The sequence below is a fragment of the Herbaspirillum sp. SJZ106 genome, from assembly GCF_006715495.1.
Taxonomy (GTDB): domain Bacteria; phylum Pseudomonadota; class Gammaproteobacteria; order Burkholderiales; family Burkholderiaceae_D; genus Herbaspirillum.
In genome coordinates this window covers 402,850-460,520 of sequence record NZ_VFNI01000005.1, presented here as the reverse complement: position 1 = coordinate 460,520, position 57,671 = coordinate 402,850, and the positions used below count along the sequence as shown (strand labels likewise).

Below are 57,671 nucleotides of genomic sequence, written 5' to 3'. Positions count from 1 at the left end.
GATGCGCATGCGCAGCGCCTCGGCGATGCGTTCCGCGGTCGTGCCGGCGTCTTTCTGCTGATGATCCATTTATAGATAATCTATAAAAAAAGAAATTGTTAAATGAAAATGACGGAAGATAGAATCCGCCAAACGCACCATTCTACGTGATGATGTCGTCAATTTCATTTTATCTATACTTTTTGGAGGATATGATGCAATCAGAATGCACGATCCAGTGGGCGCCGCCCCAGCGCGGTTCTTCGGCTGCCGATTCCGCCTCCTCCCTTTGGAATGCGGACGCAGTCCAGGCGCTGTTCGACCTGCCTTTCCTCGACTTGCTGTATCGGGCGCAAACCGTCCATCGCGACAACTTCCCGGCCAATGAGGTGCAGTTGTCCAGCCTGCTGTCGATCAAGACCGGCGGCTGCCCCGAAGACTGCGGCTATTGCTCGCAATCGTCCCGGCACCAGTCGGCCGATATCACCGCGACCAAGCTGATGTCGACGCAGGATGTGCTGGCCGCCGCGCGCGACGCCAAGCAACAAGGCGCCAGCCGTTTCTGCATGGGCGCGGCCTGGCGCAATCCCAAGCAGCGCGACATGGACACACTCACAACCATGGTGCGCGAGGTGCGCGCATTGGGGCTGGAAACCTGCATGACGCTGGGCATGCTGGAAGAAACCCAGGCGCAGGCGCTCAAGCAGGCCGGGCTGGATTACTACAACCACAACCTCGACACCGCGCCGGATTTCTACGGCAACATCGTTTCCACCCGCAGCTACCAGGATCGGCTCGACACCATCCGCAAGGTGCAGGATGCCGGCTTGCGCGTCTGCAGCGGCGGCATTGTCGGCATGGGCGAGACGCGCCGCCAGCGCGCCATGCTGATCGCGCAGCTGGCCGCCCTGACGCCGCAGCCGGAGTCGGTGCCGATCAACCATCTGGTGCCGATCAAGGGCACGCCGCTGGAAGATGCGCCGCCGCTGGACGAGCTCGAATTCATCCGTACCGTGGCGGTAGCGCGCATCAGCTTGCCGAAGTCGATGGTCCGGCTCTCGGCCGGCCGCGAAAGCATGGGCGAAGCTACCCAGGCGCTGTGCTTCGCCGCCGGCGCCAACTCGATCTTCCTCGGGGCCAAACTACTGACTACGCCCAATGCCGCCCTCTCTTCCGACCAGGACTTGCTGGCGCGGCTTGGCATCAAGCCCATGCCTGCGGATTGCGCATCGTGATGCGGCAGGATGGCGCGCATCACGCACATGAGGCGCCCGTGGAATGGAACGAGGAATTTTGCGGCGGCGCCTGGATCATCAGGAGTTATGCCGACGTCGCCGCCGCCTTGCGCGACCCGCGGTTCTCGGTACGGCGCGCGGCCCGCTGGATCAACAGCACGCTCGCCTCGCCCGAGGGCGGCCTGCCGCATGCGCTGCCAGATCCGGGGCTGGACCAGTTCAAGCGCGTGTTCTCGCGCTCCCTGCTGTTTGTCGATGGCCGCGCCCATCGCCGGCTGCGCGGCATCGTCAACATCGGTTTCAAACCGAACGATTTGCAGTCGCTGGCGCCGGCCATTGCCGGCATTGCCGAGCAACTGATCGCCGCGCTCTGCGCAAAGGCGACAGCCGGGGAAAGCGGCGACGGACGGCGCCAGGTCGCCTTCGATTTCATCGAAAGTTTCGCCCGCCCGCTGCCGGCGCTGGTGATCGCCCGCATGCTGGGGATCACCTCCGGGCAGCCGCCCGGCTTCGTCGCCTGGGCGGCCGACCTGGCCGCGTTCATCGGCAGCCCGACGCCCACCGCCGAACAAGCCCGGCGCGCGCAGCAGGCGCTGGCCTGCATGACCGGATTCTTCCAGGATGAAATGTCGGCGCGCGCGGACACTCCAAGCGCCACTCCAAGCGCCACCCCAGGCGACGACCTGCTGGGACGCATCATGCTGGCGCACCGGCAGCATCGCCTGTCCCGCATCGAAGCCCTGGCGCAATGCTGCACCCTGCTCTTTGCGGGCTACGAAACCACCCGCAACCTGCTCGGCAACGGCTTGCTGGCGCTGCTGCGGCATCCGGAGCAATGGGCCAGGCTGAAGGCGTCGCCGCCACTGCTGCGCAACGCCATCCGGGAAATGCTGCGCCATGACAGCCCGGTGCAATACACCGGCCGCCGACTGCTGGCCGACATTGAACTGCGCGGCAAGACGCTGCGCAAAGGCCAGCTGGCGATCTTGCACATCGGCGCCGCCAACCGCGATCCGGAACGCTTCAGCGAGCCGCACCGCTTCGACATCGCCCGCGATGAAGGCAACCATCTCGCGTTCGGCCACGGCCCGCACGTCTGCATCGGCGCCGCGCTCAGTTGCATGGAGGCGGAGATCGCCTTTGGCGCACTGCTGCGGGCCATGCCCGACATGGCGCTGGGCCCCGCCGGCCTGGCCTGGCAAGACAATTGCGCCTATCGCGCGCTGGAACGGCTGCCCCTGACTTGCCATCTGCCGTCCATACCGCCCCTGCCATCCATGCATCAGGCGCGGCAAGCCACATACCACGGGAGCCCCCATTGAGCGCAAACCACTTCTCCCAATCCCTGTCCGAACTGGCCGCCCAAGGCCTGCGCCGCACCCGGCGCGTGGTCGACGGCCCGCAGGGGCCGATCCTGGAAGTCGACGGCGTGCCGTACCTGTCGTTTTGCAGCAATGACTATCTCGGCCTGGCCAGCCATCCCGGGATCATCGATGCCACGATCTCTGCGGCGCAGCGCTATGGCGTCGGCGCGGCCGCGTCGGCACTGATCTCGGGCCATGCGCGGGCGCACGAAACGCTGGAGCGGGAATTGGCCGATTTCGTCGGCATGCCGCGCGCCCTGTATTTTTCCAACGGCTACATGGCCAACATCGGCGCCATCACCGCGCTGGTGGGCGCCGGCGACGCGGTCTTCCTCGACCGGCTCAGCCATGCCTCGCTGATCGACGGCGCCCGGCTGTCGCGCGCCGACTTCAGCGTCTATCCGCATCACGATGTCGCGCGGCTGGAACATCTGCTGGCCAAATGCCGGAGCCCGCGCAAGCTGGTCGTCACCGATGCGGTCTTCAGCATGGATGGCGACCTCGCGCCGCTGGCGGAACTGACGGCGATATGCGAGCGCCACGGCGCCTGGCTGCTGGTGGACGATGCCCACGGTTTCGGCGTGCTGGGGCCGCAGGGGCGCGGCAGCCTGCAACACCTCGGCCTGCAATCCGATTGCCTGGTCTACATGGGTACGCTGGGCAAGGCCGCCGGCGTCGCCGGCGCCTTCGTGGCCGGGCCGGCCGAGCTGGTCGAGTGGCTCATGCAACGCGCCCGGACCTATATGTTCACCACCGCCAATCCGGCCATGATGGCATCGGCGGTCAGCGCCAGCCTGACCCTCATCGGCCGCGACGAATGGCGGCGCGAATGCCTGCGGGAAGGCGCCGCCTATCTCAGGCAGCGGCTGGCGCCATTGCCCTGGAAACTGCTGCCGTCATCGACGGCGATCCAGCCGCTGATCGTCGGCGACAACAAGGGCGCCCGCGACCTGATGGATTTCCTGCGCAGCCGCGGCATCTGGGCGCCGGCGATCTGTCCGCCGACCGTGCCCAAGGGAACGGCGCGCCTGCGGATCAGCCTGTCCGCCGTGCACACCGAACAACAGCTGGAACAACTGGCCGAGGCCTTGCTGCACGCCGCCTCGGCGCTTGTGGGGGAAGCTGCATGAATGATTCACGCTCCGGCGAGCTGGTCGCGCGCAGCCTGCGCAGCGTCTGGCATCCGTGCACCCAGATGCGGCACCATGAAAGCAGCCCGCCGATCGCCATTGCGCATGCCCACGGCGCCTGGCTGCACGATGCGGACGGCCGCCGCTATTTCGATGCGATCAGTTCATGGTGGGTCAACCTGTTCGGCCACACCAATGCGCGCATCAACAGCGCCCTGAAGGATCAGCTCGACCGGCTTGAGCATGCGATGCTGGCCGGTTTCACCCATGAGCCGGTGGTCGCCCTGTCGGAAAAACTGTCGGCCCTGACCGGCCACGCGCTCGGCCATTGCTTTTACGCTTCGGACGGCGCTTCGGCCGTCGAAATCGCCCTGAAGATGAGCGCGCATGCCTGGCGCAACGCGGGAGATGGCAACAAGCGCGAATTCATCTGCCTGCAAGGGGGCTATCACGGCGAAACCCTGGGCGCGCTCGGCGTCACCGACACGGCCCTGTTCCGCGCACCTTATGAAAGCCTGCTGCGGGCATCGCATGTCGCCGCCTCGCCCGACGCGCGCCTGGCGCGGTCCGGAGAAAGCGCCGCGGATGTCGCGCTGCGCGCGCTGGCGGACCTGGAACGACTGTTGCAGCAACGCCGGGGCCATATCGCCGCCGTCATCGTCGAACCGCTGGTGCAATGCGCCGGCGGAATGGCCATGCATGACGCCGGCTACCTGGCCGGCGTGCGCCGGCTGTGCGATGCCTACCGGGTGCATATGATCGCCGATGAAATCGCGGTCGGCTGCGGCCGCACCGGCAGCTTCTTCGCCTGCGAGCAGGCCGGCATCTGGCCCGATTTCCTGTGCCTGTCCAAGGGCATCAGCGGCGGCTACCTGCCGCTCTCGCTGGTGATGACGCGCGACGCCATCTATGAAGCGTTCTACGACGACGATGTGCGCAAAGGCTTCCTGCACTCCCATTCCTATACCGGCAATCCGCTGGCATGCCGGGCCGCGCTGGAGGTGCTCGCCATCTTCGAGGACGACGATGTGCTGGCGCGCAACCGCGTATTCGCCGCCGCGATGACCGAGGCGCTGCAGCCGCTGGCGCAGGACTCGCGCATCGCCCACTTCCGCCAGACCGGGATGATCTGGGCCTGCGATGCCGCCATTGACGGGCCACCCGGCTTCTCTCGCCGCTTCGCCGCCGCGGCCGCCCGCAACGAACTGCTGCTGCGGCCGATCGGCAACACCATCTACCTGATGCCGCCTTATCTCCTGGCGCTGGAAGACGCCGCCTGGCTGGCCGAACGGATACGGCGCACCTTCGATGCGGTGATGGAGGCCGCATGAATACGCATAATACAAATACGGCGGGATTTTTCATCACCGGCACCGATACCGGCGTGGGAAAGACTTTGGTATCGGCAGCGCTGATCCGCCTGTTCGCGCAGCGCGGAATCAGGGTGGCCGGCATGAAACCGGTGGCGTCGGGCGCATACCGCGATGGCGACGCTTGGCGCAACGAAGACGTCGAGATGCTGCGCGCCCAGGCCAACGTCGACCTTCCCGCGGCCATCATCAATCCTTACCAGCTGAAAGAGGCGACCGCCCCGCATATCGCGGCGCAGGCCGAGGGGATACCCATCGAGCTGGCGCATATCGAACGCTGCTACCGGGAAATCCGGCGCGCGGCGGATATGGTGATAGTCGAAGGCGCCGGCGGTTTCGTGGTGCCGCTCAATGACAACGCCAATAGCGATGATCTTGCCGCCCGGCTGGGCCTGCCGGTGATTTTGGTGGTGGGAATACGGCTGGGGTGCATCAACCATGCCCTGCTGACCCAGCGAGCCATCGCCGGCCGGGGCCTGCGCCTGGCCGGCTGGGTGGCCAATGTCATCGATCCGCAGGAACCTCGATCCGGGGCGATGGTGGCCAGCCTGCGGCAGCGCATCGACACCCCGATGCTGGGCCGCCTGCCGTGGCGCGACGGCATGGATGCGGCCATGGCGGCGGGCCTGCTCGATCCGGCGATCTTAGCCCAGGCCGCCCTCGCGGACGATGCGGCCGTGATCTAACTGATAGGCCCGGTCGCTGACCAGGCGGGCGAAGTGGAGGTTCTGCTCGCACAGCAAGACCGCCATGCCGGCCTGCTTGAGCTTGACGATCATGGCCGCCATCTGCTCCACGATCACCGGCGCCACGCCTTCCGACGGCTCGTCCAGCAACAGCAGGTGCGGGTTGCCCATCAGCGTGCGGGCGATGGTCAGCATCTGCTGCTCGCCGCCGCTCATCTGGCCGCCGGGCCGCTGCGGCATGGCGCCCAGGTTGGGGAACAGTGCAAACAGCGCATCCGGCGTCCATGCCGGGGCGCCGGGGCGCGGCGGCTGGCGTCCGGTTTCCAGGTTTTGCACGACGCTCAATTCGGTGAACACGCGGCGGTCTTCCGGCACGAAACCCAGGCCCAGGCGCGCCCGCTTGTAGGACGGCAGGCGCGCGATGTCGCAGCCGTCGAAAGCCACCCTGCCTTGCGTGCCGTCCAGCAGCCCCATCAACGCCTTCAGGGTGGTCGACTTGCCGGCGCCGTTGCGCCCCGTCAGCGCCACCACCTCGCCGCGCCCGACCTCCAGTTGCAGGTCGAACAGGATATGGGCCTGGCCATAGAAGGCGTTGAGCCCTTCCACTTTCAACAGCGGCGTGCTCATGCCATGTCCTCCTCCGGCCGGTCTTCGAAGGTGCTGCCGGAGCCGAAATAGACTTCGCGCACCTGCGCGTCGCGGCGGATGTCGGCGGCGACGCCGTCGGCGATGAGCCGGCCGCGCGCCAGTACGATGATGCGGTCGGCGAAGGCGAACACCACGTCCATGCTGTGCTCGGTAAACAGCACCGAGATGCCGCGTTCGCTGACCAGTTGCCGCGTCAGCGCCATCAGTTCGCGGCGCTCGTGCGCGGCCATGCCGGCGGTCGGCTCGTCCATCAGCAGCAGGCGCGGCTGGTTGGACAATGCCATGGCCAGCTCGACGCGCTTGATATCGCCATAGGCCAGGATGCCGCAGGCACGCTGCGCTTGCGGCGCCATGCCGACCTGCTGCAGCAAGTGCATCGCCTCGTCGCGGTAGTAGCGCGCGGCCGGGCGCCACAGCTGGCCGAGCTTGCGGTGGTGCGACAGTAAGGCGGCCTGGACGTTTTCCAGCACCGTCATCGAATGGAAGGCGGCCGACACCTGGAAAGTGCGCCCCACGCCGCGGCGCCAGATACGGCGCGGGCCGAGGCCGGCGATATCCTTTCCGTCCAGCAGCACGGCGCCGCCGTCGGGCTTGTGCTGGCCGTTGATGATGTTGAAGCAGGTAGACTTGCCGGCGCCATTGGGGCCGATCAGCGCCAGCAACTGCCCGGCCGGCAGTTGGAACGACACATCGTCGAGCGCCTGTACGCCGCCGAAGGCCTTGGAGAGATGGCTGACCTGCAGCAGGCTCATGGCGCAGCCTCCTCCGAACGGCGTTCGAAGCGGCGCAGCAGGCCGGCCACGCCGCCGGGCAAGAGCAGCACCAGCGCCAGGATGACCAGGCCCAGCAAGGCGCGCCAGTAATCGGTCTCGCGCGCCACCACATCCTGCAGCCAGGTGAACAGCGACGCCCCGAGCAGCGGGCCGAGCAGGCTTTGCAGGCCGCCCAGCATCACCATCACCAGCCCATCGACCGAGCGGTTGATGCCGACCACTTCGGGGGAAATGCTCCCCTTGGAAAAGGCGAACAGCACGCCGGCCAGCCCGCAGAACACGCCGGCCACGGCGAAGCCCAGCCACTGCACGCGCTTGACGTCGATCCCCAGCGCTTCGGCGCGCACGGTCGAATCGCGCGCGGCGCGCAGCGCCAGCCCGAACGGCGCATACACCACCCGGCGCAGCAGCCAGACGCCGGCCGCGGCACATGCCAGCGCCAGATAGTAGTAAGCGACGGGAGAGGCCAATGCTTCGATCGGCCGGATGCCGACCAGGCCGTTGCTGCCGCCGGTGACGTCGTCCCACTGGAAGATCACGGCCCAGACGATCTGGGCGAAGGCCAGCGTCAGCATGGCCAGGTAGACGCCCGACAGGCGCACGCAGAACCAGCCGAACAGCAACGCGCCCAGCAGCGCCACCACCGGCCCGGCGACGAAGGCGGCGGCCATCGGCCATTGCAGTTTCAGCGCCAGCAGCGCGGCGCCGTAAGCGCCCAAGCCGAAATACGCGGCATGCCCGAACGAGGCCATGCCGCCCGGCCCCATGATGAAGTGCAGGCTGGCGGCGAACAGCACGGCCACCAGGATTTCCACCATCAGCACCGGCAGATAGGGAAAGCTGTCGGCCAGCAGCGGCAAGGCCAGCAACAGCGCGAACAGCGCCATGCCCGCCAGGCGGGCGGCGCGGCTGGCCGGACGCAGCGGCAATTCATGCCCGGCGCCGCCACGCGCTGGCGCCAGCGGTTTGCCGAACAGGCCCCATGGCCGCACCACCAGTATCAGCGCCATCACCAAAAATTCCACCACCAGCGTCAGGCGCGACAGGGAAAACTCGATGCCCAGCAGCGAGACGTTGCCCAGCGCGATGCACAGGGCCTTGACCTCGGCGATCAGCAAGGCCGCCGCGAAAGCGCCGCCGATCGATCCCATGCCGCCGACCACCACCACCACGAAGGTGGTGCCGATGGTATCCAGGTCCAGCGCCAGGTTGGCGGGAATGCGCGGTCCTTGCAAGGCGCCGCCCAGGCCGGCCAGGAAGCAGCCCAGCGTGAACACGCCTGTAAATAGCCAGGCCTGGTTCACGCCCAGCGCGCCCAGCATGTCGCGGTCCTGGGTGGCGGCGCGGATCAGCGTACCCCAGCGGGTGCGGTTCAACAGCAGCCACAGCAGGCCGAACACCAGGGGCCCGATGAGGATCAGCAGCAAGTCGTATTGCGGCAGGCGGCGGCCCAGCAGGTGTACCGCGCCTTCCAGGCCCGGCGCGCGCGGCGCGAACAGGTCTTCCGGGCCCCAGGCCCAGAGCGCAGCGTCCTTGATCACCAGCACCAGGGCGAAGGTGGCCAGCAACTGGAACAGTTCGGGAGCGCGGTAGATGCGGCGCAGGATGAGGATTTCCACCGCCGCGCCGATGATGGCCACGGCAAACGCCGACAGCAGCACGGCGCTCCAGAAACCGCCGGCGCTGGCGCCGATGGCCTCGACCAGGGTGTAGGCGATGTACAGGCCCAGCATGTAGAAGGAGCCATGCGCGAAGTTGACGATGCGCGTGACGCCGAAGATCAGCGACAGGCCGGCCGCCACCAGGAACATGGCGGAGGCGTCGGCCAGGCCGTTGATCAGCTGGACGGTGAGGCTGGCCAGCGTCATGGGAGCCGCGCCCGCCAAAGAGGAATGCTCATGGCAGGCGCAATCAATCGGCCGGGCGCAGCTTCTTCACCTCGGCGTCCGGCAATTGCAGCGCGGCGCCGTCGATGTAGGTGAAGCTGGTCATGATTCCCTTGCCATCCTTGAGGCCGGTGCGGCCGACGAAAGCCCCCAGCGTGGACTGGTGGTCCTGCGCGCGGTAGACGATGGGCGCCACCGGGGTATCGACCTGCAGGCCGGAGAAAGCCGCGGCCAGCTTGTCGGCATCCGTGCTGCCGGCCTTCTTGATGCCGGCGGCGATCGACATCAGCGCGGCATAGCCGACCAGCGAGCCGTTGCGCGGATAGTCGTTGTATTTCTTGCGGTAGGCGTCGACGAACTTCTTGTGCTCGGGCGTGTTGATCGCATACCAGGGGTAACCGGTGACGATCCAGTTCACCGGCGCTTCGCCCTTGAGCGGGTCGAGGTATTCCGGCTCGCCGGTCAACAGCGAGACCACTTCCACGCCATCGAACAGGCCACGGGTATTGCCTTCGCGCACGAACTTGCCGAGGTCGGCGGCGAACAGCGCGTTGAAGATGGCGTCAGGCTTGGCGTCGGCCAGCGCCTGGGCGACCGCGCCGGCATCGATCTTGCCCAGCGGCGGCGCCTGTTCGGCGACGAACTCCACATCCGGCTGCGCCTGCTGCATCAGCGCCTTGAAACTGGCTGCGGCCGACTGGCCGTATTCGTAGTTGGGGTAGACGATGGCCCAGCGCTTTTTCTTCAGCTTGACCGCCTCTTTCACAACAGAAGCCACCAGCATGTAGGTGGAGGGACGCAGGCGATAGGTGTATTTGTTGCCGTTGTGCCAGACGATCTTGTCGGTCAGCGGCTCGGCGGCGAGGAAGAACACCTTGCGCTGCTTGGCGTAGTCGGTCAGCGCCAGGCCGGTGTTGGAGAGGAAGCCGCCGAACAGCAGCGCCACGCGCTCGCGCGTCATCAGTTCCTCGGCAATGCGCACCGAGTCGCCGGGATTGCCGTTGTCGTCGCGCGCGATCACTTCCAGCTTCTTGCCCAGCACGCCGCCGGCGGCATTGACCTCATCGACGGCCATTTCCCAGCCGCGGCGGTAGGGCTCGAGGAAAGCCGGCTGCGCCTTGTAGCTGTTGATCTCGCCGATCTTGATGGTGCTTTGCGCCTGCGCCAGCGGGCCTGCGGACAGGGCCAGGATGGCGGCGCCGACGGCCAGCAGGCTGCTGCATTTCAGGTATTGGAGACGTTGGAAGCGTTGGAGAAAGCCGATGCGATGTGTCACGTTGTTCCCTTCAGAGGTCATTGCCGTCTTGGCGCGGCGCGCAGGCGTAATCATAACCGTTGTCGCAGTAGCGGGCCTGGCGCGGTACTGCGGCTTATTTGATGCGCTGCTTTTCCAGCTTGCGCGCCAGGGTGCGGCGGTGCATGCCGAGCCGGCGGGCGGTTTCGGAGATGTTGAAGTCGGTTTCCACCAGCACTTCGTGGATGCGCTCCCACTCCAGAGTCTTGATCGAAGTCGCGCGCGCCGGCAATTCCAGTTCGGCCATGCCGGCCACATGGCCGAAGGCGGCTTCGATGTCATCGGTATTGGAAGGTTTGGCCAGGTATTGGCAGGCGCCCAGTTTGATCGCCTCGACCGCGGTGGTGATGCTGGCGAAGCCGGTCAGCACCACGATCAGCATGGCGGGATCGTGGGCGTGCAGCATCTGCACGCAGGCCAGGCCCGAGGCGTTGCCGGAGAGTTTGAGGTCGACCACGGCATAACCCGGATTGTGGTCCTGCAGATGAGCCGCGGCCTCTTCCTGGTTGGAGGCTTGCAGCACCGTGTAGCCGCGGCGCTCGAACGAGCGGCTCAAGGTGCGGGCGAAGGCGGCGTCATCCTCGATGATCAGGAGCAGGCGGTCAACCGTCATGTTGCAATTTCCATATTTCTTTCTACTTTCCCAACCCGCTATTGTATGGCGAGATCGGGTTTGGGCGCCTATGCCAGGCATGAAATAGGAATTGACCGGCGCCAGGCGGCAGCCGATGGGCTTGTGCGCCCGCTCAGCCAGCTTGCGTCGTGTTCTGCCGGGACGGGGATTGGACTTCCGGAGCCGGTGAATCGGGCGCCTCTTCCAGGCTGATCGCCGACAGCGGCAGCGTGAGCGTCACCGTGGCGCCCCCGGTTGCGCGGTTGCTGGCGGCAATCCGCCCGCCCAGCTTGCGGGCGACGTTGACCACGAAGAACAGGCCCAGCCCCCGGCCCGGCTTGCCTTTGGTCGACTGGTAAGGCTTGCCGAGCTGGCTGAGCATCCACTCCGGAAAACCGGCCCCGCGGTCGCTCACTTCCATCTGCAGCAGGTCCCCTTCCCGCTTCACCAGCAGCGAGATCCAGTCGGGCGATACCTCGAAGGCGTTATCCAGCACGTTGCCCAGCATCTGCTTGATGGCCGAGTCGAACACCACGGGCACGTCCTGTTCGATCAGGTTGCGGTACTCGAACTCGGCGACCGGCCGCGATTTGCGCCAGTCTTCGGCGACGCTGTCGAGGAAGGTGTTGAGGGTGGTCTTGACCGAGGATTCGCCGCGCGCTTCGCCGGCCGACAGCAGCACGCCGCTGACGATGGCCTTGCAGCGCTGCAGTTGCGCTTCCATCTCGCTGATGTCGTCCAGCAGTTCCTGGCGCTGGCTGATTTCCGGCATGCGGCGCCAGTCGCCCAGGATCACCGACAAGGTCGACAGCGGCGTGCCCAGTTCATGCGCCGCGCCGGAGGCCAACAGGCCCATGCGCACGATGTGGTCTTCTTCGGCGGCGCGCTGGCGCAGGTCGGCCAGCATGGCGTCGCCGGCGCGCAGGTTGCTGTTGATGCGGGTGATGAAGAACACCAGCAGCCCGGCATTGAGCAGGAAGCAGATCAGCGTGCCTTCCACATACAGGCTGAACAGGCCGTTGCTGTGGTCGGGCGGCAGCGCCAGCGGTTCGGAGAACAGCGCCAGTCCGGCCAGGCAACCCAGGGTGATGCCGACGATGGCCCAACTCGACCAGGGCTTGAGCAGCACCGCCGAGAGGATGATCTGCATCAGGTAGAGGAAGGCGAACGGATTGGTGATGCCGCCGGAGAGATAGAGCTGGAAAGTCAGCGCCGCTACATCCACCAGCAAGGCCAGGAACAGTTCGGCGTTGGTGACCGTGCGGCGTTCATGCCAGCGCAGGTGGCTGGCGATGTTGAAGGCGATCAGGCAGGACAGCACCTCCAGCATGTGCGGCAGCGGCAGGCGGATGTCGAACACCAGCGCCACGAAGGCGACGGTGGAGATCTGCCCCAGCACCGCCAGCCAGCGCAGCTGGATCAGCAGCAGCATGTTCTGGTGGCCGGCCGGGTTTTCCTGGCCCTGCCTCAGGCGCTGCCAGCGCTCCTTGAGCGTCCTGGGCTTGCCGGCCCCGGCGGCTCCGCCAGACTCAGTGCCGGCCGTCATCTTTCTTTTCCTGTTGGGGGCGTGCAAGGCCGGCGCGGCGGCGTTCATCGCGCACCACCCAGAAACCGGCGCCTGCGACCATCAGCGCCAGCGCATACCAGGTCAGCGCATAGACCAGGTGGCTGTTGTGGAAGGCGATCACGGTCAGCCCGCCGACCGGTTTTTCGGCATCGGGGGCGTTGCCGGCATTGGCTTGCGACGATGCGCGGTCGGCATCGACGAAGTAAGGCGCCACGCGCTCCGGCGCCAGGCCGCGCGCGGCAGCGATTGCCTGCACATCGCGCGAATACCAGCGGTTCTGCTGCGGCTCGTTGCTGCGCAGGAAACCGCCGCCCTGCTCGCTCATGCGCATCAGGCCCACCACTTCGACCGGCGGTTCGCCGGGGCCATCCTGCGCAGTGCTGGCGATCAGCTTGATCGGCGCGGCGCCGACAAAGCCGCGATTGACCAGCACCAGGTCGCCGTCGGCGGTCTGCAGCGGGGTCAGCAGCCAGGAGCCGCTGCCCAGGTCGGTGCTGGCCTGGACGGCGGTGGTCTTGCTATAGAGGAAGCGACCGCTCAGGCTGACGCGGCGGTATTCGTCGGCCTCCGACGAGACTTGCGGCCACAAGGCACGCCCGGGCGCCGGCACCGGCGCCGCATGCACGCGCGCATCGACCTTGGAGATGAGCGCCAGTTTCCATTGCAGGCGGTAGACCTGCCAGGTTCCGAGCGCGACGAAGACCATAAAGAAAAATCCCGCACAAAGCGCCAGGAAAATCAGGCTGGCTCTTGAGCGGGATGTCGGGGCGGCTTGCGCGCGCCCCGTTTCGATGCCTTGCGTCACGCGGTTGCGTGGCGTTTGGCTCATTTCGCCTGCTGCATCTCGTGCTGCATGCCGGGCATGCTTTGCTGCATCGACTGCGGCACGGTTTCATTGGGCATGTTCTGCGGCGACATGCCCGGCATCATGTTGTGGTTCAAGTGGTACATGACCCACAGCGAGCCGGCCAGCGTAATGCCCACGATGACGACGGTAAAGATCATCGCCAGCATGTTCCAGCCGCCTTCGGACTTGCCGTTCATGTGCAGGAAGTACTTGATGTGCACCACGATCTGCACGGCGGCGAAGGCCAGCAGGACCATGGCCATGCTGCTCGAGCTTTCGATCTTCTTGCCCATCACCAGCCAGAACGGGATGGCGGTCAGGATCACGGCCAGCACGAAGCCGGTGACGTAGTCCTTCATCGAACCATGCGCGCCGTGGTCGTCATGGTGGCCATGACCGTCGTGGTGGTCGTGCTGGCCCATCGGGCGGGCCGGGTGTTCTTGGTGGCCGCGGCTCATGGCAGGACTCCCATCAGGTAGACAAAGGTGAAGACGCCGATCCAGACCACGTCCAGGAAGTGCCAGAACATCGACAGGCACATCAGGCGGCGACCGTTTTCCGGGGTCAGGCCATGCTTGTTGACCTGGAACATCAGCACGACCAGCCAGATGATGCCGAAGGACACGTGCAGGCCGTGGGTGCCGACCAGCGCGAAGAACGAGGTCAGGAAACCGCTGCGGGTCGGGCCGGCGCCTTCGTGGATCAGGTGCAGGAACTCATACAGTTCGAAGTAGATGAAGCCGGCGCCCAGCAGGCCGGTGATGGCCAGCCAGACCAGCGTATTCTGCTGCTTCTTGGCCTGCATCGCCAGCATGGCGAAGCCATAGGTGATCGACGACAGCAGCAGCAGCGCGGTGTTCAGCGCCACCAGCGGCAGGTCGAACAGTTCGGCGCCGGTCGGGCCGCCCGCGTAGTTGCGGCCGAGCACGGCGTAGCACGCAAACAGGCAGGCGAAGATGAGGCAGTCGCTCATCAGGTAGATCCAGAAGCCCAGCAGGGTGCCGTTCTCCGGATGGTGATGGCGGGTCCAGAAACGCGAGCTTGGCGTCGCGTCGGCCGTGGGATTAATCGCTTCAGACATGGCTATTCAACAGGCGAGTGCGCTCTGCTTCGACCCGGACGACTTCGTCGGCCGGGATGTAGTAGTCGCGGTTGTAATTAAAGGTGTGGACGATAGTCGCTACCACCACGGCGATCAGGGCAGCCACTGCCGGCAGCCACATTTGCCAGATCATGGCGAAGCCGAACGCTGCCGACAGGGCCGCGATGATGAAGCCGGCGCCGGTGTTCTTCGGCATGTGGATCTCGACGAAGTCGCCCAGCGGACGCTTGTAGCCGTGCTTCTTCATATCGGTCCAGGCGTCGTTGTCATGCACCACCGGGGTGAACGCGAAGTTGTAGGCCGGCGGCGGCGACGCGGTCGACCATTCCAGGGTACGGCCGTCCCACGGGTCGCCGGTGACATCGGCCAGCTTCTTGCGGTCGCGGATGGACACGTAGATCTGGATGATGAACGAGGCGATGCCCAGGGCGATCAGGCCGGCGCCCAGCGCGGCGACCACGAACCAGATCTGCAGCGACGGATCGTCGAAGTGGCTCACGCGGCGGGTCACGCCCATCAGGCCCAGCACGTACAGCGGCATGAAGGCCAGGTAGAAGCCGACCAGCCAGAACCAGAACGAGCAGCGGCCCCAGAAATCGTTGAGCTTGAAGCCGAAGGCCTTCGGGAACCAGAAGTTGATGCCGGCGAACATGCCGAACACCACGCCGCCGATGATCACGTTGTGGAAGTGGGCGATCAGGAACAGGCTGTTGTGCAGCACGAAGTCGGCCGGGGGAACGGCCAGCAGCACGCCGGTCATGCCGCCGATGACGAAGGTGATCATGAAGCCGATGGTCCACAGCATGGGCACTTCAAAGCGGATGCGGCCGCGATACATGGTGAACAGCCAGTTGAAGATCTTGGCGCCGGTCGGGATCGAGATGATCATCGTGGTGATGCCGAAGAACGAGTTGACGCTGGCGCCCGAACCCATGGTGAAGAAGTGGTGCAGCCACACCAGGTACGACAGGATGGTGATCACGACGGTCGCGTACACCATGGAGGTGTAGCCGAACAGGCGCTTGCCGCTGAAGGTCGAGACGATTTCGGAGAAGATGCCGAACGCCGGCAGCACCAGGATGTAGACCTCGGGGTGGCCCCAGATCCAGATCAGGTTCACGTACATCATGGCGTTGCCGCCCATGTCGTTGGTGAAGAAGTTGGTGCCGAAGACGCGATCCAGCGAGAGCATGGCCAGCACGGCGGTCAGGACCGGGAAGGCGGCCACGATCAGCACGTTGGTGCACAGCGAGGTCCAGGTGAAGACGGGCATCTTCATCATGTTCATGCCTGGGGCGCGCATCTTGACGATGGTGACCACCAGGTTGACGCCCGACAGCAGCGTCCCTACCCCGGCCACCTGCAAGGCCCAGATGTAGTAGTCGACCCCGACGTCCGGACTGTACAGGATGCCCGACAGCGGCGGATACGCCAGCCAGCCGGTGCGCGCGAATTCGCCCACGAACAGCGAGGCCATCACCAGCAGCGCGCCGAAGGTGGTCATCCAGAAGCTGAAGTTGTTGAGGAACGGGAACGCCACGTCGCGCGCGCCGATCTGCAGGGGTACGACGTAGTTCATCAGGCCGGTCACCAGCGGCATGGCCACGAAGAAGATCATGATCACGCCGTGGGCGGTGAAGATCTGGTCATAGTGGTGCGGCGGCAGGAAACCGGGATTGTCGCCGAAGGCGATGGCCTGCTGGGCGCGCATCATGATGGCGTCGGAGAAACCGCGCAGCAGCATGACGATGGCCAGCACGATGTACATGATGCCGATGCGCTTGTGGTCGATGCTGGTGAACCAGTCGCGCCACAGCACGCCCCACAGGCGATACTTGGTCAGCAGCGCCAGCAGCACGATGCCGCCCAGGGCGACTGCGGCGAAGGTGCCGATGAGGATCGGCTCATGGTATGGAATCGCTTCCAGGCTGAGACGACCGAAGATCAGCTTTATCAGGTCAAAATTGTCAGACATCTTTACTTCCCGGGGAAAAAGGAAAATACGGTGCAGCCGGCAACTGCCGCGCCAATACAGCTACTGCGCTCGGAACGGTCATTCATTCTTCTGGCCGGGCTTCACGTTCAGGTCGGCGGCCATCATCTTGTCCATGCAGACCGTATTGGGCTCGACGCAGCGGTTGACGATCGCGTGGAACAGGCTGGGGTCGACATTGCCGAACCGGCGGGCAGGCTCACGCTCGCTGGGCTTTTCCAGTTGCAGGTAGTCGGCGCGCCCCATGGCGCCGGACTCGGCCTTGGCCTTCTTGACCCAGTCGTCAAAGCCTTGCTGGTCCAGGCCGTGGAACTTGAAGCGCATGTGCGAGAAGCCTGCGCCGCTGTAGTTGGCGGAGAAGCCCTCATACTCGCCGGCCTTGTTGATGACCGCGTGCAGCTTGGTTTCCATGCCCGGCATCGCGTAGATCTGGCCGGCCAGGGCGGGAATGAAGAAGGAGTTCATCACGTTCGACGCGGTGATCTTGAACTGGATCGGCGTATCGACCGGCGCGGCCAGCTCGTTCACGGTGGCGATGCCCTGCTCCGGATAGATGAACAGCCACTTCCAGTCCAGCGCCACCACTTCGACCGTCAGGGTCTTGGTTTCCGGCGGGATCGGACGCTCCGCGTCCAGGCGCGACAGCGGACGGTACGGATCCAGCGTGTGCGTGGTGATCCAGGTCAGCAGGCCCAGGGCGATGATGATCAGCAGCGGCGCGCCCCAGATGACCAGCTCCAGGCGGGTCGAGTGGTCCCACTCGGGTTCGTAGGGTGCGGAGGTGTTGCTCTTGCGGTAGCGCCATGCGAACAGCACGGTCAGCGCGATCACCGGGACGATGATCAGGAGCATCAGAACGGTGGAAATGACGATCAGGCGTCCCTGTTGGGAGGCGATATCGCCGGACGGATTCATCACTACGGTGTTGCATCCAGCCAACAAAATAGCGGGCAGGAGGAACAATCCGCGACGGAGTATTTGAGAAACCATGGAGGAAAAGTCCAGTCGTATGTAGCAGAGCATGCTAATGTAACGGCAATAAAGTGTGTTGGCGATTGGACGTTTTGTCCCACCCCGTCATGCAGCACCCGCCGGGATGGGAGTTCGTACTGCGACTAAACCTCTAACAGTGGGAGACAAAGCCATGGCAAGCAGCATCCACAACGGTCAAGGTTCCAGCGAGTTCCGGCCGCAATCCAACGTCGCCCCCGCAACCCATAGTCATGGGCACATCGAACCAGGTGAAATCGCCGTCGGCGTGGTGATCGGACGGGCGTCCGAATATTTCGACTTCTTCGTATATGCGCTGGCATCCGTGCTGGTGTTTCCGGCCATTTTCTTTCCTTTCGAGAACAGGCTGGAAGGCACGCTTTACGCGTTCGTGATCTTCGCGTTCGCGTTCCTTGCCCGGCCTGTGGGCACAGTGATATTCATGGCGATCCAGCGGGCATACGGAAGAGAAGTGAAACTGACGCTGGCGCTGTTCCTGCTTGGTTTTTCAACGGCGGGTATTGCCTTGCTGCCAACTTATGATCATATAGGCGCATGGGCCATCATCCTGCTGTCCCTGCTGCGGGTCGGACAGGGCGTCGCGCTGGGCGGCGCCTGGGACGGCTTGCCATCCTTGCTGGCGATAAACGCTCCTCAGAACAGGCGCGGATGGTATGCGGCCCTCGGCCAGCTTGGCGCGCCGCTCGGATTCATCATCGCCGCCAGCCTGTTTGCCTACATGCTTGCGGATCTTACCACGGAAGATTTCCTGGATTGGGGCTGGCGCTATCCTTTTTATGTGGCGTTCGCGATTAACGTTGTCGCGCTGTTCGCCCGCCTGCGCCTGGTTTCCACGCCGGAATACGCCAAGCTGCTCGACGAGCGCGAGCTGGAACCGGCCGGCGTGGTCGAACTGTCCCGTACCCAGGGCCGCAACATCATCATCGGCGCCCTCGCCGCGCTGGCCAGCTACGCGCTGTTCCACCTGGTGACGGTGTTCCCGCTGTCCTGGGCCAGGCTGTACTCGCTGCGGGCCATGGATGACTTCCTGATCACCCAGATCATCGGCGCGGTCATCATGGCCTTGGGCATTGTCGCCTCGGGCCTGATCGCCGACCGTTTCGGCCGCCGCACCGTGCTGGGTTCGATGGCGCTGCTCATCGCCATCCTCTCCGCCTTCGTGCCGACCCTGATGAATGGCGGCGAATACGGCCAGAACACCTTCATCCTGATCGGCTTCGCATTGCTGGGCCTGTCTTATGGCCAGGCTGCCGGCGCCGTGACCGCCAATTTCCAGAAGAAGTATCGCTACACCGGCGCCGCGCTGACGCAAGACCTGGCCTGGCTGGTGGGCGCCGGTTTCGCGCCGCTGGTGGCGCTGGGCCTGTCGGCGCACTTCGGCCTGGCTTACGTGAGTTTCTACCTGCTGTCGGGCGCGGTTGGCTCGTTGGCGGCACTGAGCCTGAACCGGGCACTGGAAGCCCGGGAAGACTGAGGTACTGATAGCCGGCCGTTTCGGCATCGGCAAGAACAAAACCCGGAGGTTCGCTTCCGGGTTTTGTTTTTTCCGGCTGGTGCTATATTGGATTTCCTTACCATCCGCGTCAGAGCCTGCCATGCACTATCTGCTCATCTACGATTTCGTCCCCGACTATCTCGCGCGCCGCCCCGTCCATCGCAACGAGCATCTCGCATTGTGCAAAGAGGCGGTGGCCCGCGGCGAACTGGCGGCCGGCGGCGCCGTCGGCGATCCGCCCGAAAGCGGCCTGCTGCTGTTCAACGCTGCGGCAGCCCATGCCGAAGCCTTCGCCGCCGCCGATCCCTATGTCCGGCACGGGCTGGTGACGCGCTGGCAAGTCAAGCCCTGGGCCACGGTGGTCGGCATTCCCGAACTGGTGCCCGACCCGCTCTGAACGCCTGTCGCAGGCCATCAAGGCCGACGATGCCGGCGCCGTTTCATCGCGCCCGGTTAAAAACATTCAACTGCAGGCCGCAGGGGAAAACGGGATAATACGCGCCAGACATTGTCTACCGAATACAAAACGGCCAGGCCCACCCTGCCCAAGCCGTGATCGGAACCAGGCGCCACAAGGAGACCCGCAATGCCCCAGAGCCAGCCATTCGCCCGCACCGCCCGCCATCCAGGCAAGCCCGACCCGGTACGCATCGTCAGCCTGGAAGGCGGCGCCATGCACAAGACCTTCACCCTGGAGCCGGGCCGCACGCTGCGCGACGCCATGAGCATTCCGCTGGACGAGGCCGGCATCGCCGGCGGCACCGTGCGCTTTGAAAACCTGAAGGTGACGCCGCACCATTTCCTGATGCCGGCGGTGGCGGTGGACGACCAGCATGCCGCGTTCTACAGCGCGCCTTACGCCATCGAGGAAGGCACGGTCATCGAATTCGCCTGCGCCACCTATGGCCGCAAGGACGGCGCCCCCTTCGTGCATTGCCATGCCGTCTGGCGCGGCAGCGACGGCCAGCGCCAGGGCGGCCATATGCTGATGGACCAGACCATCGTGGCCGAAGCCTGCCAGGCGCAGGCCTGGGGCGTGCATGACGCCACCATGGCCACCAGGTACGATCCGGAAACCAATTTCACGCTGTTCCACCCCACCCGCCTGGAAGAGCGGACACACGCCGCCCAAGGCAAGCGCATCGTCCTGGCCCGCATCCGCCCGGATGAAGACCTGACCATGGCCATCGAAGAAGTCTGCCGCTCGCACGGCATCGGGCATGCCATCATCCGCGGCAGCGTCGGCAGCATCATCGGCGCCGATTTCGAGGATGGCCGCGTGCTGGAAGACCGCGCCACCGAGATCCTGGTGCGCTCGGGCGAAGTCAGGAGCGGCCCGCAAGGCCTGCGCGCGCAACTGGACATCGCGCTGATCAATCCGCAAGGCAAGGTATGCGAAGGCGTGCTGGCGCGCGGCCGCAATCCGGTGCTGATCTGTTTCGAACTGGTGATCGAAGAGCAATGACAATAAAAAACGTCGCCGTCATGATGACCGGCGACGTTCCGCAAGCCGCGGCCGGCGCGGCTTGCCCCCCTTCACTACTCCCCGCGCATGCCTGCGTGCGTTAAGCGCCGACCAGCTTCTTGAAGGTCGGCAATACCGCGTCGCCCTTGAACGGCTTGACGATCCAGCCCTTGATGCCGGCCGCCTTGCCGCGCTCCTTCATGATCGGCGAGTTCTCGGTGGTCAGCATGATGATGTTGACGCTGGCATTGCCCAGTTCGCCGCGGATCTTCTCGGCCATGGTCAGGCCATCCATGTTGGGCATGTTGACGTCGGAGACCACCAGCTTGATGGACGGATCGCCCTTCAACTTGCTCAGGCCGTCGCGGCCATCCACCGCCAGCGCCACGTCCAGCCCGTTCTTCCTGAGGAAGTCGCCGACTTCGGCGCGCACCGTGCTTGAATCGTCTACGACCAGAATTTGTGCCATGTTGTTGTCTCTCTAGATAGTCAAATTGAATTGCAATGGATAGTGCGGATGGTGCGGATGTTGGCTCAGAACAGTTCCAGCTCGCCGGTGCCGGCATCGGCCTCTTCTTCCGACACGGAAAAATCCATCTCCGCATAGGCCGATACGCACAGCGTGACGTGGAAACGCGGCGCCTGCGGCATGTCCACCGCCAGATGGCGGAGATGCCCGAGATTGAGCGTCTGCAGGTAAGCCGCGCAGTTCTTGTCGATCACGTTCGGCGTCGACATGCCCAGGTGCGGGAAGAAACGCCCCAGGTCGCGGTTCAGGATGCCGCAGCACAGGTTGCCGCATTCGGCGATGGCATCCATGAAGGCCTGCTCCGACATCTCTTCCGGGGCGACCCGGTTCAGGCGCGCGAAATGCGCCTTGGTGGCGGCGTCCGGCGTGAAATAAAACATCACCATCAGGCGGAACAGATAAGACGACACCGTCAGCACCACCATCTTCTTTTCGCTGATGGCGGAGATATCGTCGATGGCCGACATCCCGGCCTCGGTATCGGCAGGCACCAGGCTGGTCCTGAGCGCTTGCCGCAACAGCGTATCGAAACCGTCCTTGGCGGATTGGCTGATCATATCTCGCACTCCATCGTCAGGCCGCCTCGGCCAGCGCTTCCCGGGTCCGCTTGTTGATCAGGTCCAGCCCGATCACGGCGCTCATGATCATCTTGCCGCCGGCTTGCAAGTCCTGGAAGGTGGTGGTGGTGATCAGGTCGTTCTGGTACAGGTTGGCGCGATAACTCTTGGACAGTTTCTCGGCGCGCTGCGCCAGGTCGCGCACTTCCGACGCCACCACCGCGAAACCGCGGCCGTGCGCGCCGGCCCGGGCCGCTTCGATGGAGGCATTGAGGGCGACGATGATGACCTGGTTGACGATCAGCGCGAACTCGTCGTTCTTGCGGTGCATCTCGCGGTTATGGGAAATGAGCACGTTCATGTCGTCGTGCCAGCGCTCGAAGGTGCGCATCAGGCCCAGCAGCTTGGAAATCGTGTCCTGCGAGGCCTCGCAGTTTTCCATCACGCGCGCCATGCTTTGCGAATTCTGCTGGCTCAGATTCGCCACCAGCGCCTCGCTTTCGCCGCGCATCTCGGCCATGCGGCGCTCGCTTTCCAGGCGCTCCGCCTCGGCGTGCTGCCGGTGCTCGGCCACCTCACGCTGCTGCGCTTCCAGCGTTTCCTGCACGCTGCGCTTCAGGGATTCCACCTGCGCCAGGTCGATCATGCGCGCCGCGCGGGCCTTCTGGCGGCGCCACAGCAGCGCCATCGGGATGCCGGCCAGCAAGGCGCCCAGCGCCAGGAAAAGTATCGGGTTCCACACCATGACATTCATTTCTCACCACCATCGCTTCACATCTGCGCCAAAGCGCGCAATCCTGCAACACCGGGCCGGACACGGCCCCTCATGCCACCCGGGGATCGCCGCCCTGCGGCAGATTCACCGCCGGCGCGGCCTGTTCCTGGCCAGCCACGGGATATGGCACGTCGATGCCATCCACTTCCACCGCCACGCTCTCGGGCAGCATCACGATGATCTGGAACGCGCGGAAAGCGGCGCCTTCATCCTGGCCGGTGAAACGGATCTCGATTCTGCCCTGCTCGCGGGTGACGAAGTCCAGCACCGCATCCATGCCCACGCCGCGGCCGGAAACATCGGTCACTTCGCTGCGGGTCGAAAATCCCGGCTGCATGATCAGGTTGGCCAGTTCAACATCGGTCATGGCCTGGTCGACGCCGATCAGGTTTTTCTCTACGCCGATCTGCCGCACCCGCTCCAGCGCCAGCCCGCGGCCGTCATCGGACAGCGCCATCTGGAACATGTTGTCCATCACGCCCATTTCCAGCCTGATCGTGCCGGCTTCCGGCTTGCCCCCGGCCACTCGCTCTTGCGCGCTTTCCAGGCCGTGGTCCATGGCATTGCGGATCAGGTGCATGAACACGTTCTGCAGCAGCGGCGAGGCGAAGCTATGCACCACATAACCGTTGTCCTCGATCTCCACCACCGGCGCCGCCTTGCCCAGGTCGGCCGCCAGCGCAGGCAACGAAGCGGTCACCGGCGCCAGCACGTCCTGCACGCTCTCGGTGCCCAACAGGCGCAGCGTGCGGCGTACTTCGTTGCGCACCGCCACCAGCTCGTGCAGGTTCGCCGTATTGACGGTTTCCAGGCGCTGCAGGCTTTCCTGGATGTACTTGCGGTCGATGGTCATGATGTGGCGCTCGTAGCCGGCGCCCGCTTCGCCCGGCTCGGCGGCCGCGCCGCGCCCCAGCGTGACGTCGTTGATGCGCCCATAACGGTCGATGATCTCGCGCACTTGCGCCAGCTGCAGCAGCAGGTGCCCCTGGTTCCAGACGGCGCCGGTCTGCGGATGGCGCAGGTCGTCGTAATGCTGCTCGGCATCGTGCACCACGTTGGCCAGGTGCAACAGGCCGTAAGTGCGGCCATTGCCCTTGATGGTATGCATGTTGCGGAACAGCTTGGCGATCGCAAAGGCGGTGGCTTCCGGGTTCTGGTGGACGATCTGTTCGTTCTCGTCCAGGAAGCGGCGCGCGCTGCCGATGAATTCGCCGAACTTGGACGGCGCCACGGCCAGGATCTCGCCGATCATTTCCAGTTCGCGCTTCTGTTCGTTGGCTTCGGCCGCCAGCTGGCGCAGCTCGGTGACGTCGCGCACGCACAGCATCAGGCGGATCACCGTATCGTTGCCGTCGGTAATGGGCGACCACGACAAATCGAGGATCTTCTTGCCGCCGCCGGCCATGGTCTTCTCGACTTCGCCCACCATCAGGTGTTCGTTGAATTCGAAGTTCATCACGTCTTCGCCGATGCAGGCGCCGCCGATGGCTTCGATCTGCGACAGCGTATCGGCGCCCAGGTTGGTGCCGGAGAACACCAGCTCCATCACGTCGCGGCCGGCAATGTCGGCGGTCTCGAACACGGTTTCCAGGAAGGCCGAATATTCGGGGTGGATCTTGTTGCCGTCGACGATGGTCAGGATGCCTTGCGGGATGTTCTGCAGCATGGCCTGCATGTCGGCGGTCTTCTGGCGCACCTGCGCGGAAGCCTCTTCGATCTTTTCCACCATGCCGTTGAAGGCGACGATGGAGTGGCCGACCTCGTCCATGCGCTGCACCGGCAGGCGGCGGGTGAAGTCCTGGCTGGCGGCGATCTCGCCCATCATGCTCGACATGCGGCTGATCGGGCCGGTGATCTGGCGATACAGCAGGAAACCGATGCCGGCCAGCAGCAGCACGGCCACCGCAGTGACGATGGAAATCGTGGCCGTGGTCGACGACAGCTTGCCGTTGAGCGAGGTGATGGCCGCGTCCTTGAAACGGTTCTTCTCGATGCGCAGGGTGTTGACGATGCCTTCCAGTTCGGTCTGGTACTGCATCACCCCGCCGAAGAACTGCGCCTGGGCGATCTCGTTCTTGCCTGCGAGCTTGAACTTGGCGGTGTTGTCGATGGCGCCGAAGTAGTTATCCAGGCTCTCGCGCGCCTGCTCGACCAGGCCGCGCTGGGCGACGCCGTCGGCATGCTGGGCCTGCATCTCCAGGGCCTTTTCCAGCGCCGCCTTTTTTTCGGCCAGCTTTTCGTTTTCCTGGGCTACCAGCTGGTTGTCGGCTTCGGTGACCATCACCATGGCCGCCAGTTGCACATCCTTCAGCTGCCCCATCAGGTCGGACGAGGCCAGCACGCTCGGCATCACCCCTTCCGTAACCGACCTGACCTCCGCCGCGCTGTCGCGAGACTGGATCATCGCGTAGCCGCCGATGCCGGCGATGGCGATGAATGTAAGTATGACGAGCAGCGTGATGCGCAGACGGATGGTCATTGAGTTCCCCTTGTGAAGGCGATCCGTGGCGCGGGTTCACGATCATCCCTGGAAAGTGAACAAAAAATCAGGCCGTAGCGGACGCGGGGCGGATTGTTGCATCGAAGTATTACGACTCAATGACAATAGAATTTCCAAGTCATGCCAAGAAATACGGCTCGTATTTTGGGGGGACAAGCCTGTTTGTTTTTGGTGTGTGGGGGGAACGCGCAGCAGGCGGCCGGCCGATCGACGGCGGCTCCCGGGGCGGGCCGCCTGGCGGACATGTCCCAGCCTGGGGGGCAAGAAATAAAGCGGCGGCCTCAGCGCGATGGCCGCTTGCCGCTCCACAGCTTGAGCGCCAGCGCCACCCACACCAGCAGGAACAGGGTATTGCATGGCAACCAGATCATCTGGGTCCAGACATAGTCGCTAACCCAGCGCGATACCGTCTCGCGGCAGCCGCAATACTGGTCGGCATACAGCAGCTCTCCCGATTCGCGCGCCGATGCGTATTGCGCCCACAAGAAAGCCAGCATGAGCGGGATCAGGACCACGCCGAAGGCGCACCACCGCCTGGTTTTGCGCTGCCGCCGGCGCCAGTCGGTGCCGCGCGGCGGTTTTTTCCCCTCCGGTTCGCGCGGAGGCATGCCTGACGCGCCCCCGCATCCGCTCATCGCATCGCTGTGCATTTTTTCCCCTTGCACGTGCATGTGTTTTACGCCCCTGGATCTCCGTACGGCCGCCTGCTAGACGCCCTCCGCCGCATGACGATCGCCTGCCGGCCGCCCTGGCGGGAAGCCGGTATTTCTTCGCATCTGGATGAACATATCGGACAGGCAGGACGCTTGCCCAGGCAAGCGTGTCCGGATGGGCTGAACCGGGGAGAAAACCCCGGCTCGCATTTCAGCGGTATCGGCCGATGGCATGGATATTCCATGCAGAGCCGCCGCCAATGTCTATTCGAGCGTCAAATCAGGCCATCCCCATGAATGGCCATCATTTGCTCTCGCAATAGGAGATTTGCCCAGAACCAATACGATACGTTTCGTCTCGGATTCTAGGTGCAAATTATCTAGCACTCAACAAAATTTACGATTGTTAGCTCGAATATTTACTCAGTCCTGTGATGACGCTGTGACGGAATGCTCAAGGGCGATCGTGCCGAGCACCAGCTTCAATTGCGCATTGACCTGGCGCTCATCGATGTCGGCACTGCCGGTAAGAAGCCGCTGCAACAAGGGGGCGTACAGCAGATCGAAAACCAGGTCCAGGTTGAGATCGTCCCTGAACTCGCCGCGTTGGGCGCCGCGGCGCAGTGCTTCCACCAGCGCCGAACGGCGCGGTTCCAGATAGTTGTCATTGAAGATGCGCATGGCATCGCCATCGAACTGCGCCAGCGCGATCATCTCCCGCACCACACGCCCGCTCTTGCCGCGAAACAACTGCGCCAGGCGGGTGACGTGATCTTCGATATCCTGGCGCGCGGAGCCGCTATCGCCAATCGACGGCATCGGCTCGACCGCGCGCAGCAGCGCTTCCATCGCCAGCGCGCTCTTGTTGGGCCACCAGCGATAAATGGTCGCCTTGCCCACGCCTGCGCGCGTGGCCACACCTTCCAGCGACAGCTTGTCAAAGCCGATCTCCTCCAGCATCACATAGGTGGCGTCGAGGATGGCGTCGTGGCTGACCGCGTTTCTGCGGCGGCCGGTGGCCGGATCGGAAATGAAGGTGAGAGAAATGATGTGCTCCAATGACAATTGCAGGTAATCCGTGTTGTATAACGGCATGCCTTGCTACAACTTGAGCATTTTTGCCGGCAAAAACAGGAAATTGTTGCAACAAACCCGGAGCAGCTTTGCCTGGCGCCGCCCAGGAACAGGCAGCGCCTCACATCATGAAATATTTAATCAAATAAAATCAAATACTTAAAAACGATAATTAAAGTGATTTATTAAATTTATTCTCACCCTGATCGCGGCTATTTCAACGGCCGAATGCCTCCTGCCGCCTCAATGTTGGGCAGTAACACCATCCAGCAGCCGCCCTGTACGACTCAGGCGCGGCAGGTAGCCGCGCTCGGCATCCAGTGAAAACGCAATGCGACGGGTGCGCCCCATCAGCTCATCGCGGCCGAAGAAGCCGTAATAGCGCGAGTCGGCGCTGTTGTCCCGATTGTCGCCCAGCATCAGGTAATGCTCGGCCGGCACCACCACCGGACCATAGCTGCTGCGCAGGCTGGGATGCGATTGCGACAAGCGCACCAGATGGGACATATCGCCCAGGCGCTCATCGCGGTAGGCGGCCTCGTCGATGCCGTCACCGGCTTGCGCCTTGACCGCGGCATGGCTGTAGCTGGCGGCCTGGCCATTGATATACAGGACGTTGTCGCGCAGTTCCACCACGTCGCCGGGCAGGCCGATCACCCGCTTCAACAGCAGTTCGCCGGCTTCCTTCGAATCGACGGTCACGATATCGCCGCGCTGGGGTTCGCCCAGGCGGGCGATGCGCAGATGCGTCAGCGGCACGCGCAGGTCGTAGGCCGTCTTGTCGACCAGGATGCGGTCGCCGACCAGCACCGTCGGCAGCATCGAACCGCTGGGCACCACGTTGTAGTCGGCGATGGCGCTACGGAATACCACCATCAGCGCCATGAACACCAGCACGCCCTTGTATTCGCCCAGCAGGCTCTTGATCGGTTTCATGGGATTTTCCTTGTCGATTGGCAATGGATTGGATATGGGAATCACAATGCGGCAGAGGACGATCCGGTTGACCGCCCTCTGCCGCATGACAGCCGTTATCGTATCGTTTTCAGCGCCACTGTGCCGGCGCCGAGCGCAATGGCGAAGCCGGCAGCTCCCAGCTCATGGGCACGCCGGCGATGGACAACGGCGTACGCAAGCGGCGCGCCGGCCCCCAGACGGTATTTTCCACGGCCGTCCCCAGATCGCCGGGCTGTTCGGCCGCGAACGCCGGTTCGGCGCCTGCCGGACGGTGCGCCGCCAGCAATTGCGCCGCCAGCAATTGCGCCGTGCGCGCCAGCGACAGGCGATACTCGCCGCCCTGCCCGGCCTGCTGCCGGCGCACCAGGCCGCGCAGCGCCGAGGCGGCCATCAGGTAGCCGGTAGCGTGGTCCAGCGCCTGCACCGGCAACGGGGTCGGCTGGTCGCGGCCCAGCAGGCGCATGCCGGCATCGGCGATCCCCGAACTCATCTGCACCAGGCTGTCGAAACCGCGCCGGCCGGCCCAGGGGCCGCTCCAGCCGTAAGCATCCAGCGCCACATCCACCAGCGCCGCATTGAGCTGGCGCCGCCGCGCCGCGCCCAGCCCCAGATGCTCCAGCGCCTGCGGACGGTAGCCATGCACCAGCACATCGGCCCGGGACAGCAGATGTTCCAATACGCGCCGGTGATCGGGCCGGCCCAGGTCGAGATGGGCGCAACGCTTGCCCAGCGTCATTTCCGGCACCACGCCCGGCTCGTCCCAGGAGGATGGATCGATGCGCAACACCTCGGCGCCGAAAGCCGCCAGGAAGCGCGTGGCAGTCGGCCCGGCCAGCACCCGCGTCAGATCCAGCACCCGCACGCCCGCCAGCGGCCGCGCCGGATCGGCGGGCGTCGTGCGTCGCCAGCCGGCGTCGAACGCCTGGCGCCCGACCAGCGATTCGGCGGCAACCGCCATCCCCTGCGGGTGGACGGCCCATTGCGACTGGCTGCGCATCTCCGCCGCGCATCCCTTGTTGCCCACGATGGCAGCCTCCAGCTCGCCCGCCTTCCAGCGCGCCACGGCTTGAGCCACCTGTTCGCGCGACGCTGGTTGCGCATCCAGCCCCAAGACCTGCAAGGCTGCCGCCCGGTGATGCGGCGCATTGGTATGCAACCGGATCCAGCCGTCGGCGCTGCGGTAGTCGCCCGCCACCGAATCCCACAAGGCCGGCGGCGTCCAGCCCTGGGCCCGCAGCGAGCCGGAAAACCACATCGAGGCCAGCCGCCGGTCGCATTCCACCGACGGCAACGGGCCGCCTGCGGCCTCGGCCAGTTCGGCGACCGCCAGTCCGGCAGCGGCCAGCGAGGCTTGCGCCAGGTCGCTGGCGGCAAACACCGAGGGCAACGCGCCGTCGCCAACCAGGCGCACGCTGGAGAGCATGGCTTGCGGGCCGTCCAGCGCGGCCCAGATTTCGGCCAGCATGGAGGCGGCCACCGGTGTGGTTGTCGTGGCGGCAGATTCTTGGGGCATGGCGAACTCCTTCTTGTGATCGTCCGGAATTGAGGATGAGGGCAGCTTAATCCCTCCGGCCGCCCTGTCAATCGCCGCCGCACAGCCAACCGTGGCGCGGCGGGTCACAAGCCGGCATCCCGGCGACGAGCGCCAGCAGCCGAAAGGTTAAAATCCCGGGATATGGAGAGCGCATGAAAATCCTGATTGTCGAAGATGAACAAAAGATGTCCGATTACCTCTGCAAGGGCCTCACCGAGCAAGGGTGCGCGGTCGACCTGGCATCCAACGGCATCGACGGCCAGCGCCTGGCGATCCAGCACGACTACGACGTGATCGTGCTGGACGTGATGCTGCCGGGGCTGGACGGTTTCTCGGTGCTGCGCTCGCTGCGCACGGTCAAGCAGACCCCGGTCATCATGCTGACCGCGCGCGACAGCGTGGAAGACCGCATCAAGGGCTTGCATGACGGCGCCGACGACTACCTGATCAAGCCCTTCTCCTTCCTCGAACTGCTGGCCCGCCTGCAGGCGCTGACGCGCCGCGGCCGCTCGCAGGAACCGGCGCAGCTGCGCATCGGCGACCTGCAGATCGACCTGATCAGCCGCAAGGCCTTCCGCGGCGCCGCTCGCATCGACCTCACTGCCAAGGAGTTCGCGCTGCTGGCGGTGATGGCGCGCCGCCAGGGCGAGATCCTGTCCAAGACGGCGATTGCCGAACTGGTGTGGGACATGAATTTCGACAGCAACACCAATGTGGTCGAAGTCGCCATCAAGCGCCTGCGCGCCAAGATCGACGCCCCGTTCGACCAGAAGCTGCTGCACACCGTGCGCGGCCTGGGCTATGTGCTGGAGCCGCGCGCCGCGGCCGACGTCGTGGCGGACTGAACGCGCCATGCAGCATTCCAGCCCAGCCCCCGAGCGGCCGCAACGCTTCCTGCCGCGGCGGCAGTCGATCACCGCGCGACTGGTATGGATGTCGGCGGCGTCGGCGCTGTTCATCTTCGCGCTCACCGGGATCGTGCTCTACACCGTGCTCAAGGAAGAGCTGCTGCGCCACGAGCGCGACGGCCTGGTCACCACCTTGAACGACATCAGCTTCCAGATCTCGCGCGCCGGCAACACCGAGCGCTGGTCGCGCGTGCAGCTGAAACTGGCCGCGCTGTCGCAGGCCGACCAGCGGGTGTCGTTCTGGATCTCCGGCGACGATGAACGTTTCCGCTATGGCGACCTCTCGCGCCTGCAACACGAGACGATCGAGCATGACAACAATGCCGTGGGCATGCTGCGCCTGGCGGGCAAGGAATACCCGCTGCACACCATGACGCGCACCCTGCCCGCGTTCGAGGAACGGCCCGAAGTGCGGGTGACCGTCGGCATCGATACCGAACCCTATTTCGCGATGCGGCGCACCTTCCTGATGGCGACCTTCATGTTCTCCCTGCTGGGCATCGTGCTGGCGGTGATTTCCAGCTACTGGATCGCCCGCGCCGGGCTGGCGCCATTGCGGCGCATGTCGGCGCACGCCCAGGGCTTCTCGCCGCGCAAGTTGTCGGCGCGCATGCCGGTCGGATCGCTGCCGGAGGAATTGTCGGTCCTGGCGCACGCCTTCAACGGCGCGCTGGAACGCATCGAGGATGCCTATACCCAGCTGGAAGCCTTCAACGCCGACGTCGCCCATGAGTTGCGCACGCCGCTGGCCAACCTGATCGGGGAAACGCAGGTGGCGCTGGCGCGCGAGCGCAGCGCCGGCGAGTTCAAGGACGTGCTGCAATCCAACCTGGAGGAGCTGGACCGCATCCGCTCCATCATCAACGACATGCTGTTCCTGGCGCGTTCCGACCAGGGCGAGGCCGCCACGTCGCTGGTGCATGCGCGGGTGGCCGACGAGGTGCAGAAGACGGTCGACTTCTTCGAGTTCGTGCTGGACGACGCCGGCATGGACATCGCCGTCAGCGGCGACATTCAATCCACGGCAATGATGGAGACGGCGCTGTTCAGGCGGGCGCTGACCAACCTGATCCAGAATGCCATCCAGCATTCGCCGGCCGGCGCCCTGATCCGCATCGACATCGCCGCGCAAGAGGACGGCGTGCGCATCGCCGTCACCAATCCCGGCCAGCCCATCGACGCGCGCCATTTGCCGCGCCTGTTCGACCGTTTCTACCGGGTCGACACCGCGCGCCAGGACATCAACGGCAGCCACGGCCATGGCCTGGGGCTGGCCATCGTCAAGGCGGTGGCGCGCATGCATGGCGGCCGCGCCTTCGCTTCCAGCGCGGATGGCTGCAACAGTATTGGATTCACTATTTCCCAGGCTTGACGCCCTAACCGCCGTCATCCCGGCGAAGGCCGGGATCCAGCGTCGTTCAGCGTTCCGGGATATGCAGCAAGCGTCTGCAGCAAGCGTCGCTGGGTCCTGACTTTCGTCAGGACGACAGTGTTACTCAATACCCGCGCCGCATATCCACATTGGCAGGTATCTCGCCGGTCTGGCGGTAATGCCGCACATTGCCGGCCACGATCGCCGAAGCCGTCTCGCGATTGGTCGGCGCCGAGCAATGCGGCAGCACCGTGACATCGGGATGGTCCCAGTGCCAGCTGTCGACCGGCAGCGGCTCGGTGGCGAACACGTCCAGCACCGCATGGCGCAACGCGCGCGCATCCAGCGCAGCGCGCAACGCCTGGTCGTCGACGATGGGCCCGCGCGCAAAATTGATCAGTTGGGCCTGCGGCGGCAACAGCGCCAGGCGCTGCGCATTCAGGAGGCCGCGGGTGTCGCCGGTAAGCGGCAGCAGGCACACCAGGATATCGCTCATGGCCAGCATCTCGGCCAGGCCCGGCTCGCCGCTGAAGGTGCGCACGCCGGCCAGCTCGCGCCGCTTGCGGCTCCAGCCGCATACCTTGAAACGCGCCTGCAGCAGCGCCTCCGCGGCCGCCTCTCCCAGCGCGCCCAGCCCCAGGATGCCAACCGTGCGCTGCTCGGGCAGCACATATTGCTCCGCCTGCCAGAGGCGCGAGCGCTGGCGCTGCGCATACAGCGGCATGTCGCGATGCAGGTAGAGCGTCCACGCCAGCACCGCTTCGGCCATGGTGGCGGCCAGCCGGGGATCGACCAGGCGGGTCAGCTGCAGGCTGCTGTCGCCGAGATCCTCGACCAGCCGTTCGACGCCGGCCCATACGCTATGCACCCACTCCAGCTGCGGCAGGCGCTTGAGTTCGGCCGGATCCGGATTGGCCACCACCGCCAGCTTGCATTGCGCCCGTTGCGCCGCGTTCAGTTCGCCCATCTCCACCACGCACTCGCCCGGCATGGCCGCGCGCAGCGCCTTGAGCCAGGCCTGCACCGCGGCGACATCGCCCTGGCTGACGAAAGGGATCGGCGCCATCGCCGGGCCAGCCGCCCCGCTCATTTGGCGTAGACCTGTTCCAGGCTGCCGAAGCCCTTGACCTCGATCGGATTGCCGAACGGGTCCAGGAAGAACATCGTGGCCTGCTCGCCCGGTTCGCCGGCGAACCGTATCTGGGGCTCCAGCACGAACTCCACCTTGCCGCTGTCGCCCAGGCGGGCAGCCAGCTGCTTCCAGTCGTCCATGGCCAGGATGATGCCCAGGTGCGGCATCGGCACCATGTGGTTGCCGACCCGGCCGGTATTGGAAACCGCAAAAGGCTCGCCCAGGTGCAGCGATAACTGGTGGCCGAAGAAATCGATGTCGACCCAGGTGTCGGTGCTGCGGCCTTCTTCGCAGCCGAGCAGGCCGCAATAGAAGCCGCGCGCCTGGTCGAGGTCGCGCACGTGATAGGCCAGGTGGAAGATCGATTTCATGGGGTTCCCTCGATAGCAAAAATGAACAGGTACGGAAAGGGCCTTAGGATAGCCGCTGCCCATCAAAAGAGATAGCATGTAATTTTTAATCGATTCGAAAGAATTTTTTATGGATAGCCGCTATCTCAAAAGCCTGATCGCCGTCATCGACAGCGGCTCCATTGCCGATGCCGCACGCGCCGAAGGCCTGACGGCGGCGGCCGTGAGCCAGCGCATCCAGGCGCTGGAACGTTCGCTCGGCTTCGCACTGCTGTCGCGCGCCGGCCATGCCGCCCGCGCCACCGAGGCCTGCCTGGCGCTGCTGCCGCGGGCGCGCCGCATCGTGCACGAAGTCGCCTTGCTGGCCGGCGACGCCGACGACGAAGGCTTGACCGGCACGCTGCGCGTCGGCGCCATTTCAACCGCGCTCACGGGCCTGCTGCCGGCCGCCCTGCGCATGCTGACGCAACAGGCGCCCGGCATGCGCCCGAGCATCGTCCCCGGCACCTCGCGCTCGCTTTACCAGGCCCTGCTGGCCGGCGAGATCGACGCCGCCATCCTGGTGGCGCCGCCGTTCGAATTGCCCAAGACCCTGCGCGCGTGCACGCTGCGCCGCGAGGAATTGATCCTGCTGGCGCGGCGCAAGCTGCGCGGCGACGCCGCCACGCTGCTGCGCACCCAGCCCTATATCCGATACGACCCGTCGGCCTGGGGCGGCCGCCCCGCCCAGCGCTACCTCGATGACCAAGGCCTGCAACCGGCGCTGCTATGCGACCTCGATGCCCTGGAAACCATCGCCATGCTGGTGGCCGATGGCGTCGGCATAAGCCTGGTGCCGCGCTGGAGCGGCCTGGAAAAACTCGCCGCCGGCTGCCGCATGGCAGCGGTCGAAGGCGAAGGCCATGCGCGCTACTCGCGCGACATCGTGCTGCTCATGCCCGCCCAGGGCGAACGTCCCAATATGCTGAAAATGTTGTCGCAGGCCATTCCGTCGGCCGAACCGGCCTGAAATTCAATAGCAATTCAATAGCAATTCAATAGCAATTCGATAGCAATTCGATAGCAAGAGGCGGAGTGCGCCGGCCCGGCAACCGGCCCACACTGGGCATTAATGCCGTTCAGTTAAGCCGAAATTTCCCTGTCGCCCTGACGAAGGTCAGGGTCCAGCGTCGCGTCATTCGTCATTCAACGGCCAATTCAACGGCCATTGAGGCGCAACGAAAGACACTGGATCCCGGCCTTCGCCGGGATGACGATTCACTGATGGAAGGCTTAACTGAACAGCATGACACACTGAGCATATTCATCGACCAGGATTTGCCATGCCCACCAACCCTACTCCCCTGTTTCCTCCCTTACCGCTGGAAGCCCCCGATGCCGGCGCGAACCTGCAGCAGCGCATCGCCGCACAAGCATGGAACGACATCGTCGCCGCGCTGCATGCCGATGGCTGCGCCTTGATTCCCGCCCTGCTGGATGCGCAGGAAGCGCTGCGGCTGGCGGCCCTCTACGACGACGACAGCCTGTTCCGCTCGCGCATCGCAATGGCGCGCCACAACTTCGGGCGGGGCGAATACAAATACTTCCGCTACCCGCTGCCGGCGCCGGTACAGGCGCTGCGCAGCGCCTTCTATCCGCACCTGGCGCCGCTGGCCAACCACTGGAACGCCCTGATGGATATCGGCGTGCGCTATCCCGCCACGCACGCCGAATTCGTGCGCCGCTGCAACGAAGCCGGGCAGGTACGCCCGACGCCATTGCTGCTGCGCTACGAGGCCGGCGACTATAACTGCCTGCATCAGGATTTGTATGGAGAACACATGTTTCCGCTGCAGGTGGCGATCCTGCTGTCGGAACCGGGGCGCGATTTCAGCGGCGGCGAATTCGTGCTGACCGAACAGCGCCCGCGCATGCAGTCGCGCCCGCAAGTCGTGCCGCTGCGCCAGGGCGACGCGGTGGTGTTCGCGGTCAGCCAGCGTCCGGTGCCAGGCGCGCGCGGGCCAGGGCATGTCTACCGGGTCAACTTGCGCCATGGCGTGTCGCGCCTGCGCAGCGGGCGGCGGCATACGCTGGGCATCATCTTCCACGACGCCGCATAGCGCTTCAATCCGGCGGGATATTCAGCGCGGCTTGGCCATCGCCTGGACGGCCGGCTCCAGGCGGGCGCGCTGCTGGATGCGCGCCTTGCGCTTGCGCACCCAGATCACCACGCCGGTCACCGACAGCATCGCCACCAGCGCGCCCATGAAGGAAATCAGGATGCGCCCCGGCAGGCCGAGAATGCGGCCGGAATGCAAGGGGAATTGCGCCTGCAGGAAGATGTCGCCGGCGCTGCCGTTGCCCGGCACGCGGCCGCCGGCGTAAGCGCCGGTATTGGAATCGAAATACAGCCAGGCATTGCCCAGGCCGCCGTCGCCATGATCGTTGCCGGCCTGGAAAAAGCCCACGCCATACACGCCGAACATCGAGGAATAGAACACGCCGCCGACCGGCTCGGCCAGGCCCTGCTTGCTTCCTTCCTGCCGGCCCAGCGCGACCGCCTGTTCACGCGAGATGCGGGGTTCGACCGCCTTTTCCGGCGCCACCGGGGTACGCGTATCGAAGGGGCCGGGCGTCAGGGTCGAGACGGTTTGCAGGATGGGACGCATGACCTGGCGCTCCAGGTTCATCGACACCGACGTCACCGCCAGCACCAGCAGCAATGCCCATACCCACACGCCGCCGGAGCGGTGCAGGTCGAAATTGAGCTTGTGGCCGCCGTCGCGCCAACGGAAGGCGAACGATTTGCGCCAGCTGCGCCAATTGGGAAAGGACAGGTAGAGCGCGATGAAGCAATCCAGCGTCCATACGATGCCGATGATCCCCATGAGCCAGACGCCGGTTTCGATGCCGCCCATGTCGGGCAGGTGCATCGTGTAGTGCAGCTTGTACAGGAACGGCAGCAGGTTCTCGCGCGACAGCGACACCGCTCCCCACATGCGGCGGCCCTGGATCTCGGCGGTAACGGGATCGACCGCGATCTGGTTATAGTCCAGCGCATAAGGCTTCCCGCTAGCGGGATCGATGCGCGGCTCGACCATCATGCCGATGGTGTGTCCGGGCTCGCCTTGGGTCAGCACATAGGTCACCCGCAGCCTGGGCTCGGCCTGCTCCACCAGGTTGGCCAGTTCCAGCCCGCCTTTGGGAGCGCCGGCGCCGGGCTGGCCGGCGCTGTTGGCCTGGAACAGGCCGGGATTGAGCCAGGCATCGAGCTCATGATCCCAGGAGATAACCGCGCCGGTGGCGCCGGAAATGAAAAGAAAGACCGCGGCGGCAAGGCCGAACCAGCGGTGGATGATGACGAACAGTGCGCGCATTGCTGTTTTACCTGGCTACTTTGGGTTTTGTCGGCTGGCTTGAATGATCTTCGGCGCTACGCCGATATCGCTTTGGAACGGCAACCTCTACAAGCACAAGCGACAGCCTTCCGGAGAGAACGGGAAGGCTGTCGATAATTGAGAACGAGAATTGCTTCTTTTTCGATATTTTACTACCTACGCACCTGCGATCAGAAAATCAGAAAATCAGAAGATCAGAAGTCCACCTTGGCGCTCACGCTGAAGGTGCGCGGATCGCCTGGCTTGATGTAGTTCTCCCACTGGTATTGCCAGTAGCGCTTGTCCAGCAGGTTGTTGACCGCGGCCCGGAACGTGGTGTCGTACTTGCCGATGCGGGTGGTGTAGCTGGCGCCAAGGTTGAACAACGCATAGCCGGGCGCCTTGAGGTCGTTGGCCGCGCGCAGCATGGTATTGCCGGTGTACTTGGCGTCGGCCATCAGTTTCAGGCCGGCCAGTTGCGGCACCAGGTAGGACAGCTGCGCGGTCGCCACCATGTCCGGCGCGCCGGCCACGCGGTTGCCGGTGTAGGCCGAGCCCTTGCTGTACTTGGAATCGAGGAACATCAGGCTGCTGCCCAGTTGCCACTGCGAACCCAGCTTCAGTGCGCCGCCCAGCTCCAGGCCCTGGTAGTCGGATTGGCCATCCTGCACCAGCGCGCCGCCGGAATCGGTGTATTCCGCCGCCCGCTCGATACGGAACAGCGCCGCCGTGGCGCTCCAGAGGCGCTGGTCGGTCTTCACGCCCACTTCATATTGCTTGCTCATGAGCGGCTTGAGTTGCTGGCCGTAGTTGGTGTTGGTCGTGGCGGGCGTGCCGCCCTGCTCCAGCGACTCCACATAGCTGCCATAGACCGTGGTGTTCGGTTCAGGCTTGAACATCAGGGCCACCGTCGGGGTCAGCGCCGACTTGTCGTAACGGGCGGTCCGGGCGCCGGTGGCGTCGAAGCTGTCCTGCTGGAACTCGTTATAGCGGGCGCCCGCCAGCAGCGACCAGCGGTCGGAGAACTTCAGGGTATCGCTGGCGAACACCGCCTGCTGGGTAATGATGCCGGCGTGGTAGGTCTGCAGGTCGGTAGAACTGTCATGCGCATTGGTGTTTTGCGTGTACAGGTTGCCGCTGCCGATCTGCTGGTAGTACTGCGCGACCGAATAATTGTTGACCTGCTTTTGCCAGGATGCGCCGAGCACCAGCTGGTGCTCCAGGAAACCGGTTTTCGCATTGCCTTCCAGCATGGCCTGCCATTGGTCGAAGACGTGGCCTTCGCGCGAATCGGAGCGCCAGTCGGCGTAATTGCCGGCGGCATCGGTCAGGCTTGCGATGCCTTCGTTGCGGAAGCGCTTGGAGGTGCTGTGGCTATAGCTGAGGTTGGCTTTCCAGTCCGGCGTGATGCGATAAGTCAGGCCGGTCTGGTACAACTGGAAATTGGTGTCGATATGCTGGCCGGGGCCTACCAGGTTGCGGTTGCCGCCGCTGATAACGGCCGGCAAACCGCCGCCGGCCAGGCCGGTTGTGACGATCGACGGCGTCTGGTCTTTCCCGTTGCTGTTCTGCCAGATCGCCTGGAAATCCCAGGTCAGGTCGCGCGTAAGCCGCGCATCCAGTGCCAGCGATACCGAATCGCGCTTGAGATGCCCCTCGTTGAAGGTCTCGCCCTGGTCATGCGTGGCATTGAGGCGATAACCGAACATCTGGTCATTGCCGAAGCGCCCGCCCAGGTCGACGTGCTCGCTCCAGAGGTTGTTGCTGGTATAGCCCACGCTGACGCTGCGTACCGGCGTGTCGGTCGGCTTCTTGCTGATGTAGTTGATCAGGCCGCCCGGCGAACCGAAGCCATACATGAAGCCGGACGAACCCTTGAGCAGGTCGATGCGCTCGAAATGGTCGTAAGGCAGCGTGATGGCGTAGCTGAGGAAAGGCTTGCCGTCGATGCGGAAGGAATTCTGCCAGTCGGCCGGCAAGCCGCGGATGGAGATGTAGGACGCCCAGGAGCTATAGCCGCCGCTGCTGTCGCTGACCGATGCATCGTTGAAAAACACGTCGCCCAGCTTGAGGATCTGCCGGTCGGCCAGTTCGTCGGCAGTGATGCTGGTGAGGGAGAACGGCGTATCCAAGATGGAACGCGAGCCCAGCGCGCCGCTGCTCGACTGGATCTGCAAGTGCTGCGTACCTTGGCCTTCGCCGCTGCCGGTGACGGTCACCGTGGGCAGGTTGGCGCCCTGGGCGTCTACGGCCTGGGAATCTGCGGCTGGCGCCTGCTGCTCAGCCGAGGCCGGTGCGGCCTGGGCCGCAGCCGGCATGCTTGCCAATGCCGGCGCCCCGGCCAGGGTCATATAAACAAGCGCCTTGCGCAGCGCGCGGATCATGACGCGCGGCCGCGTCGGAATCGGATGATGGCGGTTCAAGTTTTACCTTTTCAACAATTTAATATAAATACAAATGGTAATTGTTCGTATTTATATTAAATAAAACTAGTAAAAAAGGGAACAAGACTTACAAAGTTTGATCGTTGCCGGCGCGCTTCGATAGCGCCTTGGCAAGCTGCCGACGCCCAGGAGAGAGGCCAGTAAAGAGCCCAGGAAGGAAGAAAAAACGGCGGAACCGCCAGTGCACAGCCAGAGAAAACGCGACTGCCGCCGATCCCGCATGTGGCTCCGCTTGCGCCGGAACCACCGGAACCACCGGAATCAGCGTGACCTCAGGCGGCGGCCGCGATTTTCCTGAGGATGTCCCGTAGTTGGGCGATGTCGTAAGGCTTGGGCAGGGAGTGGGAGGCGAAGCCGACATTGCGCGCCACCGCCGCGCCGTAACCGGAGGCAAAGATGATGGACATGCCGGGAAAACGCGATAGCGCGTCCCGGGCCAGGTCGACGCCGGAGATGCCGGGCAGGTTGACGTCGGTAAACAGCACATCGAACGCCTGCTCCTCCAGCGCCTGTTGCGCTTCTTCCCCGGTGGCCACGCCGTGCGCCGCATGGCCAAGCGTTTCGAGCAATTCGCAGATCAGTTCCTGCGAATCGATGTTGTCCTCCACCACCAGCAAGCGCAGGCGCGGCGGCTGGCCGCCGTCATTCCCGGCCGGCCCATGCTGCGGCGACGCGCCGGCGGCATCCGCGGCTTTCCTGCGCTGGCGTTCGGCCACCGGCAAGACATGGATCGTGGCCGAGCCCGGCGCCTCATCCGCAATGTCGCCGCCCCGATCGCCGCGCATCGCCTGCATGCGATGTGCCCGCCTGGACAGCATGTGACGGATGCGCTGCGCCAGCTGGTTGAGGCGGTAAGGCTTGGAAAGCAGCTCGACCCCGGCATCCAGCCGCCCTTCATGCACGATGGCGTCGCGCGGATAGCCGGAAGTAAACAGGATCTCTATGCCCGGCAACAACTGGCGGGCCTGGCGCGCCAGCTCGGTGGCCGGGACGCTGCCCGGCATCACCACATCGGTAAACAGCATGTCGATCGGGACGCCGCTCCGGACGATGGCCAGCGCGCGCTCGCCATTGTCGGCCTTGAGCACGCGATACCCCAGCGAGGACAGCGTATCGGTCACGGTCAATTGCAGGCTGGGGTCGTCTTCCACCACCAGGATGGTTTCGTCGCCGCCATGCACCTCCATTTCGCGGATGTCGTCGACGGCGGCCTCCGCCTCCCGCGAACGCGGGAAACAGATGCGGATCGTGGTGCCCCGGCCCGCTTCGCTCTGGATACTGATATGGCCCTTGCTCTGCTTGACGAAACCGTAGGCCATGGACAAGCCGAGCCCGGTCCCCTCGCCTTCCTTCTTGGTGGTGAAGAACGGTTCGAAGGCGCGCTCGCGCACTTCCGGCGACATGCCGCAACCGTTGTCGGAAATCGACAGCTCCACGTAGTCGCCCGGCTCCAGATCGGCTTGCGCCAGGAAATGCGGATCGGACAAGCGCACGTTGCCCATCTGCAGCGTCAGGCGCCCGCCGTCAGGCATGGCGTCGCGCGCGTTGATGGCGGTGTTGATGATCAGATTCTCGACCTGATTGGGGTCGAGCATGGCGTTCCACAGGTCGCTTGCGACAATCGTGGAGATCTCGATGGTTTCGCCTACCGCGCGGTGCAGCAGGTCATCCATGTCATGCAGCACGCGCTTCAAGTTGATGCTGCGCGGCTGCAGCGGCTGCCGGCGCGCGAACGCCAGCAACTGCGACGACAGCTTGGCGCCGCGGTCGACCGCATCGATGGCGATCTTCACGCGTTGGCGACTCTTCTCTTCCAGCGCCGCAGCGGACTGCAGCAATTGCAGGTTGCCGCCGATGATCTGCAGCACGTTGTTGAAGTCGTGCGCCACGCCGCCGGTCAATTGGCCTACCGCTTCCATTTTCTGCATCTGGCTCAATGCGGCCTCGGCCCGGCTGCGCTCCAGGATTTCCTCGACCACGCGCTGCTCCAGCGTATCGTTGAGTTCGCGCAACGCTTCTTCTGCGCGGCGGCGCTCGGTGATGTCGGTGGATACCGCGATCATGGCCTGCGGCCGGCCTTTCGCATCGACGATGCGACTGATGTTGCTCGACACCCAGAAAGACGAACCGTCCGGGCGCACATAGCGCTTTTCCAGCGTGAAGGATTTGCCGTCCCCGATGCAGCGGTTGAACATCGACATGTTGACCGGCACATCGTCCGGATGCGTCACGTCGGCCAGCGTCATGCGCAGCAATTCCTCCTCGCTGCGGCACAACATGCGGCACAGGGCATCGTTGACCCGCAGGTAGCGTCCCTGCAGGTCGAGTTCGGAAAAGCATACCGACGCCTGGTTGAAAATCGCGGTCAGGCGGTTCTCGCTCGACAGCAGCGCCTGTATCCCGCGGCGGCGTTCGGTGAGGTCGACCAGGGTGCACAACACGCCTTCGACAGCGGCGCCGTCTGCCGCAAAAATCGGCACATAGGAAAAATCGAACCAGGCATCGACCGCGTCTTCCGGCCGCACCACGTGCTGCTCTTCCAGTGTTTGCGTGCGGCCGGCGAAGCATGCCTCGATCGCGGCCAGATGCGCTGCGCGGAGTTGCGGCCAAAACGGCGCCTCATCCAGGCGCGCGCCGAACACGCCGGGATGCTGGCTGCCGATACAGGCCGCGAAAGAATCGTTGTAGAGGATATTGCGCGCGTCGCCCCAGATCAGCAGGGCCGGCGATGGAGAATGCAGGGCGATGTTCAGGGATGCCCGCAGCGCCACCGGCCAATGCGCCGGATCGCCCAACGCATTGTCCGTCCAGTCGGACGCGGAAACGATCTTGCCGGCCTGACCGCCACCGCGCAACCAAGAAATTTCTGCCATGTCGTGAAAACGTATAAGGCCCACTATGTCGTCCGGGTATGGCGGCATCTGCGCCATGCACGGAGGCAAGGCACTTAACGGTTATATGATGACGCCAAGCGCGCAACGCATTACTGCGCCTGGCAAAGAACCTGCATGGGATCCGCCGGTCCGTTGCGGCCGGGATCGGCAATGTCCCCTTTTGCTGCCAAGAGTCCTGAGGGCATCCGCCATCAGGACATGCGCCCTCGTCAGCGTCCCTTCTTTTTTTGCGCGCGCTCTTCCCGCAAGATGCGATTGAGTTCGGCCAGTTCGTTGACCGTTTCGGGAGTCAGGATCACCGGTTCATTGGCATGGTAGGCGCGCCCGCCCAGGCGTCCGTTCATGCCGATATAGGCGCGCGCGCATTGGCGACGGTAAGCCAGGATGTCTTCTTCGCCGTGCAATGGCTGCCCGGATGAATCGCCCGGGGCGCCGGCCGGTGCGCTGCGGATCTCTTCCTCGCATTCGTCCGGCGTTTTTTGCGGATCGGCCGCGTGGCTTCCGATATGGTTCCGGTATGCATCCCAATCGCCTTGCTGGATGGAGATATTCTTGTCGGTCGGATGAGCGGAATCGGACTTGTCCATGACATTTCCCCTGTCAAATTTCCAAAGCTAGCAATCCTTGTTCCTCGCGCTTCCTAAGGCGCGTTCCGGCTTCGCATCGGCGCGCTGCAACTTGCGCCTCCTGTGGCGGGAAAAATGTGCCGGACGTTGGAAACTGCAATCGATTTTTCTTTATATTTCATCGACAACATGGTTTTCACTCCCTGATGTCCAGGTGCAAATACATGCGATGTTTCGCAAATGCCAGCCAGTTCATTTTAGCCAAACCACATGGATCCGGCAGATTTTGTTTGTGAAAAACGAGAGCTTGTATTGCCCATGAACATCATCGCCGCCATTGCCAGCACGCCATGGAAACGCCGTGCCCGGCGCGGCCCTCCTGGGCCCGGACTCCTCCTAAAAAAACAGCGGCAAAGACGCGCCGCGCAACCCTTACCGGACATGCAACACGCCTGGCGCAACCTGTTTTCATGTGCGCTTCCAGACGGGTTTGACGATCATAGGCGGTCGCCATGATGAGCCGTATCGGACGCCATCGTATTTATTTGTAGGACAAAGCGAAAGCCGCCGTATAACGGCGATACTGTCCGGATCGGCAACGTCGTCGGCGAACCTGCGCGGCTTGCTGGCACTGCCGCCTGCGCCTCGGCCGGAAGGCTCAGGCCGCCCTGGCCTGTTGCAGGTTGTCGTCGCGGCTGCAATTGCGGAAGCGGCGGATCAACGCATTGGTCGAACTGTCATGATGCAGCGGCTGGCGATGGTCCAGCAACTGGGATGCCGTACGCTTGGCCAGCGCCTTGCCCAGTTCGACACCCCACTGGTCGAAGGAGTCGATGTTCCAGATCACGCCTTGGGTAAACACGCTGTGTTCATACAACGCCACCAGCGTACCCAGGCTGTACGGCGTGAGCTGCTCGACCAGCATGCTGTTGCTGGGCCGGTTGCCGTCGAATACCCGATGCGGCACCAGTTCTTCCGGCGTGCCCTCCCCGCGCACCTGGGCAGCGCTCTTGCCGAAGGCCAGGGCCTCGGCCTGCGCAAACATGTTCGCCATCAGCAGTTCATGCCGCTCGCCGCCCTGTTCCAGCGGCTTCCAAAAGCCGATGAAGTCGCATGGCACCAGCTGTGTGCCCTGGTGCAGCATCTGGTAGAACGAGTGCTGGCCGTTGATGCCGTTGTCGCCCCAATAGATCGGCGAGGTCGGGTAATCGACAGTCTCGCCGTTGACGGTGACGTGCTTGCCGTTGCTCTCCATGGTCAGTTGCTGCAGATAGGCCGGCAGGCGCTTGAGGTATTGGCTGTATGGCAGCACCGCCTGGCTGGCGGCGTGGAAAAAGTTGGTGTACCAGACCGTGAGCATGCCCAGGATCACCGGCAGGTTCCTCTCCGGCGGCGCGCTGCGGAAATGCTCGTCCATGGCATGGAAACCGCGCAGCATCTGGCGGAAATTTTCCGGGCCGATGGCGATCATGGTCGACAGGCCGATGGCACTGGCCATCGAATAACGTCCGCCCACCCAATCCCAGAAACCGAACATGTTTTCAGGATCGATGCCGAACTGCGCGGCTTGCCCGGTGTTGGTGGTCACGCCGACGAAATGGCGCGACACGGCCCTTTCGTCGCCCAACTGGGCAACCAGCCAATCGCGCGCGGCGCGGGCGTTGGCGATGGTTTCGAGCGTGGTGAAGGTTTTCGAACAGACGATGAACAGCGTTTGCTCGGCCGGCAACGCACGCACGGTTTCCAGCAACGCGGCGCCATCCACGTCCGACAGGAAATGCATGCCGATATCGCGCTTGCCATAATAGCGCAACGCTTCATGCGCCATCATCGGGCCGAGGTCGGAACCGCCGATGCCGATGTTGACCACATGGCGGATCGGGCGGCCGGTATGCCCCAGCCATTGGCCCGAACGCACCCGGCCCGCGAAATCCTCCATGCGGCCCAGCACCTCTTGCACCTGCGCCACCACATCCTCGCCATCGACGATCAGCCGCGATCCCGGCGGCTTGCGCAAGGCCGTATGCAATGCCGGCCGTCCTTCGGTGCTGTTGATCCTCTCGCCACGGAACATGGCATCGATGCGATCTTGCAGGCCGCACTGGCGGGCCAATTGCATCAGCAGCGCCATGGTTTCGGCGGTGACCAGGTTCTTCGAGTAATCGAGGTAGATGCCGACGTCTTCGACCACCATGCTCTCGCCGCGTTTTGCATCGGCGGCGAACAGGCGTTCAAGCTGGAAGTGGCGTGCGCGGTCGCGGTAATGCTCGTCGAGCGCGGCCCAGGCGCTTTTTTCGGTCAACGGTTCACGCTGGGCATAGAGAAAGAGAGGCAACTGGATGTCGCTGGCGGGCAAAGTCGTCATGAGTCCTGCTCCTTGTTCCTGGTGTGCTGGGCGGGGGCGGGCATGGCATCGCTGCACGCCTGATAGTGCAACGCACCAACGATGGCCCAGGCAAGGCTCTTGTCTATCCGAGCCGCTTGCCCGTACATCGCCCCGATCTGGCCAAATGCTTGCTGGATAAGGATTCCAGCATGTTGGCATGGCATGCGAGACAGAGCCACAGGGTAACGGCGCAACTTATGCGCTGCGATAGGACTGCTCCGCTTTTCCCTGTAGGAAAAATGGAAATTGCCGCAATGCAGCTACGCATTGCGGCAATTCGATTGGCGCCTGATTACGGGATGAGTACGGGAATGACGAAAGGAAGGAATGAAGGAAAGGAAGGCTATGCCGCCATGCGGGCGGACTTCAGTCGACTTCTCGCTGCCGGGGACGGCGATGGTCGCCCTTGATCTTGAAGAATTCTTCCCGCCACCACAGCCGGTAGGCCAAATAGGCGCCGAACGCGCAACCGGCCACCAGGACATAGAGCGCATACCAGCTCAGTATGAGCACCCCGTACGACAAGATTTGATCCATGATCCCCATTGCGCTTCTCCCCGCTCGCTTCAGCTTGCGCCGCGCGCGCCAACCTGCCGTCAACCCGTCCTAGCAAATGCCTGCGCGCAGCCCGGGAGCAACGCATCCGGGGGCAGGTCCATCAGAAAATACCGACGACGGTCAATGACCCAATCCGCTGCGCCGCCAGACATACGCGCCGAATGCGCAACTCGCGATAAGCACATACACGGCATACCACAGCAAGGCTTGCGCACCGTAGCTCATCAAAAGGTCGATGATTTTCATATTGTCTCCACCGGATATTCTTTGCCGACGCGCCCAGCTCGCGCAGCTTATTGTTCAGTCTTATGCAGGCCCGCCTATGCCGCAGCCTTCAGAAATGCACCGGATTGTTGCACTTGGCCTGCTGCCATCCGCACCCGTTATCCACGGGCAATCCCGCGCAGTGACTGAACTTAAGTTCATCTTGCTCTTGCCATTTTACGAAGTAAAGCGGCACTTATTTCGCGCAGCAGCAATTTCCGCCTGTCATCAATAAAAAGCCATCCGGCAACGCTTGCCGGTTTGACTTTTCTCTTTCGGAAGATGGGGAGCCGACGGATTCGGCGCATGCCGATGCGTCGGCCAAATGGCATTTTGCAATGCAATACGAAAACCCCGGTGGCCGTCGCCATTTGGCGACGGCCATTCTAAAAAGCATCGCAAAAAATATAAACAATTATCGATAAAAGATGATTATCGGGAGATACGGCCGCAGAGCTTCTCCGCACCGGGACGCCGCTTCCCCCTTGAGGCCTCAGCGCGGCGAAGTCTTCCGCCACAACACCAGCGTCCCCAGCAAACCTGCCAGGATCGAACCGCCAAGCACCCCAAGCTTGAGCTTCGCTTCAAAATCAGCGCTCAACCCCTGGAAGGCCAGGCCGCCGATGAACAGGCTCATGGTGAAACCGATTCCGCACAGCATGCAAACGCCCACGAATTGGCGCGTGCTGGCGCCGGCCGGCGCGCTGGCCAGGCCGCTGCGTATCATCAGCCAGCTGGCACCGAAGACGCCGATGGTCTTGCCCAGCACCAGCCCGGCGGCAATGCCTAGCGGGACCGGATCGAGCAGGCTGTCCACGGACATCCCCCGCAGCGACACGCCGGCATTGGCGAAGGCGAACATCGGCAACACCAGGAAAGCCACCCATGGATGCAGGCCGTGCTCCAGCGCGCCGGCCAGCGGTTGCTCCTTCTTGTCCCGCATCGGGATGGCCAGCGCCGTCAATACCCCGGCCAGCGTGGCGTGAATGCCCGACTTCAGCACGCACACCCAGATCGCCAGGCCGACCACGATATAAACGTCGGCCCGCCGCACGCCTGCGCGGTTGAGCAGCAGCAGCACGATGCTGCCAACGCCGGCCGACACCAGCATGCTCAGCGACAGGCTTTCGGTATAGAACAGCGCGATGACGACGATGGCGCCGAGGTCGTCGATAATCGCCACGGCGGTCAGGAATACCTTGAGCGAGGTCGGCACGCGCGAGCCCAGCAGCATCACGATGCCGATGGCGAAAGCGATGTCGGTCGCCGCAGGAATCGCCCAGCCGCGCAATGCCGCCGCATCGCCCCAGTTGATCGCGGCATAGATCGCCGCCGGCACCGCCATGCCGCCCAGGGCCGCCACCGCAGGCAGGATGGCCTGGCGACGCGAAGCCAGCTCCCCTTCCAAGAACTCCCGCTTGATCTCAAGCCCGACCAGGAAAAAGAACACGGCCATCCACAGGTCGTTGACCCACAACAGCAGCGGCTTGGACAGTACGATCAGCCCGCCGATATCGACCGTGCCCTGGATGCGCGTGAAATTGCCATAGAGGTCGCGCCATGGCGAATTGCTGATGACCAGCGCCAGCACGGCGGCGATAGCCAGCACGATGCCGCCGGCCGCCTCATTCTCGAAAAACTTCATGAAGGCCTTGCCGCCGCTGCGGCTGTGGTGTGCATTGCTCAAATCGATACTCCTTGCCAGCTCATCATTAACCAAGGGCAGACTGTACCAACTGTGGCGCGATTTTCCAAATCGGCCGTCTTGCGCAACGGCATGGCGCTGCTTGAGCATATTAACGCCTATGTCATGCTCGAATTCATTGGGATATCGTCGCCAATCGCGGCAAGCGCTGATCGCACGCCCTCCGTTCATGCAAAAAAGGCCAGCATCGCTGCCGGCCTTTTTTGCATTGGCGCCGCCGTCAGGACGGCTTGAACGCCAGGTAACTCGTGATGAATTCCCGCAGCACCGGCTTGAGCTTGCCGGACAGCACCGCATCCAGCGCATAGGGCGCCTGCTCTTCCATGTAGCTGCGCTGCGCCAGTTCCAGCTGCACCGCGTGCACCTTGTCGGCAGGCCGGCCATAGTTGCGGGTGATGTAGCCGCCCTTGAAACGGCCGTTGAGCACCGCCGGATAATGCGGCGCCAATGCCTGCGCCTGCTTGAGCAAGGCTTCGGCCACGCCGGGAGCGCAGGACTGGCCGCTGGCCGAACCGAAGTTGAACACCGGCAGTTCGCCCTCGAACAGGTGCGGGATCACCGAGCGGATCGAATGCGCATCCCACAGCAAGGCGTAGCCGTGGATGGACTTAAGACGTTCCAGCTCGGCCTGCAGCGCATCGTGGTAAGGCTGCCAGTACAGCGGCAGGCGGCGCGCGACTTCGTCATCGTCCGGCGCCATGCCCGGCTTGTACAGCGGCACGTTGTCGAAGGTGGTCAGCGGGCACAGGCCGGTGGTGTTCTGCCCCGGATACAGGCTCTTGCCGTCGGCCGGGCGGTTCAGGTCGATGACATAGCGCGAATACAACGGACGGATTACGGATACGCCCAGTTCGCCCGCGAAGTCGTACAGGTCTTCGATATGCCAGTCGGTGTCGTCCACCTGCAGACCGACGTCGCTGAAGGCGGGCTGCAACTCCTCCGGCAGCAGCGTGCCGACGTGGGGCATGGAGATCAGCAAGGGCGATGTGCCCTGCCGCAGCTTGAATACTTCCTGGGTCATTGTTGCATCCTCAATCTTTCTCAATCGTTGAGCAAGTGCGACACGGTCGCACGGTAATCGGCGCGCGCCTGTTCTTCCAGCGCATGGCGTCCCCCGGCTACCACCTGGCGGCCGCCGACGAAGACGTCGCGCACCGGATTGCCCTGGTGTTCGCAAAACACCAGGGCCGACAGCAACTGCTCCGGGCCGCGGCCGGCCAGGTTGACGTCCTCGCCATCGAGCACCGCGAAGTCGGCGCGCTGCCCTGCGGCCAGTCCGGCCACAGCCCGCCCGGCAGCGAGCGCGCCGCCGGATACCGCCTGCGCGAACAGGCGGTCGGCCACGGCCGGCTGCGCTTGGGAGGCGAGCATGTTGCGGCGGCGATGGTGCAGGCGCTGCCCATATTCGAGCAGGCGCAGCTCCGAACGCAGGTCGATGGCGATGTTGCTGTCCGAGCCGATGCCCCAGTTGGCGCCGTCGGCCAGCAGGCGCGGCGCATCGATAATGCCGTCGCCGAGATTGGCTTCGGTGGTGGGGCACAGGCCCGCCACGGCGCCGCTCTGGGCCACGGCGCGGTACTCGTCGTCCGCCATGTGGGTGGCGTGCACCAGGCACCAGCGGGCATCGAGCTCCTGCAATGAAAGCAACAACTGTACCGGACGCTTGCCGCACCAGGCCAGGCAGTCGTCGACTTCCTTGGTCTGCTCGGCGATGTGGATGTGGATCGGCGCATCGGCCCCATGCGCCGATGCGCGCACGCCGCCGACCAGTTCGGCCAGGCCGTCGGCGGCGACCGCGCGCAGCGAATGCGGCGCCACGCCGTAGCGGCGCATGCCGTTCTCCGGCAATACGCGCTGCAGGCGTTCGCGCAGTTCCAGCATCCATTGCGGCGACGAGATGAAACGCGCCTGGTGCGGCATCGGGGCGATGCCGCCGAAGCCGCCATGCTGGTACAGCACCGGCAGTAGCGTCATGCCGATGCCGGCGTCCTGCGCCGCCTGCATCACGCGCAGCGACAGCTCGGCCGGGTCGGCATAGGCGGCGCCGCCTTCGGCGTGGTGCAGGTAATGGAATTCGCACACCGAGGTGTAGCCGGCCTTGAGCATCTCGATGTAGAGATGGCGCGCGATCGCTTCCATGTGTTGCGGCTGCAGCCGCTGGGCGAAGCGGTACATCAGCGTGCGCCAGCTCCAGAAGGAATCGGTCGGGCTGCCCATGGTCTCGGTCAGGCCGGCCATGGCGCGCTGGAAGGCATGCGAATGCAGGTTGGGCATGCCGGGAATCACCGGGCCGGCGGCCTGCGCCGCGCCGCCGCACACGCTGCCGGGCGTGGCCTGGATCAGGTTGCCGACGGCGTCCCAGCGCAGCAGCACGTCGCTGCGCCATCCCTCGGGCAGCAATGCGCGCGGGCAGAACAGCGCGCCATCGGCGGAATTGTTGTCTTGCTCGGTGTGAGTGTGCATGGACTCACCTTTCCCGTTCTTTGCATGGTTGAATGACACCGCGCGCCGGCTGGCGGCCACGGGCAGCGGATCAGGTCTTGCGGCGGATACGGATGGCCAGCGCCAGCGCGCCGGCCGCGCACAGCAAGTCGGGCAGGAGCGCGCCTTCACGCAGCCTGACGAATTCGCCCGCGCGCAGTTGCAGCAGCATCCCGGAGGCGTCGGAAAGACAGGCCGCGCCTTGCGCGACATACAGCAATACCGTATCGGCCGGAAGCCGGCGGGAATTCTGCTCGCTCAGCGCCACCACTTCGCCGCTGGCCAGATCGCGCCGCACCATCAGGTTGAAATCCAGGGTGGGCGCGCCGTGCAGGCTGACCGACACCTCCGCCTCGCCGGCAAAGGAAAACGGCGCGAAGCATTGGCGCAGGTCGTGTATTTGCGCGCCGTCGGCATGCATGGTGAAACCGCCGCCCTCCAGCAATACGATGGTGCGGTCGATGCCGGCAAAAGTCGAAAAGACGCCATCGCGCCCGACATCGGCCACGCTGGCGCGCCAGGCGAAGGAGGAGAAATCCGCCTCGGGCGGCTCCACGCACAGCTCGCGCGTCTGCCCGCCTTCGTTTTTCCAGGGCACCGCGGCAATCCGCGCGAGACTGCCGCTGGCGATGATGGCGTCGCCGGCTTGCGCCTTCGGGAAAGCCTCAGCCGCCATGGGCCGCCTCGCGCGCGAGCATGGTCTGCAGGAAGCTGCGGGTGCGCGCTTCCCTGGGCGCGGTAAAGATATCGGCCGGCGCGCCGGCCTCGACGATGCTGCCATGGTCCATCACCACCACCACATCGGCCACCTCGCGGGCGAAGCCCATCTCATGGGTGACGATCAGCATGGTCATGCCTTCGGCGGCCAGGTCCTTCATCACCTGCAGCACTTCGCCCACCAGTTCGGGGTCGAGCGCGGAGGTCGGCTCGTCGAACAGCATCACCTTGGGTTCCATCGCCAGCGCGCGGGCGATCGCCACGCGCTGCTTCTGGCCGCCGGAGAGCGTGCCGGGGTAGACCTTGGCCTTGTGCGCCAGGCCCACCTTCTCCAGCAGGCGCATGCCCTGCTCTTCGGCCTGCTTGCGCGGCGCTCCGCGCAGGCAGGTCGGCGCCAGCGTGATGTTGTCCAGCACGGTGAGATGCGGGAACAGGTTGAACGACTGGAACACCATGCCGACCTCGGCGCGCAGCTCGTCCAGCCGGGCTTCAGGCATCATGCGCCCGGCTTGCACCACCGGGTGTCCGCACACCGTGACGGTGCCGCCTTCGGCGGTTTCCAGGCCGTTCAGGCAGCGCAGGAAGGTGCTTTTTCCCGAGCCGCTGGGGCCGATCACCACCACCACCTGGCTGGGCTGCACGGCGAAGTCGATGTCCTTGAGCACCACATGGTCGCCGAAGGATTTCTTCAGGCCCTTGATGTCGACGATGGCTTGCGTCATCACACTCTCCCTTCCGAACGCAGTACTTTCTCGATCCGGCGCAGGATCAGGGTGGTCACGCTGGTGAGGATCAGGTAGATCGCGGCGATGACCAGGTAAACCTCCAGCGAGCGGTAGCTCACGCTGATGATCTTTTCGCCCTCGTGCATCAGGTCGGCGATGGTCAAGAGCGACACCAGCGCCGAGTTCTTGATCAGCGCGATGAATTCATTGCCCAGCGGCGGGATCATGCGCACGAAAGCCTGCGGCAGGATCACGCGGCGCATCGCCATCTTGTACGGCAAGCCGAGCGAGCGGGCTGCCTCCATCTGGCCGCGCTCGATGGACTGGATCGAACCTCGCACGATCTCGGAAACATAGGCGCCGCTGTAGATGCCCAGGCCGAGGATGCCGCATACATAGGCCGGCAGCAGGATGCCGAAATGCGGCAGGCCGAAGAACCAGATGAACAATTGCACCAGCAGCGGCGTGCCGCGCACCAGGGTCAGGTAGACGGTGCAGATGCCATAGATGATGCGGCGCTGCGGCGACAGGCGCCCCAGCCCGACCAGCAGGCCCAGCAGGCAGCCCAGCACCAAGGCGGCGGCAGTGATTTCCACCGTGACCGCGGTGCCGGTGGCAAGCGAATGCCAGCTTTCCCATACCGGCGAAAAGTCGAAATCCATGTGGGCTCCGGAAAATTGAAATGCGAATTGAAATGCAGAATGCACAACCGCGCCGGCTTGCCGCCGTGCAGGTCGATTGAAAAAGAAGAAAGCCGCCGCGGCCGCGCTCGCCGTCACGATGGCAATGGCGGCGCGGCGCTCAGGCCGGCATTACTCGCTCTTGCCGAACCACTTGTCGGTCAACGCGGTATAGGTGCCGTTCACGCGCAGGGTCTGCAGGGCGCGGTTCAACTGCTGCGCCAGTTCGGTATCGCTCTTGCGCATGGCGAAACCGTACAGCTCGGTGGTCAGGCCCTTGTCCAGCACGCGCACCAGCGGCTGGGTGCGGGCGTATTCCACCGCGGCCGGGCGGCCGGTGACGGCGGCATTGACGCGGCCGGTGGCCAGCAGGTCGAACATGGCCTGGTTCTTCTCGACCTCGACGCGCTCCACGCCGGGGAAGTTGTCCTTGAGGTAGGCCACCGACTTGGTGCCGACCTGCACCGATACCTTCTTGCCGCGGTTCAGGTCGTCCGGCACCTTGATGCTCTGGTCGTCGCGGCGCACCAGCACAGCCAGGCCGCCGCGATAGTACGGGTCGCTGAAGTTGACCACCTTGCGGCGCTCATCGGTCATGTAGATGGCCGATGCGGCGATGTCGAAGCGGTTGGAAATCAGGCCGGGGATCAGGCCCTTGAAGTCGATGTCCACCCATTGGATCTTCTTGCCCATGTTTTTGGCCAGCGCCTCCATCAGTTCGATGTCGAAGCCGGTGCGTTTGCCGTCCTTGACGAACTCCATCGGCGGGAAGGTCGCATCGGTGCCGACGCGGATCACGTTGTCGGCGGCCTGGGCCGCAGGGACGGCGGCGGACAAGGCGAAGACGGCCATACAGGCGCAGAGCAGCTTGGAAAATTTCATCATGTGTTCCTCAGTAAAAACGACGGATCGGACTGGTGCAGGATGATTTCCTGGCGGGATGACAACAACAAAACGCTCGGGCCGCTTCCCATGCCGTTTCAGCATGACTCCCTGTCGGCCTAGGCCCCAGGGCCTTTAACGAACAGGCCCTAACTTAAAAACGATTGCAAATGCGCTGCGCCGCTTCCACGGTCATGCGGATCAGCTCCTGCTCACGCGCCCCGACGCGCAATGCCGGCGCCATCAGCGTGATCGTGCCTTCCAGGCGGCCGTTGGACGTCATGATCGGCACCGAAACGCCCCAAACGCCGAGGTCGACCTCGCTCTCGCTGGTGGAATAGCCGCGGCGGCGAATCTCTTCAAGTTTCGCTTCCAGTGCGGCCGCTTCTTCCGGCTTGTCGCCCAACTGGTCGGCCAGCAGCTTTTGCTGCAGCTTGCGCGGCATGAACGCCAGCAGGCTTCTGGCCGATGCGCCTTTGTGCAGCTTATGCGCGCGGCCCTTGGTGAAGGAGCAGCGCAACGGCTGGGTGCTTTCTTCCATGGCGATGCAAACCATCTCGCCATTGGTATAGACCAGCAGGCCCACGCTCTCGCCGCTGCGCGCGACCAGCGCGCTGATCTCGTCCCGGCTTTGGCTGATCAGGTTGGAGTTCTGGTCGAAGCCCCAGGCCAGTTGCACGCCGGTCGGACCGGGTTCGAAGGTGCCGGAGTTCATGTGTTCCTGCAGCAGGCCCCACTTCTTGAGCGACGCCAGGTGGCGATAAACGGTGCTGACCGGCTGCTGCACCATGGCGGCAATCTGCTTGGCGCTCACAGGCTTGCCGGCGCGCGCCACGCCAGCCAGAACATGAAGTACGCGATCGACGGTGGTCGAGGTTTGAGGAGAGTCCATGGACGCAATATAAGTTTAAATTCTCAGTTTTGGATTTAATTTCCCGTGGGTAGAGAAATTTTCTTTAAAAATTTAAGAAGCTATTTCAGCTTTCTCAAATGGCGGCAAATTTTCTCACCTGCGATCCGAATTGACTCATGCTATTTTTTAACCGAATCAAGATAGAAATATTTAATTGTCGACACTTGCAAAACATTTCATGCAAAGTGCTATGATTAAATCAATAAAACAGCCAACATTGTCGACACTATGAGCGAGTTGATCACTTTGCCGGGTTCGGAACGAGATGGGGAGACACTTTCGGAACATGTCTTCCGGAAAATCCAGACCGCCATCGTCCAGGGCGCCATCGCCCCCGGCAGCAAGATTTCCGAGCCGGAACTGGCGCGCACCTACGGCATCAGCCGCGGCCCTCTGCGCGAGGCGATCCATCGCCTGGAAGGCCAGAACCTGCTGGTGCGCGTGCCGCACGTCGGCGCGCGCGTGGTGTCGCTGACCCTGGAAGGCCTGGTCGAACTGTTCCAGATCCGCGAATCGCTGGAAGGCATGGCCTGCCGGCTGGCGGCCGAACGCATGAGCCGCGCCGAACTCGACGAACTGCGCCGCGTGCTGGACATGCACGAGAAGGATGAAGCCTTCCAGGCCGGGCGCGGCTACTACCAGCAGGAAGGCGACTACGACTTCCATTACAAGATCATCCAGGCCAGCGGCAACGCAATCCTCACGCGCATCCTGTGCGGCGAGCTGTACCAGCTGGCGCGCATGTACCGCATCCAGTATTCCGCCACCCCCAACCGTCCGCGCCACGCCTTCGCCGAACACCATCGCATCCTCGACGCGCTGGCCGACGGCGACGGCGAACTGGCCGACCTGCTGATGCGCCGGCACATCGGCGCCTCGCGCCGCAATATCGAGCACCAGATCGCACAGGCCAACGCACAGCGCGATCAAGCCTGACAACGACACCCATTTACCGAGACAACCACGAGCCATCCGCCATGAACACTCAATACCGCAAGCAACTGCCCGGCACCAAGCTGGACTATTTCGACGCCCGCGCCGCCGTCAACGCCATCCAGCCGGGCGCCTGGGACGGCCTGCCCTACACTTCGCGCGTGCTGGCCGAGAACCTGGTGCGCCGCTGCGACCCGGCCACGCTGACCGACTCGCTGCGCCAACTGATCGAGCGCCGCCGCGACCTGGATTTCCCCTGGTTCCCGGCGCGCGTGGTGTGCCATGACATCCTGGGCCAGACCGCGCTGGTCGACCTGGCCGGCCTGCGCGATGCGATCGCCGACATGGGCGGCGACCCGGCCAAGGTCAACCCGGTGGTGCCGGTGCAACTGATCGTGGATCATTCGCTGGCGGTGGAATGCGGCGGCGACGACCCGCAAGCCTTCGAGAAGAACCGCGCCATCGAAGACCGCCGCAACGAAGACCGCTTCCACTTCATCGACTGGACCAAGCTGGCCTTTGAAAACGTCGACGTGATCCCGCCCGGCAACGGCATCATGCACCAGATCAACCTGGAAAAAATGTCGCCGGTGATCTACACCAAGGACGGCGTGGCCTTCCCCGACACCCTGGTCGGCACCGACAGCCACACCCCGCACGTGGATGCACTGGGCGTGATCGCCATCGGCGTGGGCGGCCTGGAAGCCGAGAACGTGATGCTGGGCCGCGCCTCGTGGATGCGCCTGCCCGACATCGTCGGCGTCGAACTGACCGGCCGCCGCCAGCCCGGCATCACCGCCACCGACATCGTGCTGTCGCTGACCGAGTTCCTGCGCAAGCAGAAGGTGGTCGGCGCCTACCTGGAGTTCTATGGCGACGGCGCTTCCAGCCTGACCCTGGGCGACCGCGCCACGATCTCCAACATGGCACCGGAATACGGCGCTACCGCCGCCATGTTCTCGATCGACCAGCAGACCATCGACTACCTGAAGCTGACCGGCCGCGAAGATGAGCAGGTCAGGCTGGTGGAAACCTATGCCAGGGAAACCGGGCTGTGGTCCGACAGCCTGAAGGATGTCGAGTACGAGCGCGTGCTGCGCTTCGACCTCTCGACCGTGGTGCGCACGCTGGCCGGGCCGAGCAATCCGCACAAGCGCCTGCCGGTATCCGAACTGGCCGCGCAAGGCATCGCCGGCAAGGTGGAAAACGAGCCGGGCAAGATGCCCGACGGCGCCGTCATCATCGCCGCCATCACCAGTTGCACCAACACCAGCAACCCGCGCAACGTGATCGCCGCCGCCCTGCTGGCGCGCAACGCCAACCGCCTGGGCCTGCAGCGCAAGCCGTGGGTGAAGAGTTCGCTGGCGCCGGGATCGAAGGCGGTCGAACTGTACCTGGACGAAGCCGGCCTGACCGGCGACCTGGAAAAACTGGGCTTCGGCATCGTCGCCTTCGCCTGCACCACCTGCAACGGCATGTCGGGCGCGCTCGATCCCAAGATCCAGCAGGAAATCATCGACCGCGACCTGTACAGCACCGCCGTGCTGTCGGGCAACCGCAACTTCGATGGCCGCATCCACCCCTACGCCAAGCAAGCCTTCCTGGCCTCGCCGCCGCTGGTGGTGGCCTATGCGATTGCCGGCACCATCCGCTTCGACATCGAGCAGGACGTGCTGGGCACCACTGCCGACGGCAAAGAAATCCGCCTCAAAGACATCTGGCCCTCCGATGAAGAAATCGACGAAGTGGTCAAGGCCGCCGTCAAGCCGCAGCAATTCCGCAACGTCTACACCCCGATGTTCGCCGCCCGCGTCGACCGCGGCGCCAAGGTCAGCCCCTTGTACGACTGGCGCCCGCAAAGCACCTACATCCGCCGCCCGCCCTACTGGGAAGGCGCGCTGGCCGGCGAGCGCACGCTGCAAGGCATGCGGCCGCTGGCGGTGCTGGGCGACAACATCACCACCGACCACCTGTCGCCGTCCAACGCCATCCTGCTCGACAGCGCGGCCGGCGAATACCTGCACAAGATGGGCTTGCCGGAGGAAGACTTCAACTCCTACGCCACCCACCGCGGCGACCACCTGACCGCGCAGCGCGCCACCTTCGCCAATCCGAAGCTGTTCAATGAAATGGTGAAGAAGGCGGACGGCAGCGTGCAGCAAGGTTCGCTGGCGCGCCTGGAGCCGGAAGGCAAGGTCATGCGCATGTGGGAAACCATCGAAGCCTACATGGAGCGCAAGCAGCCGCTGATCATCATCGCCGGCGCCGACTACGGCCAGGGCTCTTCGCGCGACTGGGCCGCCAAGGGCGTGCGCCTGGCCGGCGTGGAAGCCATCGTGGCCGAAGGTTTCGAGCGCATCCACCGCACCAACCTGATCGGCATGGGCGTGCTGCCGCTGGAGTTCAAGGCCGGCGAGAACCGTAATACCTACGCCATCGACGGCACCGAGACCTATGACGTGATCGGCCAACGCCGCCCGCGCGCCGACCTGACGCTGGTGATCCGCCGCAAGAACGGCGAACGCGTCGAAGTGCCGGTGACCTGCCGCCTGGATACCGCCGAGGAAGTATCGATTTACGAAGCCGGCGGCGTGCTGCAGCGGTTTGCGCAGGACTTTTTGGAAGCCTCGGCCAATGCCGGCAAAAACGACCACAAGTCGGTTTGATGGATCTCTGAAGCAGTGACTCCGTTCGCCCTGAGTAGCGCGCAGCGCGTATCGAAGGGCAGCTTCGGTGCGCTGGCTTCGATACGCCGCTAAAGCGGCTACTCAGCCCGAACGGGCAAAAAGAAAAGGAATGCAAGCATGAGCCAAGTCCCCCAGATCCGCATCCCCGCCACCTACCTGCGCGGCGGCACCAGCAAGGGCGTGTTCTTCAAGCTGGATGACCTGCCCGAAGCCGCGCGCGTGCCCGGCCGCGCGCGCGACAAGCTGCTGCAGCGCGTGATCGGCAGCCCCGACCCCTACGGCAAGCAGATCGACGGCATGGGCGCCGCCACTTCCAGTACCAGCAAGACGGTGATCATTTCCAAGAGCGCCCGCCCCGGCCATGACGTCGACTACCTGTTCGGCCAGGTCTCGATCGACAAGGACTTCGTCGACTGGAGCGGCAACTGCGGCAACCTGTCGGCCGCGGTCGGCCCGTTCGCCATCGCCGCCGGTCTGGTCGCGGCGGACAAGGTGCCGCAGGACGGCATCGCCGTGGTGCGCATCTGGCAGGCCAACATCGGCAAGACCATCGTCGCCCACGTCCCCATCGCCAACGGCCAGGTGCAGGAAACCGGCGACTTCGAACTGGACGGCGTGACCTTCCCGGCGGCCGAAGTACAACTGGAATTCATGGACCCGGCCGCCGACGAAGACGGCGCC

52 protein-coding genes (2 of these 52 only partly in view) are annotated in these 57,671 nt (G+C 64.3%); 15 read left to right on the top strand and 37 right to left on the bottom strand.

From position 1 onward, the window contains the following. Positions 1–69, bottom strand: the beginning of a protein-coding gene (locus FB598_RS17500) for a GntR family transcriptional regulator (protein ID WP_141916957.1). The gene continues 573 nt to the left of window position 1, outside the view; the window shows 69 of its 642 coding nt (coding positions 1–69); it begins with the start codon at positions 67–69; its stop codon lies beyond the left edge, outside the window. A gap of 125 nt (positions 70–194) precedes the next feature. Here FB598_RS17500 and bioB point away from each other — a divergent pair, with 125 nt between their 5' ends. The 5 genes from bioB to bioD are packed head-to-tail and all read left to right on the top strand — an operon-like array spanning position 195 to position 5,764. Then, positions 195–1,214 (top strand): biotin synthase BioB, encoded by a 1,020-nt coding sequence (gene bioB, locus FB598_RS17495; protein ID WP_141917096.1) that lies wholly within the window; start codon positions 195–197, stop codon positions 1,212–1,214. Positions 1,215–1,252: 38 nt separating this feature from the next. Beyond that, positions 1,253–2,536: a cytochrome P450 gene (locus FB598_RS17490; RefSeq protein WP_255515803.1), complete on the top strand. Its 1,284-nt coding sequence runs from the start codon at positions 1,253–1,255 to the stop codon at positions 2,534–2,536. Further along, positions 2,533–3,708: an 8-amino-7-oxononanoate synthase gene (gene bioF / locus FB598_RS17485; protein WP_141916955.1), complete on the top strand. Its 1,176-nt coding sequence runs from the start codon at positions 2,533–2,535 to the stop codon at positions 3,706–3,708. The genes FB598_RS17490 and bioF overlap by 4 nt, the downstream gene beginning before the upstream one ends. Then, positions 3,705–5,039, top strand: coding sequence for an adenosylmethionine--8-amino-7-oxononanoate transaminase (bioA, locus tag FB598_RS17480; RefSeq protein ID WP_141916953.1), 1,335 nt, complete (start codon positions 3,705–3,707; stop codon positions 5,037–5,039). Before bioF ends, bioA begins: the two co-directional genes overlap by 4 nt. Further along, positions 5,036–5,764, top strand: coding sequence for a dethiobiotin synthase (gene bioD, locus FB598_RS17475; RefSeq protein ID WP_141916950.1), 729 nt, complete (start codon positions 5,036–5,038; stop codon positions 5,762–5,764). The genes bioA and bioD overlap by 4 nt, the downstream gene beginning before the upstream one ends. On the opposite strand, the gene FB598_RS17470 is transcribed toward bioD, so the two are convergent. The 11 genes from FB598_RS17470 to cyoA form a co-directional block, all read right to left on the bottom strand. After that, positions 5,723–6,391: an ABC transporter ATP-binding protein gene (locus tag FB598_RS17470; RefSeq protein WP_141916948.1), complete on the bottom strand. Its 669-nt coding sequence runs from the start codon at positions 6,389–6,391 to the stop codon at positions 5,723–5,725. The two genes, bioD and FB598_RS17470, sit on opposite strands and share 42 nt — an antisense overlap. Continuing rightward, positions 6,388–7,164 (bottom strand): ABC transporter ATP-binding protein, encoded by a 777-nt coding sequence (locus FB598_RS17465; RefSeq protein ID WP_141916945.1) that lies wholly within the window; start codon positions 7,162–7,164, stop codon positions 6,388–6,390. The genes FB598_RS17470 and FB598_RS17465 overlap by 4 nt, the downstream gene beginning before the upstream one ends. Further along, positions 7,161–9,053, bottom strand: coding sequence for an ABC transporter permease (locus tag FB598_RS17460; protein ID WP_141916943.1), 1,893 nt, complete (start codon positions 9,051–9,053; stop codon positions 7,161–7,163). Before FB598_RS17460 ends, FB598_RS17465 begins: the two co-directional genes overlap by 4 nt. A 43-nt stretch (positions 9,054–9,096) precedes the next feature. Further along, entirely contained in the window at positions 9,097–10,347 is a 1,251-nt protein-coding gene (locus tag FB598_RS17455; RefSeq protein WP_370454633.1) for an ABC transporter substrate-binding protein, read from the bottom strand. A gap of 94 nt (positions 10,348–10,441) precedes the next feature. Continuing rightward, complete coding sequence (locus FB598_RS17450) at positions 10,442–10,978, bottom strand: response regulator transcription factor (RefSeq protein ID WP_141916941.1); 537 nt, start codon at positions 10,976–10,978, stop codon at positions 10,442–10,444. 133 nt (positions 10,979–11,111) lie between these two features. Further along, the gene (locus FB598_RS17445; RefSeq protein WP_141916939.1) at positions 11,112–12,524 is read right to left on the bottom strand and encodes an ATP-binding protein; all 1,413 of its coding nucleotides are present in this window, start codon (positions 12,522–12,524) and stop codon (positions 11,112–11,114) included. Next, positions 12,508–13,374: an SURF1 family protein gene (locus FB598_RS17440; RefSeq protein WP_141916937.1), complete on the bottom strand. Its 867-nt coding sequence runs from the start codon at positions 13,372–13,374 to the stop codon at positions 12,508–12,510. Before FB598_RS17440 ends, FB598_RS17445 begins: the two co-directional genes overlap by 17 nt. Further along, positions 13,371–13,850, bottom strand: coding sequence for a cytochrome o ubiquinol oxidase subunit IV (gene cyoD, locus FB598_RS17435; RefSeq protein WP_141916935.1), 480 nt, complete (start codon positions 13,848–13,850; stop codon positions 13,371–13,373). Before cyoD ends, FB598_RS17440 begins: the two co-directional genes overlap by 4 nt. After that, positions 13,847–14,473: a cytochrome o ubiquinol oxidase subunit III gene (cyoC, locus tag FB598_RS17430; protein WP_141916933.1), complete on the bottom strand. Its 627-nt coding sequence runs from the start codon at positions 14,471–14,473 to the stop codon at positions 13,847–13,849. The genes cyoD and cyoC overlap by 4 nt, the downstream gene beginning before the upstream one ends. Beyond that, complete coding sequence (cyoB, locus tag FB598_RS17425) at positions 14,466–16,469, bottom strand: cytochrome o ubiquinol oxidase subunit I (RefSeq protein ID WP_141916932.1); 2,004 nt, start codon at positions 16,467–16,469, stop codon at positions 14,466–14,468. The genes cyoC and cyoB overlap by 8 nt, the downstream gene beginning before the upstream one ends. Before the next feature lie 78 nt (positions 16,470–16,547). Further along, complete coding sequence (cyoA, locus tag FB598_RS17420) at positions 16,548–17,477, bottom strand: ubiquinol oxidase subunit II (RefSeq protein ID WP_141916929.1); 930 nt, start codon at positions 17,475–17,477, stop codon at positions 16,548–16,550. 154 nt (positions 17,478–17,631) lie between these two features. On the opposite strand from cyoA, the gene FB598_RS17415 reads away from it, so the two are divergent. The 3 genes from FB598_RS17415 to FB598_RS17405 all read left to right on the top strand — a co-directional run bounded on the left by FB598_RS17415 (position 17,632) and on the right by FB598_RS17405 (position 20,458). Next, entirely contained in the window at positions 17,632–18,972 is a 1,341-nt protein-coding gene (locus tag FB598_RS17415) for an MFS transporter (RefSeq protein ID WP_141916927.1), read from the top strand. A gap of 121 nt (positions 18,973–19,093) precedes the next feature. Further along, entirely contained in the window at positions 19,094–19,390 is a 297-nt protein-coding gene (locus FB598_RS17410; RefSeq protein WP_141916924.1) for a YciI-like protein, read from the top strand. Positions 19,391–19,579: 189 nt separating this feature from the next. Beyond that, positions 19,580–20,458 (top strand): PCC domain-containing protein, encoded by an 879-nt coding sequence (locus FB598_RS17405; RefSeq protein WP_141916922.1) that lies wholly within the window; start codon positions 19,580–19,582, stop codon positions 20,456–20,458. A 100-nt stretch (positions 20,459–20,558) separates the two neighbouring features. Here FB598_RS17405 and FB598_RS17400 read toward each other — a convergent pair whose 3' ends face one another. The 8 genes from FB598_RS17400 to FB598_RS17365 all read right to left on the bottom strand — a co-directional run bounded on the left by FB598_RS17400 (position 20,559) and on the right by FB598_RS17365 (position 29,016). Beyond that, complete coding sequence (locus FB598_RS17400; protein WP_141916919.1) at positions 20,559–20,927, bottom strand: response regulator; 369 nt, start codon at positions 20,925–20,927, stop codon at positions 20,559–20,561. Between the two features lie 65 nt (positions 20,928–20,992). Continuing rightward, complete coding sequence (locus tag FB598_RS17395) at positions 20,993–21,544, bottom strand: hypothetical protein (RefSeq protein WP_141916917.1); 552 nt, start codon at positions 21,542–21,544, stop codon at positions 20,993–20,995. Between the two features lie 16 nt (positions 21,545–21,560). Next, a complete protein-coding gene (locus tag FB598_RS20970; protein WP_141917089.1) occupies positions 21,561–22,289 on the bottom strand; it encodes a methyl-accepting chemotaxis protein in 729 nt (242 codons plus the stop codon). A 79-nt stretch (positions 22,290–22,368) separates the two neighbouring features. Then, a complete protein-coding gene (locus FB598_RS17385; RefSeq protein ID WP_141916915.1) occupies positions 22,369–24,798 on the bottom strand; it encodes an ATP-binding protein in 2,430 nt (809 codons plus the stop codon). Positions 24,799–25,100: 302 nt separating this feature from the next. Beyond that, positions 25,101–25,427, bottom strand: coding sequence for a hypothetical protein (locus FB598_RS17380; RefSeq protein ID WP_255464054.1), 327 nt, complete (start codon positions 25,425–25,427; stop codon positions 25,101–25,103). Between the two features lie 468 nt (positions 25,428–25,895). Continuing rightward, positions 25,896–26,567 carry a TetR/AcrR family transcriptional regulator gene (locus FB598_RS17375; protein WP_141916913.1) on the bottom strand — a complete coding sequence of 224 codons (672 nt, stop codon included), beginning with the start codon at positions 26,565–26,567 and terminating at the stop codon, positions 25,896–25,898. A gap of 222 nt (positions 26,568–26,789) precedes the next feature. Further along, on the bottom strand, positions 26,790–27,482 hold the full coding sequence (gene lepB / locus FB598_RS17370) for a signal peptidase I (RefSeq protein ID WP_141916911.1): 693 nt from the start codon (positions 27,480–27,482) through the stop codon (positions 26,790–26,792). 109 nt (positions 27,483–27,591) lie between these two features. Further along, positions 27,592–29,016, bottom strand: coding sequence for a CoA transferase (locus FB598_RS17365; RefSeq protein WP_141916909.1), 1,425 nt, complete (start codon positions 29,014–29,016; stop codon positions 27,592–27,594). A gap of 173 nt (positions 29,017–29,189) precedes the next feature. Here FB598_RS17365 and FB598_RS17360 point away from each other — a divergent pair, with 173 nt between their 5' ends. Further along, positions 29,190–29,882 (top strand): heavy metal response regulator transcription factor, encoded by a 693-nt coding sequence (locus tag FB598_RS17360; RefSeq protein ID WP_141916907.1) that lies wholly within the window; start codon positions 29,190–29,192, stop codon positions 29,880–29,882. A gap of 7 nt (positions 29,883–29,889) precedes the next feature. Continuing rightward, positions 29,890–31,317, top strand: a complete 1,428-nt coding sequence (locus FB598_RS17355; protein ID WP_141916905.1) for a heavy metal sensor histidine kinase — start codon at positions 29,890–29,892, stop codon at positions 31,315–31,317. A 124-nt stretch (positions 31,318–31,441) separates the two neighbouring features. Here the strand turns inward: FB598_RS17355 and FB598_RS17350 are convergent, their stop codons facing one another. Both FB598_RS17350 and FB598_RS17345 read right to left on the bottom strand, forming a co-directional pair. Beyond that, positions 31,442–32,407, bottom strand: coding sequence for a glyoxylate/hydroxypyruvate reductase A (locus FB598_RS17350; protein ID WP_141916902.1), 966 nt, complete (start codon positions 32,405–32,407; stop codon positions 31,442–31,444). Beyond that, positions 32,404–32,820, bottom strand: coding sequence for a VOC family protein (locus FB598_RS17345; protein ID WP_141916900.1), 417 nt, complete (start codon positions 32,818–32,820; stop codon positions 32,404–32,406). The genes FB598_RS17350 and FB598_RS17345 overlap by 4 nt, the downstream gene beginning before the upstream one ends. Before the next feature lie 109 nt (positions 32,821–32,929). Here FB598_RS17345 and FB598_RS17340 point away from each other — a divergent pair, with 109 nt between their 5' ends. Together FB598_RS17340 and FB598_RS17335 are read left to right on the top strand one after the other, a co-directional pair. Continuing rightward, a complete protein-coding gene (locus FB598_RS17340; protein ID WP_141916898.1) occupies positions 32,930–33,808 on the top strand; it encodes a LysR substrate-binding domain-containing protein in 879 nt (292 codons plus the stop codon). 313 nt (positions 33,809–34,121) lie between these two features. Further along, positions 34,122–34,898 (top strand): 2OG-Fe(II) oxygenase, encoded by a 777-nt coding sequence (locus FB598_RS17335; RefSeq protein ID WP_141916896.1) that lies wholly within the window; start codon positions 34,122–34,124, stop codon positions 34,896–34,898. Between the two features lie 21 nt (positions 34,899–34,919). Here the strand turns inward: FB598_RS17335 and FB598_RS17330 are convergent, their stop codons facing one another. From FB598_RS17330 to FB598_RS17265, 15 genes are all read right to left on the bottom strand, one after another. Then, positions 34,920–36,155 (bottom strand): PepSY domain-containing protein, encoded by a 1,236-nt coding sequence (locus FB598_RS17330; RefSeq protein ID WP_141916895.1) that lies wholly within the window; start codon positions 36,153–36,155, stop codon positions 34,920–34,922. Between the two features lie 215 nt (positions 36,156–36,370). Then, the gene (locus FB598_RS17325; protein ID WP_255464055.1) at positions 36,371–38,506 is read right to left on the bottom strand and encodes a TonB-dependent siderophore receptor; all 2,136 of its coding nucleotides are present in this window, start codon (positions 38,504–38,506) and stop codon (positions 36,371–36,373) included. Positions 38,507–38,871: 365 nt separating this feature from the next. Continuing rightward, a complete protein-coding gene (locus FB598_RS17320) occupies positions 38,872–41,472 on the bottom strand; it encodes a response regulator (RefSeq protein WP_141916893.1) in 2,601 nt (866 codons plus the stop codon). Positions 41,473–41,702: 230 nt separating this feature from the next. After that, on the bottom strand, positions 41,703–42,080 hold the full coding sequence (locus FB598_RS17315; RefSeq protein ID WP_141916891.1) for a hypothetical protein: 378 nt from the start codon (positions 42,078–42,080) through the stop codon (positions 41,703–41,705). Positions 42,081–42,717: 637 nt separating this feature from the next. After that, entirely contained in the window at positions 42,718–44,424 is a 1,707-nt protein-coding gene (gene pgi / locus FB598_RS17310; RefSeq protein ID WP_141916890.1) for a glucose-6-phosphate isomerase, read from the bottom strand. Between the two features lie 387 nt (positions 44,425–44,811). Then, entirely contained in the window at positions 44,812–44,982 is a 171-nt protein-coding gene (locus FB598_RS17305) for a hypothetical protein (protein ID WP_183405875.1), read from the bottom strand. A gap of 141 nt (positions 44,983–45,123) precedes the next feature. After that, positions 45,124–45,249 (bottom strand): hypothetical protein, encoded by a 126-nt coding sequence (locus FB598_RS20935; RefSeq protein WP_255464056.1) that lies wholly within the window; start codon positions 45,247–45,249, stop codon positions 45,124–45,126. 511 nt (positions 45,250–45,760) lie between these two features. Beyond that, a complete protein-coding gene (gene nhaA / locus FB598_RS17300; RefSeq protein WP_141917082.1) occupies positions 45,761–46,912 on the bottom strand; it encodes a Na+/H+ antiporter NhaA in 1,152 nt (383 codons plus the stop codon). 280 nt (positions 46,913–47,192) lie between these two features. After that, a complete protein-coding gene (gene hutG / locus FB598_RS17295) occupies positions 47,193–47,993 on the bottom strand; it encodes an N-formylglutamate deformylase (protein ID WP_141916888.1) in 801 nt (266 codons plus the stop codon). Between the two features lie 20 nt (positions 47,994–48,013). Then, positions 48,014–49,435: a formimidoylglutamate deiminase gene (locus tag FB598_RS17290; RefSeq protein ID WP_141916887.1), complete on the bottom strand. Its 1,422-nt coding sequence runs from the start codon at positions 49,433–49,435 to the stop codon at positions 48,014–48,016. A 70-nt stretch (positions 49,436–49,505) separates the two neighbouring features. Then, positions 49,506–50,129 (bottom strand): HutD family protein, encoded by a 624-nt coding sequence (locus FB598_RS17285; protein WP_141916885.1) that lies wholly within the window; start codon positions 50,127–50,129, stop codon positions 49,506–49,508. Beyond that, the gene (locus FB598_RS17280) at positions 50,119–50,892 is read right to left on the bottom strand and encodes an amino acid ABC transporter ATP-binding protein (protein WP_141916882.1); all 774 of its coding nucleotides are present in this window, start codon (positions 50,890–50,892) and stop codon (positions 50,119–50,121) included. Before FB598_RS17280 ends, FB598_RS17285 begins: the two co-directional genes overlap by 11 nt. Beyond that, entirely contained in the window at positions 50,892–51,557 is a 666-nt protein-coding gene (locus tag FB598_RS17275; RefSeq protein WP_050468880.1) for an amino acid ABC transporter permease, read from the bottom strand. The genes FB598_RS17280 and FB598_RS17275 overlap by 1 nt, the downstream gene beginning before the upstream one ends. Before the next feature lie 150 nt (positions 51,558–51,707). Continuing rightward, positions 51,708–52,457: a glutamine ABC transporter substrate-binding protein gene (locus FB598_RS17270; protein ID WP_141917079.1), complete on the bottom strand. Its 750-nt coding sequence runs from the start codon at positions 52,455–52,457 to the stop codon at positions 51,708–51,710. 154 nt (positions 52,458–52,611) lie between these two features. Continuing rightward, entirely contained in the window at positions 52,612–53,349 is a 738-nt protein-coding gene (locus tag FB598_RS17265) for an IclR family transcriptional regulator (RefSeq protein WP_141916880.1), read from the bottom strand. A gap of 249 nt (positions 53,350–53,598) precedes the next feature. On the opposite strand from FB598_RS17265, the gene FB598_RS17260 reads away from it, so the two are divergent. From FB598_RS17260 to prpF, 3 genes are all read left to right on the top strand, one after another. Then, positions 53,599–54,306 (top strand): GntR family transcriptional regulator, encoded by a 708-nt coding sequence (locus FB598_RS17260; RefSeq protein WP_141916877.1) that lies wholly within the window; start codon positions 53,599–53,601, stop codon positions 54,304–54,306. A gap of 41 nt (positions 54,307–54,347) precedes the next feature. Next, on the top strand, positions 54,348–56,969 hold the full coding sequence (acnD, locus tag FB598_RS17255) for a Fe/S-dependent 2-methylisocitrate dehydratase AcnD (RefSeq protein WP_141916873.1): 2,622 nt from the start codon (positions 54,348–54,350) through the stop codon (positions 56,967–56,969). Between the two features lie 138 nt (positions 56,970–57,107). After that, positions 57,108–57,671 carry the 5' end (the start) of a 2-methylaconitate cis-trans isomerase PrpF gene (prpF, locus tag FB598_RS17250; protein ID WP_141916870.1) on the top strand. It continues 627 nt past the right edge of the window, so the window shows 564 of its 1,191 coding nt (coding positions 1–564); its start codon is at positions 57,108–57,110; its stop codon lies beyond the right edge, outside the window.

Bases quoted from the DNA above. Each gene is read 5' to 3' on its own strand.
- bioB (WP_141917096.1), top strand. From the start codon at position 195: ATGCAATCAGAATGCACGATCCAGTGGGCGCCGCCCCAGCGCGGTTCT.
- bioA (WP_141916953.1), top strand. From the start codon at position 3,705: ATGAATGATTCACGCTCCGGCGAGCTGGTCGCGCGCAGCCTGCGCAGC.
- bioD (WP_141916950.1), top strand. From the start codon at position 5,036: ATGAATACGCATAATACAAATACGGCGGGATTTTTCATCACCGGCACC.
- FB598_RS17470 (WP_141916948.1), bottom strand. From the start codon at position 6,391: ATGAGCACGCCGCTGTTGAAAGTGGAAGGGCTCAACGCCTTCTATGGC.
- FB598_RS17465 (WP_141916945.1), bottom strand. From the start codon at position 7,164: ATGAGCCTGCTGCAGGTCAGCCATCTCTCCAAGGCCTTCGGCGGCGTA.
- FB598_RS17460 (WP_141916943.1), bottom strand. From the start codon at position 9,053: ATGACGCTGGCCAGCCTCACCGTCCAGCTGATCAACGGCCTGGCCGAC.
- FB598_RS17450 (WP_141916941.1), bottom strand. From the start codon at position 10,978: ATGACGGTTGACCGCCTGCTCCTGATCATCGAGGATGACGCCGCCTTC.
- FB598_RS17445 (WP_141916939.1), bottom strand. From the start codon at position 12,524: ATGACGGCCGGCACTGAGTCTGGCGGAGCCGCCGGGGCCGGCAAGCCC.
- FB598_RS17440 (WP_141916937.1), bottom strand. From the start codon at position 13,374: ATGAGCCAAACGCCACGCAACCGCGTGACGCAAGGCATCGAAACGGGG.
- cyoD (WP_141916935.1), bottom strand. From the start codon at position 13,850: ATGAGCCGCGGCCACCAAGAACACCCGGCCCGCCCGATGGGCCAGCAC.
- cyoC (WP_141916933.1), bottom strand. From the start codon at position 14,473: ATGTCTGAAGCGATTAATCCCACGGCCGACGCGACGCCAAGCTCGCGT.
- cyoB (WP_141916932.1), bottom strand. From the start codon at position 16,469: ATGTCTGACAATTTTGACCTGATAAAGCTGATCTTCGGTCGTCTCAGC.
- cyoA (WP_141916929.1), bottom strand. From the start codon at position 17,477: ATGGTTTCTCAAATACTCCGTCGCGGATTGTTCCTCCTGCCCGCTATT.
- FB598_RS17415 (WP_141916927.1), top strand. From the start codon at position 17,632: ATGGCAAGCAGCATCCACAACGGTCAAGGTTCCAGCGAGTTCCGGCCG.
- FB598_RS17410 (WP_141916924.1), top strand. From the start codon at position 19,094: ATGCACTATCTGCTCATCTACGATTTCGTCCCCGACTATCTCGCGCGC.
- FB598_RS17405 (WP_141916922.1), top strand. From the start codon at position 19,580: ATGCCCCAGAGCCAGCCATTCGCCCGCACCGCCCGCCATCCAGGCAAG.
- FB598_RS17400 (WP_141916919.1), bottom strand. From the start codon at position 20,927: ATGGCACAAATTCTGGTCGTAGACGATTCAAGCACGGTGCGCGCCGAA.
- FB598_RS17395 (WP_141916917.1), bottom strand. From the start codon at position 21,544: ATGATCAGCCAATCCGCCAAGGACGGTTTCGATACGCTGTTGCGGCAA.
- FB598_RS20970 (WP_141917089.1), bottom strand. From the start codon at position 22,289: ATGGTGTGGAACCCGATACTTTTCCTGGCGCTGGGCGCCTTGCTGGCC.
- FB598_RS17385 (WP_141916915.1), bottom strand. From the start codon at position 24,798: ATGACCATCCGTCTGCGCATCACGCTGCTCGTCATACTTACATTCATC.
- FB598_RS17380 (WP_255464054.1), bottom strand. From the start codon at position 25,427: ATGCCTCCGCGCGAACCGGAGGGGAAAAAACCGCCGCGCGGCACCGAC.
- FB598_RS17375 (WP_141916913.1), bottom strand. From the start codon at position 26,567: ATGCCGTTATACAACACGGATTACCTGCAATTGTCATTGGAGCACATC.
- lepB (WP_141916911.1), bottom strand. From the start codon at position 27,482: ATGAAACCGATCAAGAGCCTGCTGGGCGAATACAAGGGCGTGCTGGTG.
- FB598_RS17365 (WP_141916909.1), bottom strand. From the start codon at position 29,016: ATGCCCCAAGAATCTGCCGCCACGACAACCACACCGGTGGCCGCCTCC.
- FB598_RS17360 (WP_141916907.1), top strand. From the start codon at position 29,190: ATGAAAATCCTGATTGTCGAAGATGAACAAAAGATGTCCGATTACCTC.
- FB598_RS17355 (WP_141916905.1), top strand. From the start codon at position 29,890: ATGCAGCATTCCAGCCCAGCCCCCGAGCGGCCGCAACGCTTCCTGCCG.
- FB598_RS17350 (WP_141916902.1), bottom strand. From the start codon at position 32,407: ATGAGCGGGGCGGCTGGCCCGGCGATGGCGCCGATCCCTTTCGTCAGC.
- FB598_RS17345 (WP_141916900.1), bottom strand. From the start codon at position 32,820: ATGAAATCGATCTTCCACCTGGCCTATCACGTGCGCGACCTCGACCAG.
- FB598_RS17340 (WP_141916898.1), top strand. From the start codon at position 32,930: ATGGATAGCCGCTATCTCAAAAGCCTGATCGCCGTCATCGACAGCGGC.
- FB598_RS17335 (WP_141916896.1), top strand. From the start codon at position 34,122: ATGCCCACCAACCCTACTCCCCTGTTTCCTCCCTTACCGCTGGAAGCC.
- FB598_RS17330 (WP_141916895.1), bottom strand. From the start codon at position 36,155: ATGCGCGCACTGTTCGTCATCATCCACCGCTGGTTCGGCCTTGCCGCC.
- FB598_RS17325 (WP_255464055.1), bottom strand. From the start codon at position 38,506: ATGACCCTGGCCGGGGCGCCGGCATTGGCAAGCATGCCGGCTGCGGCC.
- FB598_RS17320 (WP_141916893.1), bottom strand. From the start codon at position 41,472: ATGGCAGAAATTTCTTGGTTGCGCGGTGGCGGTCAGGCCGGCAAGATC.
- FB598_RS17315 (WP_141916891.1), bottom strand. From the start codon at position 42,080: ATGGACAAGTCCGATTCCGCTCATCCGACCGACAAGAATATCTCCATC.
- pgi (WP_141916890.1), bottom strand. From the start codon at position 44,424: ATGACGACTTTGCCCGCCAGCGACATCCAGTTGCCTCTCTTTCTCTAT.
- FB598_RS17305 (WP_183405875.1), bottom strand. From the start codon at position 44,982: ATGGATCAAATCTTGTCGTACGGGGTGCTCATACTGAGCTGGTATGCG.
- FB598_RS20935 (WP_255464056.1), bottom strand. From the start codon at position 45,249: ATGAAAATCATCGACCTTTTGATGAGCTACGGTGCGCAAGCCTTGCTG.
- nhaA (WP_141917082.1), bottom strand. From the start codon at position 46,912: ATGAAGTTTTTCGAGAATGAGGCGGCCGGCGGCATCGTGCTGGCTATC.
- hutG (WP_141916888.1), bottom strand. From the start codon at position 47,993: ATGACCCAGGAAGTATTCAAGCTGCGGCAGGGCACATCGCCCTTGCTG.
- FB598_RS17290 (WP_141916887.1), bottom strand. From the start codon at position 49,435: ATGCACACTCACACCGAGCAAGACAACAATTCCGCCGATGGCGCGCTG.
- FB598_RS17285 (WP_141916885.1), bottom strand. From the start codon at position 50,129: ATGGCGGCTGAGGCTTTCCCGAAGGCGCAAGCCGGCGACGCCATCATC.
- FB598_RS17280 (WP_141916882.1), bottom strand. From the start codon at position 50,892: ATGACGCAAGCCATCGTCGACATCAAGGGCCTGAAGAAATCCTTCGGC.
- FB598_RS17275 (WP_050468880.1), bottom strand. From the start codon at position 51,557: ATGGATTTCGACTTTTCGCCGGTATGGGAAAGCTGGCATTCGCTTGCC.
- FB598_RS17270 (WP_141917079.1), bottom strand. From the start codon at position 52,457: ATGAAATTTTCCAAGCTGCTCTGCGCCTGTATGGCCGTCTTCGCCTTG.
- FB598_RS17265 (WP_141916880.1), bottom strand. From the start codon at position 53,349: ATGGACTCTCCTCAAACCTCGACCACCGTCGATCGCGTACTTCATGTT.
- FB598_RS17260 (WP_141916877.1), top strand. From the start codon at position 53,599: ATGAGCGAGTTGATCACTTTGCCGGGTTCGGAACGAGATGGGGAGACA.
- acnD (WP_141916873.1), top strand. From the start codon at position 54,348: ATGAACACTCAATACCGCAAGCAACTGCCCGGCACCAAGCTGGACTAT.